Source organism: Ensifer adhaerens, assembly GCF_002940685.1.
Lineage (GTDB): Bacteria > Pseudomonadota > Alphaproteobacteria > Rhizobiales > Rhizobiaceae > Ensifer > Ensifer adhaerens_E.
Genome location: NZ_PNFP01000006.1, coordinates 341,052 through 397,401, shown reverse-complemented (window position 1 = coordinate 397,401; position 56,350 = coordinate 341,052). Strand labels below are relative to the sequence as shown.

At 62.3% G+C, this 56,350-nt stretch carries 58 protein-coding genes and 1 pseudogene (2 of these 59 only partly in view); 45 read left to right on the top strand and 14 right to left on the bottom strand.

The annotated features are described in order from the left end of the window. The 5 genes and pseudogenes from C1A35_RS14805 to C1A35_RS14790 form a co-directional block, all read left to right on the top strand. On the top strand, positions 1-845 hold the 3' portion of the coding sequence (locus C1A35_RS14805) for a tripartite tricarboxylate transporter permease (RefSeq protein ID WP_104665039.1). It extends 661 nt beyond the left edge of the window; only the last 845 of its 1,506 coding nucleotides appear in the window; its start codon lies beyond the left edge, outside the window; its stop codon occupies positions 843-845. 198 nt (positions 846-1,043) lie between these two features. After that, positions 1,044-2,090 (top strand): acyltransferase family protein, encoded by a 1,047-nt coding sequence (locus C1A35_RS14800; RefSeq protein ID WP_104665038.1) that lies wholly within the window; start codon positions 1,044-1,046, stop codon positions 2,088-2,090. Positions 2,091-2,269: 179 nt separating this feature from the next. Next, positions 2,270-2,665 (top strand): annotated as a pseudogene (locus tag C1A35_RS37210) (flagellin N-terminal helical domain-containing protein); the annotation flags it as partial. A 597-nt stretch (positions 2,666-3,262) separates the two neighbouring features. Continuing rightward, on the top strand, positions 3,263-4,033 hold the full coding sequence (locus tag C1A35_RS37345) for a flagellin (RefSeq protein WP_440271526.1): 771 nt from the start codon (positions 3,263-3,265) through the stop codon (positions 4,031-4,033). Between the two features lie 240 nt (positions 4,034-4,273). Further along, positions 4,274-4,492, top strand: coding sequence for a hypothetical protein (locus tag C1A35_RS14790; RefSeq protein WP_104665036.1), 219 nt, complete (start codon positions 4,274-4,276; stop codon positions 4,490-4,492). Between the two features lie 105 nt (positions 4,493-4,597). Here the strand turns inward: C1A35_RS14790 and C1A35_RS14785 are convergent, their stop codons facing one another. The 7 genes from C1A35_RS14785 to C1A35_RS14755 form a co-directional block, all read right to left on the bottom strand. After that, on the bottom strand, positions 4,598-5,845 hold the full coding sequence (locus C1A35_RS14785) for a glycosyltransferase family 2 protein (RefSeq protein ID WP_104665079.1): 1,248 nt from the start codon (positions 5,843-5,845) through the stop codon (positions 4,598-4,600). A 472-nt stretch (positions 5,846-6,317) separates the two neighbouring features. After that, entirely contained in the window at positions 6,318-6,704 is a 387-nt protein-coding gene (locus C1A35_RS14780; RefSeq protein WP_104665035.1) for a DUF930 domain-containing protein, read from the bottom strand. Between the two features lie 99 nt (positions 6,705-6,803). After that, complete coding sequence (locus tag C1A35_RS14775) at positions 6,804-7,265, bottom strand: YbaK/EbsC family protein (protein WP_104665034.1); 462 nt, start codon at positions 7,263-7,265, stop codon at positions 6,804-6,806. Between the two features lie 80 nt (positions 7,266-7,345). After that, positions 7,346-7,534, bottom strand: a complete 189-nt coding sequence (locus C1A35_RS14770) for a hypothetical protein (RefSeq protein WP_104665033.1) — start codon at positions 7,532-7,534, stop codon at positions 7,346-7,348. A 141-nt stretch (positions 7,535-7,675) separates the two neighbouring features. Then, entirely contained in the window at positions 7,676-7,930 is a 255-nt protein-coding gene (locus tag C1A35_RS14765; protein ID WP_104665032.1) for a GlsB/YeaQ/YmgE family stress response membrane protein, read from the bottom strand. A gap of 156 nt (positions 7,931-8,086) precedes the next feature. Continuing rightward, a complete protein-coding gene (rhaI, locus tag C1A35_RS14760; RefSeq protein ID WP_104665031.1) occupies positions 8,087-9,382 on the bottom strand; it encodes an L-rhamnose catabolism isomerase in 1,296 nt (431 codons plus the stop codon). Positions 9,383-9,396: 14 nt separating this feature from the next. After that, on the bottom strand, positions 9,397-11,496 hold the full coding sequence (locus tag C1A35_RS14755) for a bifunctional rhamnulose-1-phosphate aldolase/short-chain dehydrogenase (protein ID WP_104665030.1): 2,100 nt from the start codon (positions 11,494-11,496) through the stop codon (positions 9,397-9,399). A 202-nt stretch (positions 11,497-11,698) separates the two neighbouring features. On the opposite strand from C1A35_RS14755, the gene C1A35_RS14750 reads away from it, so the two are divergent. The 20 genes from C1A35_RS14750 to visR all read left to right on the top strand — a co-directional run bounded on the left by C1A35_RS14750 (position 11,699) and on the right by visR (position 32,674). Then, positions 11,699-12,511 (top strand): DeoR/GlpR family DNA-binding transcription regulator, encoded by an 813-nt coding sequence (locus C1A35_RS14750; protein ID WP_034796966.1) that lies wholly within the window; start codon positions 11,699-11,701, stop codon positions 12,509-12,511. A gap of 120 nt (positions 12,512-12,631) precedes the next feature. After that, the gene (gene rhaS, locus C1A35_RS14745) at positions 12,632-13,621 is read left to right on the top strand and encodes a rhamnose ABC transporter substrate-binding protein (RefSeq protein ID WP_104665078.1); all 990 of its coding nucleotides are present in this window, start codon (positions 12,632-12,634) and stop codon (positions 13,619-13,621) included. A gap of 323 nt (positions 13,622-13,944) precedes the next feature. Then, the gene (locus tag C1A35_RS14735; protein ID WP_104665028.1) at positions 13,945-15,441 is read left to right on the top strand and encodes a sugar ABC transporter ATP-binding protein; all 1,497 of its coding nucleotides are present in this window, start codon (positions 13,945-13,947) and stop codon (positions 15,439-15,441) included. Next, positions 15,438-16,418, top strand: a complete 981-nt coding sequence (locus C1A35_RS14730; RefSeq protein ID WP_104665027.1) for an ABC transporter permease — start codon at positions 15,438-15,440, stop codon at positions 16,416-16,418. The genes C1A35_RS14735 and C1A35_RS14730 overlap by 4 nt, the downstream gene beginning before the upstream one ends. Continuing rightward, a complete protein-coding gene (locus tag C1A35_RS14725) occupies positions 16,418-17,422 on the top strand; it encodes an ABC transporter permease (protein ID WP_104665026.1) in 1,005 nt (334 codons plus the stop codon). Before C1A35_RS14730 ends, C1A35_RS14725 begins: the two co-directional genes overlap by 1 nt. A gap of 7 nt (positions 17,423-17,429) precedes the next feature. Then, positions 17,430-17,744 (top strand): L-rhamnose mutarotase, encoded by a 315-nt coding sequence (gene rhaM, locus C1A35_RS14720; protein WP_104665025.1) that lies wholly within the window; start codon positions 17,430-17,432, stop codon positions 17,742-17,744. Positions 17,745-17,748: 4 nt separating this feature from the next. Beyond that, on the top strand, positions 17,749-19,137 hold the full coding sequence (locus C1A35_RS14715; protein WP_104665024.1) for an FGGY-family carbohydrate kinase: 1,389 nt from the start codon (positions 17,749-17,751) through the stop codon (positions 19,135-19,137). 689 nt (positions 19,138-19,826) lie between these two features. After that, the gene (locus C1A35_RS14710; protein WP_104665023.1) at positions 19,827-21,440 is read left to right on the top strand and encodes a globin-coupled sensor protein; all 1,614 of its coding nucleotides are present in this window, start codon (positions 19,827-19,829) and stop codon (positions 21,438-21,440) included. A 41-nt stretch (positions 21,441-21,481) separates the two neighbouring features. After that, entirely contained in the window at positions 21,482-21,775 is a 294-nt protein-coding gene (locus C1A35_RS14705) for an STAS domain-containing protein (RefSeq protein WP_104665022.1), read from the top strand. 3 nt (positions 21,776-21,778) lie between these two features. Next, complete coding sequence (locus C1A35_RS14700) at positions 21,779-22,144, top strand: response regulator (RefSeq protein ID WP_025425897.1); 366 nt, start codon at positions 21,779-21,781, stop codon at positions 22,142-22,144. A 19-nt stretch (positions 22,145-22,163) separates the two neighbouring features. Next, positions 22,164-24,455: a chemotaxis protein CheA gene (locus tag C1A35_RS14695; RefSeq protein WP_104665021.1), complete on the top strand. Its 2,292-nt coding sequence runs from the start codon at positions 22,164-22,166 to the stop codon at positions 24,453-24,455. Positions 24,456-24,460: 5 nt separating this feature from the next. Beyond that, positions 24,461-24,931: a chemotaxis protein CheW gene (locus C1A35_RS14690; RefSeq protein ID WP_104665020.1), complete on the top strand. Its 471-nt coding sequence runs from the start codon at positions 24,461-24,463 to the stop codon at positions 24,929-24,931. Beyond that, a complete protein-coding gene (cheR, locus tag C1A35_RS14685; RefSeq protein WP_104665019.1) occupies positions 24,928-25,836 on the top strand; it encodes a protein-glutamate O-methyltransferase CheR in 909 nt (302 codons plus the stop codon). Before C1A35_RS14690 ends, cheR begins: the two co-directional genes overlap by 4 nt. Continuing rightward, positions 25,833-26,894 (top strand): protein-glutamate methylesterase/protein-glutamine glutaminase, encoded by a 1,062-nt coding sequence (locus C1A35_RS14680; protein WP_104665018.1) that lies wholly within the window; start codon positions 25,833-25,835, stop codon positions 26,892-26,894. The genes cheR and C1A35_RS14680 overlap by 4 nt, the downstream gene beginning before the upstream one ends. Next, positions 26,894-27,283, top strand: coding sequence for a response regulator (locus C1A35_RS14675; protein WP_025425902.1), 390 nt, complete (start codon positions 26,894-26,896; stop codon positions 27,281-27,283). The genes C1A35_RS14680 and C1A35_RS14675 overlap by 1 nt, the downstream gene beginning before the upstream one ends. Further along, positions 27,280-27,834: a chemoreceptor glutamine deamidase CheD gene (gene cheD, locus C1A35_RS14670; protein WP_104665017.1), complete on the top strand. Its 555-nt coding sequence runs from the start codon at positions 27,280-27,282 to the stop codon at positions 27,832-27,834. The genes C1A35_RS14675 and cheD overlap by 4 nt, the downstream gene beginning before the upstream one ends. 73 nt (positions 27,835-27,907) lie before the next feature. Next, on the top strand, positions 27,908-28,300 hold the full coding sequence (gene cheT / locus C1A35_RS14665) for a chemotaxis protein CheT (protein ID WP_104665016.1): 393 nt from the start codon (positions 27,908-27,910) through the stop codon (positions 28,298-28,300). Positions 28,301-28,658: 358 nt separating this feature from the next. Continuing rightward, complete coding sequence (gene fliF / locus C1A35_RS14660; protein WP_104665015.1) at positions 28,659-30,332, top strand: flagellar basal-body MS-ring/collar protein FliF; 1,674 nt, start codon at positions 28,659-28,661, stop codon at positions 30,330-30,332. Between the two features lie 842 nt (positions 30,333-31,174). Next, complete coding sequence (gene visN, locus C1A35_RS14655; RefSeq protein ID WP_104665014.1) at positions 31,175-31,915, top strand: transcriptional regulator VisN; 741 nt, start codon at positions 31,175-31,177, stop codon at positions 31,913-31,915. A gap of 12 nt (positions 31,916-31,927) precedes the next feature. Next, positions 31,928-32,674 carry a transcriptional regulator VisR gene (gene visR, locus C1A35_RS14650; RefSeq protein ID WP_104665013.1) on the top strand — a complete coding sequence of 249 codons (747 nt, stop codon included), beginning with the start codon at positions 31,928-31,930 and terminating at the stop codon, positions 32,672-32,674. 104 nt (positions 32,675-32,778) lie between these two features. Here visR and C1A35_RS14645 read toward each other — a convergent pair whose 3' ends face one another. The 6 genes from C1A35_RS14645 to motA all read right to left on the bottom strand — a co-directional run bounded on the left by C1A35_RS14645 (position 32,779) and on the right by motA (position 38,055). Then, on the bottom strand, positions 32,779-33,219 hold the full coding sequence (locus C1A35_RS14645) for a hypothetical protein (protein WP_104665012.1): 441 nt from the start codon (positions 33,217-33,219) through the stop codon (positions 32,779-32,781). A gap of 5 nt (positions 33,220-33,224) precedes the next feature. Next, positions 33,225-34,301, bottom strand: coding sequence for a flagellar biosynthesis protein FlhB (gene flhB, locus C1A35_RS14640; RefSeq protein ID WP_104665011.1), 1,077 nt, complete (start codon positions 34,299-34,301; stop codon positions 33,225-33,227). 199 nt (positions 34,302-34,500) lie between these two features. Beyond that, entirely contained in the window at positions 34,501-35,532 is a 1,032-nt protein-coding gene (fliG, locus tag C1A35_RS14635; protein ID WP_104665010.1) for a flagellar motor switch protein FliG, read from the bottom strand. Between the two features lie 29 nt (positions 35,533-35,561). Next, positions 35,562-36,170 (bottom strand): flagellar motor switch protein FliN, encoded by a 609-nt coding sequence (gene fliN, locus C1A35_RS14630; protein ID WP_199772936.1) that lies wholly within the window; start codon positions 36,168-36,170, stop codon positions 35,562-35,564. A 60-nt stretch (positions 36,171-36,230) separates the two neighbouring features. Then, entirely contained in the window at positions 36,231-37,172 is a 942-nt protein-coding gene (locus tag C1A35_RS14625; RefSeq protein ID WP_104665077.1) for a FliM/FliN family flagellar motor switch protein, read from the bottom strand. Between the two features lie 4 nt (positions 37,173-37,176). Beyond that, positions 37,177-38,055, bottom strand: coding sequence for a flagellar motor stator protein MotA (gene motA, locus C1A35_RS14620; RefSeq protein WP_077962369.1), 879 nt, complete (start codon positions 38,053-38,055; stop codon positions 37,177-37,179). Between the two features lie 183 nt (positions 38,056-38,238). Here motA and C1A35_RS14615 point away from each other — a divergent pair, with 183 nt between their 5' ends. From C1A35_RS14615 to fliP, 14 genes are all read left to right on the top strand, one after another. After that, a complete protein-coding gene (locus tag C1A35_RS14615; protein WP_104665008.1) occupies positions 38,239-39,018 on the top strand; it encodes a DUF1217 domain-containing protein in 780 nt (259 codons plus the stop codon). A 2-nt stretch (positions 39,019-39,020) separates the two neighbouring features. After that, entirely contained in the window at positions 39,021-39,746 is a 726-nt protein-coding gene (flgF, locus tag C1A35_RS14610; protein WP_104665007.1) for a flagellar basal-body rod protein FlgF, read from the top strand. An 18-nt stretch (positions 39,747-39,764) separates the two neighbouring features. Further along, a complete protein-coding gene (gene fliI, locus C1A35_RS14605) occupies positions 39,765-41,156 on the top strand; it encodes a flagellar protein export ATPase FliI (protein ID WP_104665006.1) in 1,392 nt (463 codons plus the stop codon). Then, a complete protein-coding gene (locus tag C1A35_RS14600; protein ID WP_199772935.1) occupies positions 41,156-41,713 on the top strand; it encodes a flagellar protein in 558 nt (185 codons plus the stop codon). Before fliI ends, C1A35_RS14600 begins: the two co-directional genes overlap by 1 nt. A 175-nt stretch (positions 41,714-41,888) precedes the next feature. Continuing rightward, positions 41,889-42,269 (top strand): flagellar basal body rod protein FlgB, encoded by a 381-nt coding sequence (flgB, locus tag C1A35_RS14595; RefSeq protein ID WP_104665075.1) that lies wholly within the window; start codon positions 41,889-41,891, stop codon positions 42,267-42,269. Between the two features lie 5 nt (positions 42,270-42,274). Next, positions 42,275-42,694, top strand: a complete 420-nt coding sequence (gene flgC / locus C1A35_RS14590; protein ID WP_104665005.1) for a flagellar basal body rod protein FlgC — start codon at positions 42,275-42,277, stop codon at positions 42,692-42,694. Beyond that, positions 42,694-43,035: a flagellar hook-basal body complex protein FliE gene (locus C1A35_RS14585; protein ID WP_104665004.1), complete on the top strand. Its 342-nt coding sequence runs from the start codon at positions 42,694-42,696 to the stop codon at positions 43,033-43,035. Before flgC ends, C1A35_RS14585 begins: the two co-directional genes overlap by 1 nt. Positions 43,036-43,046: 11 nt before the next feature. Further along, positions 43,047-43,835: a flagellar basal-body rod protein FlgG gene (flgG, locus tag C1A35_RS14580; RefSeq protein WP_104665003.1), complete on the top strand. Its 789-nt coding sequence runs from the start codon at positions 43,047-43,049 to the stop codon at positions 43,833-43,835. Between the two features lie 17 nt (positions 43,836-43,852). After that, entirely contained in the window at positions 43,853-44,365 is a 513-nt protein-coding gene (gene flgA, locus C1A35_RS14575) for a flagellar basal body P-ring formation chaperone FlgA (protein WP_104665002.1), read from the top strand. Further along, entirely contained in the window at positions 44,362-45,477 is a 1,116-nt protein-coding gene (locus C1A35_RS14570; protein WP_104665001.1) for a flagellar basal body P-ring protein FlgI, read from the top strand. The genes flgA and C1A35_RS14570 overlap by 4 nt, the downstream gene beginning before the upstream one ends. Next, on the top strand, positions 45,474-46,013 hold the full coding sequence (locus tag C1A35_RS14565; protein WP_104665000.1) for a MotE family protein: 540 nt from the start codon (positions 45,474-45,476) through the stop codon (positions 46,011-46,013). Before C1A35_RS14570 ends, C1A35_RS14565 begins: the two co-directional genes overlap by 4 nt. Beyond that, on the top strand, positions 46,010-46,723 hold the full coding sequence (gene flgH, locus C1A35_RS14560; protein ID WP_104664999.1) for a flagellar basal body L-ring protein FlgH: 714 nt from the start codon (positions 46,010-46,012) through the stop codon (positions 46,721-46,723). The genes C1A35_RS14565 and flgH overlap by 4 nt, the downstream gene beginning before the upstream one ends. Before the next feature lie 23 nt (positions 46,724-46,746). Further along, positions 46,747-47,244 carry a flagellar basal body-associated FliL family protein gene (locus C1A35_RS14555; RefSeq protein ID WP_104664998.1) on the top strand — a complete coding sequence of 166 codons (498 nt, stop codon included), beginning with the start codon at positions 46,747-46,749 and terminating at the stop codon, positions 47,242-47,244. An 8-nt stretch (positions 47,245-47,252) separates the two neighbouring features. Further along, a complete protein-coding gene (gene fliP, locus C1A35_RS14550; protein WP_104664997.1) occupies positions 47,253-47,990 on the top strand; it encodes a flagellar type III secretion system pore protein FliP in 738 nt (245 codons plus the stop codon). Positions 47,991-48,182: 192 nt separating this feature from the next. Here fliP and C1A35_RS14545 read toward each other — a convergent pair whose 3' ends face one another. Beyond that, the gene (locus C1A35_RS14545) at positions 48,183-50,096 is read right to left on the bottom strand and encodes an O-linked N-acetylglucosamine transferase, SPINDLY family protein (RefSeq protein WP_104664996.1); all 1,914 of its coding nucleotides are present in this window, start codon (positions 50,094-50,096) and stop codon (positions 48,183-48,185) included. Positions 50,097-50,468: 372 nt separating this feature from the next. On the opposite strand from C1A35_RS14545, the gene C1A35_RS14540 reads away from it, so the two are divergent. From C1A35_RS14540 to motC, 6 genes are all read left to right on the top strand, one after another. Further along, on the top strand, positions 50,469-51,410 hold the full coding sequence (locus C1A35_RS14540) for a flagellin N-terminal helical domain-containing protein (protein WP_104664995.1): 942 nt from the start codon (positions 50,469-50,471) through the stop codon (positions 51,408-51,410). Positions 51,411-51,698: 288 nt separating this feature from the next. Further along, positions 51,699-52,640 carry a flagellin N-terminal helical domain-containing protein gene (locus C1A35_RS14535; RefSeq protein ID WP_104664994.1) on the top strand — a complete coding sequence of 314 codons (942 nt, stop codon included), beginning with the start codon at positions 51,699-51,701 and terminating at the stop codon, positions 52,638-52,640. A 367-nt stretch (positions 52,641-53,007) separates the two neighbouring features. Beyond that, positions 53,008-53,982 carry a flagellin N-terminal helical domain-containing protein gene (locus C1A35_RS14530; RefSeq protein ID WP_104664993.1) on the top strand — a complete coding sequence of 325 codons (975 nt, stop codon included), beginning with the start codon at positions 53,008-53,010 and terminating at the stop codon, positions 53,980-53,982. Positions 53,983-54,436: 454 nt separating this feature from the next. Next, entirely contained in the window at positions 54,437-55,090 is a 654-nt protein-coding gene (locus C1A35_RS14520; protein ID WP_104664991.1) for a hypothetical protein, read from the top strand. After that, positions 55,087-56,331 (top strand): MotB family protein, encoded by a 1,245-nt coding sequence (locus C1A35_RS14515; protein WP_104664990.1) that lies wholly within the window; start codon positions 55,087-55,089, stop codon positions 56,329-56,331. Before C1A35_RS14520 ends, C1A35_RS14515 begins: the two co-directional genes overlap by 4 nt. Positions 56,332-56,336: 5 nt before the next feature. Beyond that, on the top strand, positions 56,337-56,350 hold the 5' portion of the coding sequence (motC, locus tag C1A35_RS14510; RefSeq protein ID WP_104664989.1) for a chemotaxis protein MotC. 1,288 nt of this gene lie beyond the right edge of the window; 14 of the gene's 1,302 nt are visible here — the first part of the coding sequence; it begins with the start codon at positions 56,337-56,339; the stop codon falls past the right edge of the window.

Sequence of the window (56,350 nt, the reverse complement as noted above, 5' to 3'; positions counted from 1 at the left end):
TCAAGAACCTCGCCGACCCGGAAGCGCGCGATGTCGTACGCAGCCGCATCGGCCGCCTGTGGCCGACGCTGAAGGAACTCAAGGATAATTTCCCGGCGATCCTCCGTGGCACCTTCCTGGGCTCGGTGCTCGGCGTCCTGCCGGGCAACGGCGCGATCCTTGGCCCCTTTGCCAGCTATGCGGTGGAAAAGCGCATATCGAAGCGTCCGCAGGATTTCGGCCATGGTGCGCCGGCGGCCGTCGCCGGTCCGGAAAGCGCCAACAATGCCGGCGCGCAGACCTCCTTCATTCCGCTTCTCACCCTCGGCCTGCCGCCAAATGCCGTCATGGCGCTCATGGTGGGTGCGATGATGATCCAGGGCATCGTGCCCGGGCCGCAGGTGATTGAGCGCAATCCGGAACTGTTCTGGGGCCTCATCGCCTCGATGTGGATCGGCAACCTCATGCTGGTCATCATCAACCTGCCGCTGATCGGTCTTTGGGTGAAGCTGCTGCGGGTGCCCTACCGCCTCCTGTTTCCGGCCATCGTCTGCTTCTGCTGCATCGGCCTCTACTCGATCGCTAACGATGCGGCCCAGGTGATGATGGCCGCCCTGTTCGGCATCATCGGCTACGCCCTCTACAAGCTCGAATTCGAACCGGCGCCGCTGGCGCTCGGCTTCGTGCTCGGCCGCCTGCTCGAGGAGAAGCTGCGCCAGTCACTGATCATCTCGGGCGGTAGCCCGCTGACCTTCCTGCAATCGCCGCTGTCGGCGATCCTGCTGGCGATCGCCGCCATGGCGCTCGTGATCGCCATCTCGCCATCGATGCGGCGCAACCGCGACGAAGTCTTCAAGGAAGCCTGAAGGTCGCCTCGAAAACATGAGCAAGGCCACGGTCGTTGCCGCGATCGTGGCCTTGCTCATGTCCGGCCGGCGGAGAGGTATCGTCTCCGATCGATGAAGAACATCGCTCCTCTTCACAAGGGCGCGGAAGCGGCGTAATCTCCAAGGATATTCTTAAGTAGAAATAGTTTAAGTAATTTATCCTGCGGGGACAAAGGAATGGCTGCGACGGGAGCGCGCGGCGACAGGCGGGAGCAGATTGACGGGCTTCGCGTGATCGCCATGACAGGGGTATTGTACGTTCATTACTGGAACGAGCATCCCACACTTGAATCTGTTCGAGTTTCACTCTTCTTCATCATCAGTGGCTTTTTGATCGGGGTGATCCTGCTGTCTGCAAAAGACACCCAGGCAACGATCAACGTCACCAATTTCTATATACGCCGATCTCTCCGCTTGCTTCCGGCGCTCTTCCTGATGCTGTTCGTGGCCGCGCTGTTCAACATGGATGGCATACGCAACAGCCTGGCGTGGCACACGTTCCAGATGTCGAGCCTGTATTTCGCCATCACCCAGGACTGGGAGCCCTGGGTTGCCGCGCATCTCTGGAGCCTCAACATCGTCGAGCAGTTCTACCTGACCGCTCCGCTCATCATCATCTTCCTGAGCAGGCGGCATATATTCGTGGCCTATGTCCTCATCTTCACGATGTCGGTGATCGCCCGGACCCACAGCGGCGAGCTCGGCCTTCTCGCCTGGTCGAACATCGTTCTTGCGTTCGACCCGGTGGCGGCAGGAACGCTTCTGGCGTTGGTCAAGGACAACGTCGACGTGCGGGCGGTCCTGACGAGCAAGCTCAACAACCTCGCGTCGGTCGCCATCATCGCATCGCCCTTCCTCGTCGGCTTCGAGTTCGGCCACTCGGAAACCTACAAGTTGCTTTGCATCTACGCGCTGTCGTCGATCGTCCTGAGCTCCTATATCGGCTACAAGGGCGTGTCGGCCTATCTGCTGGCAAATCCCGTCACGCGCTTCCTCAGCCGGGTCTCCTACGCGACCTATGTGTACCACATGGCGCTCTGGTGGCTGGTCGCGGAACAATGGCCGGTGCTCTACCGGGCAGGACCGGTGACGTTCCTCGTCATGAGCACGATCACCGTCATCGTCGCGACGATTTCGTGGCATCTGATGGAAAAACACTTCGATGCCCTGAAAGCATCATTCCCGATAACGCAGCCGGCGCCGCTTGCGGCCGAGCGCGCCTGACTTGCGGCAGCGCCGTAAGGCGCAACTTCTGTCAATGTCAGGTCTGACTTACGCAATATTTGCAACCTGAGGCTGGTTTGGACCGCATTCTTAAGTCGGTGTTAACCATCTATTTGGTTGTATCGGCACAATCACAGCGGCCTATGATGGGCATTTTTCAATTTTAAGATGTCACTAAAATGGCCAGCATTCTTACGAACGCCGGAGCGATTTCTGCGCTCCAGACTCTGCGAACAATCAATTCCGACACGGCTCAGGTCCGCGGGCAACTGAACTCCGGTCTGAGAATCCAGACGGCTGCCGACAACGCCGCCTACTGGTCGATCTCGACGACGATGCGCTCCGACAGCAAGGCGGTGTCTGCCGTCCATGATGCACTCGGGCTTGGGGCGGCGAAGGTAGAAACCGCCTATGCGGGGATGGACGCGGTCGCCGGCATTCTCAGCGAGTTCAAGGCCAGGCTGGTGACGGCGAGGGAGCCCGGCGTCGACAAGGGCAAGCTCCAGAAGGAGCTCGATCAACTCAAGCAGCAGATCGTGAGCATCGTGGATTCGGCAAGCTTCAGCGGACAGAACTGGTTGAGAACCAATGTCTCCGACATCTACGACAGCGACCTGAACCGGACCTCCGTCGCTTCCTCCTTTTCAAGGAACTCCAAGGGCGCCGTGGCGCTGAACACTGCCGACTTCTTCCTGCGGGACTCCTCGCTTTTCAACAGCACCGGCGGCGGTATCCTGCAGGCCGACACGCGGGATCTGCGGACCCTCGGCGGCATCCGTTTCGTGACGGCGGTCGACGTCGACGGCTATACTACCAACAGCAACTACAACAACCGGGCGGGCAAAGCCGGCGAGTTTGTGTTCCATTTCACGGGGCCGCTCAGCTTTTCGAACGCGGGCGACAAGATCACGTTTGACGTCATCGTCGACAAGGACAGCGGCTCCCAAGGTCTGTCGCTGCCGCTGCACCCCGGAAAGACGACGTCCGTCACCGTCGACCGTACGACCGTCGATGCGGTGCTCGGAGCCGCCGCCAACGGTGTGATTTCGGACTATACGCAATATGCAGCGGTGCTCGACCATGCGGTCAACCAGGCCGGGACCGGCGCGACCGTCAAGACCTACAGACATCCCTACGAGCCCTACGCCCCGATCATCAATCAAATCGGCTTTATGACACAGCAGAATTCCAGTCTGGACGGCTCCTATGTCGAGGTCGCCAATCTCGTCGTCAGCACGTCGAGCGGCGGCGGAGCGGGTCTCGCGGAAAACTCGGATTTCGGCGAGCGCGGATCGGAGATGACGCTGACGTTCGAGCAGTTCGAGGTCTACAAGGACGTCGTCGTGTCCTTCAATTTTTCGGTAAACGGCGAAGCTCCCACCACCCATTCCTTCGACCGCAATCGGGTGAACGCGCTGCTTGGCAAGGATACCGGCAAGATCGAAACGGTCGACGAGATGGTGACGGTGCTTCAGTCGCTCATCACCCGTCCCAACACGATCATTCAGAACAATGGCTCAGGTGGCATCCTGATAAAGTCCGATCCGGCCTTCGATCGGAAATCCGGTGCGGGGACTGGCATCGGCTTCACCAATATCGAGGTCAACATCGAGCCGATCGCCCGCAGAAACTTCCTTGACGTCGATATCGCGGCAAACCCGCAATCGGTCGATTCCTATCTCCAATACATCGAGGTCGTCCTGCAGCGGACCATCGACGGCGCCGCGGCGCTCGGTTCGCTGTTGTCGCGCATCGACATGCAGTCGAGCTTCGCGCAAACGTTGATGGCGACGATCGACAAGGGTGTCGGGCGCCTGGTGGATGCCGACATGAACGAGACGTCGACACGGCTGAAGGCCCTGCAGTCGCAGGAACAGCTCGGCATCCAGGCTTTGCAGATAGCCAATTCCGATGCTCAGAACATTCTGCAGCTTTTCCGCTGAGAAAAGCCGCAACGGTCGATTCAGAAGGATTTGGCCGTCCTTACTCCGGACCTTGGCTCTGACTGACCCGGAAGCCTAGCGCAGACGAGACCCTCCGGCTGTCACCTGCGTTACAGGCGTGTCGCGGCTTCTGCCTATTCTGGCGCCCGGGAGGACCTGAGCGGCGCAGTTCGTCGCCGCACAATTTAGGCCGCGAAACCTGGGAAAACGGGGTCGTGGCCGGGTCAACGAGGAATAGACATGCGTAAACTTGCGACACTCTCTCTGGCAGCTTTGGTGGCGACGGTCGCCGTGGGTGGCGTTGCTCCGGCATTTGCCGGTGGAAGCTACTACAAGGGCGTATCGACGACGCCCATCAACGAAGGCCACAAAAGCGAGAAGTATAACCCCCCGGCCAAGGTGGTGAACCGTCCGCCGCCGCGCAACGGCGCCTATTACAAGGGCATCATGCGCAAGTAATGCGGTTCCGTGGGGCGTGCGGGGCCAAGCGGCCTTTTTGCCCGTCGCGCTACCCGGCAAGCACTGCGAAACAAACGAGGGCGCCAGCGGCGCCCTTTCATTATTTTAAAGCAGGACGTGGCTGAGGATGTCGCTTTCGCTGACCACCAGGTTCGGCAAGTGCCCCTTGCGAAGAAAGTGTTTGCGGTCGCTGTCGGCCGTGACGAAGACGGCGGTGCGAGCAATTTCCTCCGGCGTGAGTTGCGTCGTGCCGGGAACGACGGCGATATGGGAGCGCAGGCCAAGGTCGCGCAACAGCTCTTCGATCGCACCATGGTCTTCGACGCCGTGCAGCACCAGACGATCGACCTCGGCGACCGCGTTCGTATGCCACATCACCGTCTGCAGGGCGACCATGAGCGGCAGAACGCCCTTTGACCGCTGTACCTCGGGATGGATTTCGAAACCGCCGAGCATCAGGCGGGTGTAGAGCTCATAGGCGCGGATGTAGTCCTTTTGCGCGATCCACATGCGCAGCGCGACTGTCATGCGCATCATGGTGAACTCTCTGATCCGTGTTTCGAGATAGAGCCGGCGATCGGAGGTGATCTGCACCGCGCCGCGCTTGGCACCTGAATAGACGAAGTACTCTAGCCCGCCGCGATAGCTGTCCCAGGCGGTCATCACGTCGGCGTGGCCCGCCTGCGGCCGGTCGCGCGCAATCTTGGAGCGGGTGACCTGTCGATAGAAGGGTGTCTTCAGGAAGGCGACCGCACCCTGATCGAGGAAATGGGCGAGGTAGGAGAAAGCCCAATAGGCGAAGTTCCTGGGCACCCAGGCCGACCGCAGCGCCGAGGTCCGGTAGATGCCGATTTCCGGGAAAACGTGTCGGTCCATGAGGAAATCGAAGACTTCCTCGAAGGCCCGCTTCTTGAACCTCGTGTCTTTGTCGACGGTATAGAATGGCGGCTCGTCGCGCCCCTCGACTTCGTCATGCGCGTACCAGGGCGCGTAGCAGGCGGTGACCTCCGGATTGAGATCCAGGTAGCGAATGGCCTCACGCATTCCCTCGTTGATGAGGACGTCGTCGTCGGCGAGATAGAGCACATATTCGCCGGTCGCCCGGCTGAAGGCGCTGACGACGTTGGCGCCGGAACCATAGTTCTCCGCCTGCCTGAGGTAGCGGATCGGCAGCCCCTTGGCAATGAAGCGCTCGACCACGTCGCGCGTATCATCGGTGGAGGCGTTGTCGGAGATGATGATCTCGTACTTGTAGGAAAACTGGTAGAGCTCGACGAAGTAGCCGAGCGCCTTCTCGAGAAAGGCTGCGCGATTGTAGGTGGGAATGCAAATGCTCAGCTTAACCTGGCTCACGCGCCTCTCCATGGTGCCCTTCACGCGCGGTTGCCAGTCCCCCGGACGTCGCCCGTTGCCCGCATTGCCAAGCCTTGGCGCCGCCTACCGGACGCAACGAAAACGCGCATGCAGGGAACCGATCCCTGCACATTCCTTATTCAGCGTCGATCTTGTGTGAGCCTTGTCTTGAAAAGGCGATATTCGCCCGCCCGCGATGGTGGTCTGATTCACCGTTAATGCTTTGTTAACCATGCGGGCGCAGTCTCGCATACAAACTCATGCCGCTCCTTCCGACGGATTGGAGCTGCCGGACCGGGTATGCCGTCGCGTTCATGCCGGTGGAGCTGAGGTGAGGATGCACGAATTGGCAGAGCACATGATGAAGATGCTGATGAGCATCATGGCCGCGCTGTCGTTCGGTTCGCTCTTGTTTCTGGTGGCCGTCCTCTAACGCATCCGGCCTTGAGGCCAAGGCGTGCTTGGGTACCCGTCAGGGGTAGAGGTAGAATTCTTCCCAGCTTTCGTGCGGCACGAGTTCACCGATCTTGTATTCGAAGGACAGGACATCCAGGTGCTCGGCATCGGTGCGGCACTTGAACTTCAGCTTGTACCATTCCCCCTTGCTGCGGAACACCGCGCCCGGCGCCTTCATCTTGTCTTCCTTCACGACCGGTTCGGCGAAAGTGTAGGCGATCACCTTGTCCGGCTTGAAGGATGACTTGTCGGCGTTGATGCGCTCCATCGCTTCCGTGTCGCAGCGTTGTTCCAGGCGGGTCTGGGGATCGAGCTTTTCGAACTGGCGCACCAGGGACTGATCCATCGCCAGCGCCGGGGAAAATGTGGCGGCGAAGATAAGCGGGTACGCGACTGTCTTCATGCTCGAAGGGCTCCTGGCAACCGAAAGGACCGGCCCGGCAAATCACTGCCGGAACGCGCCTGCGGTTTCAGTTAAGCTTTGTGGCCATTCCGAGGCAGATCACGTCTCGGACACATCGATCCACTCGGCGCCGGTTAATTCGGCGATACGCGCGGGGCTGATATGCACGGCCGCATTGGTGGCGCCGGCCGCCGGCACGACGATCTCGTAGGCCTTCAGCGACAGGTCGCAATAGATGCTGTGCGGTTTGGCGAGACCGAAGGGGCAGACGCCGCCGACCGGATGCCCGGTCTCCGCCTCCACCTCGTCGAAGCCGAGCATGCGCGCCTTGGTGCCGAAGCGGGCCTTGTACTTCTTGTTGTCGAGGCGGGCGTCGCCACGGGTGACGATCAGGATCACGTCGTCTCCGACCCGAAGTGCCAAGGTCTTGGCGATCTGCGCCGGCTCGACGCCATGGCCCTCGGCCGCAAGTGCCACGGTAGCGGTGCTCTGCTGAAGCTCGATGACGTCGATGTCGGGGGCGTGCCGGGTGAAGAAGTCTTTGACGGAGGTCAGGCTCATGGCGAACAGTTCACGTTGTTGAAAAACAGGGCGGTAGGCCGCTGCACGAAGAGCGCCTTCGTGCCGGGCGCGCAAATCTCTCAATCGTCGTTGGAGGCGTCAAGGTCTTCCGGGCGCAGGCCTTCCTGCTGCGGTGGCAGGTAGCCGTGACTGGTGAACCAGCTTTCGAGGATCGTGACGATCGCCTGCTCTCTGGTCCGCACGCCGGGATGATCCGCGATGAAAGTCTTGAGCGCCGTTTCGATCTTGTCGCTGTAAAGCGCGTTCATGCTCGCCTCCGTCAGATTATGTGAGAAGCCCGTTCCTGTGAGCGGCCCAGCAGGGCACAGTGCTACAGTGCCCGTCGCGCGTCCAGACGGAACCGCTGTGGTCGTGCGACCTGCGAAGGGGCTGCCAGACTGTGTTTTTGGTCAGGCCTGTTTGACGATGCGGATCAGCACCAGAAGGATGACGGCGCCAATCGTCGCGTGCAGAATTGCCGAAAGGACACCGGTGCCGAGGCTGATGCCGATCCGCGGGAAGAGGAAACCGGCGATGAAGGCGCCGACTATGCCGACGACCATGTTGCCGATGAGGCCGAAGCCAAAACCTTTGACAATGAGGCCGGCGAGCCAGCCGGCGACCGCGCCGACGATCAGGAAGACGAGAATGCTTTCAATGCCCATGAATAGTTCCCTTTCCGTTGGATCTCCAAGGGAAAGATAGATCAGGAATTGAAATCAGATAGGGGGCAATTTCATCGCGCAGCGATTTTTTAAAGTGTTGAGGGCGATCGCAGTGCCGCGTGCTGGGATCGAGGACGCGGCACTGCTCGCTGTACATCAGACGATACCGCCTCCACCGCCGGCAACGGCCGGGCGCTCGGCCGCGACCTTCGCGCGGTAACCGCTCCTGCGGTAGGTCGCGACCGGCGCCGCCGCGCCGCCGTTTTCCAGTCGCGCCATCGCAAGGATCGGCTCGACGTCGGTGCGGAAGGCAGTCTTCAGCGTCTCGCTCGCCATCAGCGCGTCGTTGTCCTGCTGGCAGGCTTCGAGCGCCGTGCGGTCGACGATCAGCGCCTGGGCATAGGCGCGGCAGACCTCGGTTGCGCTCGTCATCAGGCTCTCGATCGGGTCGGTGACGTTGTGGCTCTGGTCGAGCATGTGCGCCGGCCTGAAGCCTTTGGCGCCGCGCGTTTCCGCATCCACGAGCTCGTTGAAGACGAGGAACAGCCGGTAAGGATCGATCGAACCCGTGTCGAGATCGTCGTCACCGTATTTCGAATCGTTGAAGTGGAAGCCGCCAAGCTTGCCGAACTGGATGAGGCGGGCGACGATCATCTCGATGTTGACGTTCGGCGCATGGTGGCCGAGGTCGACGAGGCAGAAGGCCTTGGGACCCAGCTCCTGCGCGATCAGATAGTTGGTGCCCCAGTCCTGAACGACGGTCGAATAGAAGGCGGGCTCGAACATCTTGTGCTCGGTAAAGACGCGCCAGTCCTCCGGTAGCGCCGCATAGACCGATTTCATCGAGTCGAGATAGCGCTCGAAGGCGCGGGTGAAGTTGGTCTGGCCGGGGAAGTTGGAACCGTCGCCGACCCAGACCGTCAGCGCCTTCGATCCAAGCTGCCGGCCGATCTCGATGCATTCGAGATTGTGTTCCACCGCTTGCGCGCGGGTGGCGGCGTCGACATGTGACAGCGAACCGAACTTGTAGGACTGCTCCTGGCCCGGAGCGTCGGAGAAGGTATTGGAGTTCATCGCGTCGAAGCCGAGGCCGAGCGACATGCCTTTCTGCCTCAATTCGGAGATGTCGCTCACCTTGTCCCAGGGAATGTGCAGCGAGACGGTCGGCGTTGCCCGCGTCAGCTGCTGGATGACGGCGCAATCCTCGAGCTTGTCGAAGATGTGGCGCGGCTCGCCCTTGCCGGGAAAGCGGGCAAAGCGCGTGCCGCCGGTGCCCACCCCCCAGGATGGCACGGCGACGCCATAGGCGGCGACCTTCTGTTTGATCGCGTCGATCGAAATGCCGCGGCGGTCGAGTCTCTCGCCGAGGCTTTCATAATCCCGGCGAAGCGCCGCAAGACGGCTTTCGTTCTCGGCCTCGACCGTCGCCCGGCTGATCATGGTGGTCGTCATGAAACTCTCCTCGATCAGCGGGTGAAGGACTGGGCGTTGCCCGCGTCGACATTGATGATGTTGCCGGTCGATTTCGCCGACATGTCGGACGAAAGGAAGTAGATCGCCTCGGCGATATCCTCGGGGAAGACGCTGAGCTTCAGCATCGAACGCTCGCGATAATGCGCCTCGAGCTCGTCGACATCCATCTTGTAGGCGGCGGCGCGCTGTTCCTTCCACTCGCCGGTCCAGATCTTCGAACCGCGCAGCACGGCATCCGGATTGACGACGTTGACGCGGATCTGTGCTGCTGCTCCTTCGAGTGCCAGGCAGCGGGCGAGATGGATCTCTGCCGCCTTGGCGGTGCAATAGGCCGACGCGCCGGGAGAGGCGGCAAGGCCGTTCTTGGAGGCGACGAAGACGACGTTGCCGCCGGCCTTCTGCTGGCGGAAGATGCGGAAGGCCTCGCGCGAAACGAGGAAATAGCCTGTTGTCAGGATCTCGATATTCTTGTTCCAGAGCGCCAGCGTCGTGTCCTCGATCACGGCGGAGGAGGCAAGGCCCGCGTTCGACACGAGAATGTCGAGGCCGCCGAACGCGAGCAGCGTTTCGGCGAAACCGCCCTCGACCGCCGTCTCGCTGGTGACGTTCATGCTGACGGAGCGCACGAAATCCTTGCCATAGCGGGCGACAAGCTCGGCTTCGGCGGTCGCAAGCGCCGTCTCGTCGATATCGGCAAGCACCACGCAGGCACCTTCCTGCATCAGCCGGTTGGCCGTCGCCTTGCCGATGCCGCCGGCGCCGCCGGTAACGAGCGCGATGCGGCCGGCAAGGCTCTTCGGCTTCGGCATGCGCTGGAGCTTTGCTTCTTCGAGCAGCCAGTATTCGATGTCGAAGGCTTCCTGTTCCGGCAGGCCGACATAGGTCGACACACCCGAGGCACCGCGCATGACGTTGATGGCGTTGACGTAGAACTCGCCCGAGATGCGGGCGGTCGCCTTGTCCTTGGCGAAGGTGATCATGCCGACGCCGGGCACGAGATAGACGACCGCGTTCGGGTCGCGCATATCAGGGCTGTCGGCATGCTTGCAGCGCTCATAATAGGCCGCATAGTCGGCGCGATAGGCGGCGATCGCTTCGGGAAGCGCGGCCAGCGTCCTGTCGACATCCGGATTGGCCGGATCGAAATCGATCACCAGCGGCCGGATCTTGGTGCGCAGGAAATGATCCGGGCAGCTGGTGCCGAGGGCTGCGAGCGGCTTCAGGTCTTGCGATGTGACGAAATCGAGCACCGCCTGGCTGTCGTCGAAATGGCCGACCTTCTTCTCGTCGGCGCTGATCAGGCCGCGGATGACCGGCATCAGCTTGCGGGCAATATCGGCGCGGGCGGCGGCGTCGAGCGCCGGTTTCACCGCGCCGCCAAAGGCAGGCTTGGAGTTCTCGGCCTCGAACCAGGCGATTGCCTTGTTGATGATCTCGACCGTCGTCTCATAGGTTTCTTTCGCCGTGTCGCCCCAGGTGAAGAGGCCATGGCTTTCAAGCACGACACCGCGTGCGTGCGGGTTTTCGAGGCAGAATTTTTCCAGCCACAGGCCGAGCTCGTAGCCCGGGCGCTTCCACGGCAGCCAGCCGATGTCGTCGCCGAAGATCCTTGCCGTCAGCTCGCGGCTGTTCTTGGCAGCGGCGATCGCGATGATCGCATCGGGATGCATGTGGTCGACATGCTTCTTCGGCACGTACGCATGCAGCGGCGTGTCGATCGATGCGGCGCGCGGGTTGAGGTTGAAGGTGCAGTGCGGCAGGTAGCCGACCATTTCGTCTTCGAATTCGACCCCGCGATAGATCGACTTCAGCGCATTGAGCTTGTCCATGTAGAGAGTGGCGAAACCGTCGAGCTTGATCGTGCCGACGTCGCCGCCCGAGCCCTTGACCCAGAGCACCTCGACCAAGCCGCCGCCGAGCGGATCCTTCTCCATCACCTTGGCCGAGGTGTTGCCACCGCCGTAATTGGTGATGCGCTTGTCGGAGCCGAGCAGGTTCGAGCGATAGAGCAGCCGCTCGGATTCGCTCATGCCGGCAGCCTTCGCCTCGTCCCAAAGGTTTGCAAGTCGCGCGCCCTGCTGCTTGTCGAGCATCTCGAATTCCTCCCGGTCTGATGCCGCGCGGCTTGGCGGCCGCGCAGAGATATGGTTGGCATCAGATCACATTGCTTGAGCGTTATTGTCAATCAAAAACGATCAAGTTCGCGCATACTGCGCTGCACAATGAAAAAATATGATTGATTGTGATTGACAATGGTCGATCGTGATGGAAGCATGAACGCCATCGGAGGAACGCATGCACGAGAAAGAAAGACACCGGATCATACAGTCGGCGGTTCAGGAAAAACCCGTCGTCACCGTCCAGGAACTGGTCGATCTGACCGACAGTTCCGAGGCGACGATCCGGCGCGATATTGCAGCGCTTCACGTGCAGAAGAAGCTGCGCCGGGTGCGCGGCGGTGCCGAGGCGATCAACCCGCCGCAATTCGTCGGGCTTGCCGGTCGGCCGTTCAAGGTTAATGAGGGGCTGCATGCCCGCGAGAAGCAGGCAATCGCCAAGGAGGCGGTGGCGCTCTGCGAAGATGGCGAGCCGATCATCATCAATGGCGGCACGACGACCTTCCAGATGGTGCACTTCTTGAGCAACCGCCGCATGCAAGTGTTTACCAATTCCTTCCCGATCGCCGAGCACCTTTTGAAGCACTCCAAGAACACGGTGATGCTGTCGGGCGGCACGATCTATCGCGAGCAGAACATCATCCTCAGCCCCTTCGACAATGACGTGACGCGCAACTTCTATGCGCGCCGCATGTTCATGGGGGCGCAAGGCTTAGGCCCGCTCGGCCTGATGGAGGCGGATCCGCTGCTGATCCAGGCGGAGCAGAAACTGATCGACCAGGCGGACGAACTCGTCGTGCTGGTCGACTCCTCGAAATTCCACAAGCGGTCGAGCCTCATCCTTTGCGGGCTGAAGCGGATCGCCACGGTCATTACGGATTCGGGCATCGAGGACAGGCATGCCGCGATGCTCGAAAATGCCGGCGTGAGGCTGGTCGTCGCCAGCTCGAGAGCCGGCACGGATGCGGAGAATATGTCCTCGTCCGCCTGAGGGAGGGCGAGGAGAGGGGAAGGTGACGCTCACGGCCAAAGAGGGGGCCGGTTCGTTGCCGAACGGAGGAAGCCGCGCCGGCGACGCCTGTCGCGCGCCGGTCATTGGGAGGAAATGAACATGAAGATCCTGAAATCACTGATGGTCACGGCCGCCGTTTCGCTGGCGCTGATGGCCAATGCCGCGCACGCGGAAAACAAGAAGATCGCGCTCGTCGTCAAGGCGCTCGGCATCGGCTTCTTCGAAGCCGCCAACAAGGGCGCCCAGGAAGCCGCCAAGGAACTGGGCGACGTCGAGGTGATCTATACCGGCCCGACCTCGACCACCGCCGAAGGCCAGATCGAGGTGATCAATTCGCTGATCGCCCAGAAGGTCGACGCGATCGCGGTCTCGGCCAACGACACCGACGCCCTGGTACCGGCGCTGAAGAAGGCGATGGACCGCGGCATCAAGGTGATCTCCTGGGATTCCGGCGTCGCCAAGGACGGGCGGATGATGCACCTCAACCCGTCGTCGAACCCTTTGATCGGCAACATGATCATCAAGCTTGCTGCCGATAACCTGCCTGAAGGCGGCGACGTCGCCGTGCTCTCGGCTTCGGCGACCGCGACCAACCAGAACACCTGGATCGCTGAGATGAAGAAGGTCCAGGGCAACTACAAGGGCATCAATGTCGTCACCACCGTCTATGGCGATGACCTTGCCGACAAGTCCTATCGCGAAACGCAAGGCCTCATCCAGTCCTATCCGAACCTGAAGGCGATCATCGCGCCGACCTCGGTCGGTATCGTCGCGGCCGCCCAGGCCGTCACCGACGCCGGCAAGATCGGCCAGATCAACGTCACCGGCCTCGGTCTTCCCTCGGAAATGGCCGGCCACGTGAAGTCGGGCGCCTCCAAGTCCTTCGCGATCTGGAACCCGATCGACCTCGGCTACTCCGCAACGATGATCGCCTATGACCTGATCGGCGGTGCCGAAGCCAAGCCGGGTGCGGAACTGAAGATGGGCCGCATGGGTACCGTGAAACTCGACGACAACAACGAAGGCGCGATGGCCGACCCGTTCGTCTACGACGCAAAGAACGTCGAGGAATTCGCCAAGATTTTCTGATCGCGGCGAATTTGGCCCTCATCCGCGCGGTGAGGGCTGCCCCTCATCCGCCTGCCGGCCACCTTCTCCCCGCTCGCGGGGAGAAGGGACATGCGGCAACCGCTCGCTCCTTTCGAGATCGGGGAGCTGATAGGCGCGGCATTCTCGTTCCCTCTCCCCGCCTGCGGGGAGAGGGTTAGGGTGAGGGGCAGCCCCAAGCTGCCAAAGCAGTCGGGGTCATCCGAACCTTTCCAAGCGCGACCGAGGCGCTGGCCAGCTTTTGCTTTATCGAAACGTCTGAACTGGTGGATTGTCTCTTGCTGCAGGATACGCTCACATCGCGGATGAAGCCCGCCATCGCGCTTGAGGGGATCTCGAAATCCTTCCCCGGCGTGAAGGCGCTCTCGGATGTTTCGCTGTCGCTCTATCCGGGATCCGTGACCGCGCTGATCGGCGAAAACGGCGCTGGCAAGTCGACGCTGGTGAAGATCCTGACCGGCATCTACCAGCCGGACGAGGGCACGATCTCTGTAGCCGATCAGGAAGTGCATTTCCCGACGGCGCTCGCGGCCGCACGCGCTGGCGTCACCGCGATCCACCAGGAGACCGTGCTCTTCGATGAGCTCTCGGTCGCCGAAAACATCTTCCTCGGCCACGCCCCGCGCAATCGTTTCGGGTTGATCGACTGGAAGAAGCTCAACGCCGATGCGCGCGCTCTGCTCGCGCGCGCCGGCGCCGATCTCGATCCGACCATCCGCCTGCGCGATCTCGGCATCGCCAGGAAACACCTTGTCGCGATCGCCCGCGCGCTCTCCATCGATGCGCAGGTGGTCATCATGGACGAGCCGACGGCGGCGCTGTCGCACAAGGAAATCCACGAGCTCTATGCCCTCGTCGAACGGCTGAAGGCCGAGGGCAAGGCAATCCTCTTCATCAGCCACAAGTTCGACGAGATCTTCCGCATCGCCGACCGCTACACGGTCTTCCGCGACGGAGCCATGGTCGACGAGGGCCTGATTGCCGACGTCAGCCAGGACGAACTGGTGCGTCTCATGGTCGGCCGCGCCGTCGGTTCGGTCTATCCGAAGAAGGACGTCGCGATCGGCGAGCCGGTGCTGACCGTTTCCGGCTATCGCCACCCGACCGAATTCGAGGACATCAATTTCGAGCTTCGCCGCGGCGAGATCCTCGGCTTCTATGGTCTCGTCGGTGCCGGGCGATCGGAATTCATGCAGTCGCTGATCGGCGTCACCCGGCCTTCTGCCGGTGCCGTCCGGCTCGATGGCGAGGTGCTGGTGATCCGCAGCCCCTCCGAAGCGATCCGCGCTGGCATCGTCTACGTGCCTGAGGAGCGTGGCCGTCAGGGTGCGATCATCGGCCTGCCGATCTTTCAGAACGTCACACTGCCTTCTCTCTCGCGCACCTCGCGCTCGGGCTTCCTGAAGCTTGCCAACGAGTTTGCGCTCGCCCGCGAATACACCTCGCGCCTCGACCTGCGCGCCGCCTCGCTCGATCAGGACGTCGGCACGCTCTCGGGCGGCAACCAGCAGAAGGTCGTCATCGCCAAGTGGCTGGCGACGCGGCCCAAGGTGATCATCCTCGACGAGCCGACCAAAGGCATCGACATTGGCTCCAAGGCGGCCGTGCACGCGTTCATGAGCGAGCTTGCCGCGCAAGGCCTCAGCGTCATTATGGTCTCCTCGGAAATCCCCGAGATCATGGGCATGTCCGACCGCGTCATCGTCATGCGCGAAGGCCGGATCGCCGGGCGCTTCGAGCGCGCCGAGCTAACGGCGGAAAAGCTAGTGCGCGCCGCCGCCGGCATCCAGGAGGCTGCGTGATGTCCAAGTTTCTCAAGAACCGGGAACTCCTGCTCGTCGCTGCGATCGCCGTGCTGCTCGCGCTGATCACCTTGCGCTTCCCTGCATTCGTCGCGCCGTCCAATCTGGCGCGCGTCTATAATGACACCTCGATCCTCATCATCCTGGCGCTTGGCCAGATGGCGGTGATCCTGACGCGTTGCATCGATCTGTCGATGGCCGCCAACCTCGCGCTGTCAGGCATGGTGGCGGCGATGCTGAACGCGGCCTTTCCGGGGCTGCCGATCCCACTGGTCATCCTCGTTGCCATGGCGCTCGGCACCCTGCTCGGGATGATCAACGGCGCGCTCGTCTGGAAGCTCGACATTCCGCCGATCGTCGTCACGCTCGGCACGCTCACCATCTATCGCGGCATGATCTTCCTCTTGAGCGACGGCAAGTGGATCAACGCCCACCAGATGAGCGATGCGTTCAAGGCGCTGCCGCGCGACGCGCTCTTAGGCTTCCCGGTTCTCTCCTGGTTGTCGCTTCTCATGATCGGGCTCGTCTTCCTGCTGATGAGCCGAACGGCGCTCGGCCGCGCCTTCTATGCGGTCGGCGGCAACCCGCATGCGGCCGTCTATACCGGCATCGATGTCGGCCGCACCCGCTTCTTTGCCTATTGCCTCTCGGGCGCGCTCGCGGGGCTGTCCGGCTATCTCTGGGTGTCGCGTTATGCCGTCGCTTACGTCGACATCGCCGCCGGCTTCGAGCTCGACATCATCGCCGCCTGCGTCATCGGCGGCATTTCGATCGCCGGCGGCATCGGCACGGTAGCCGGCGCCGTGCTCGGCGCGCTGTTCCTCGGCGTCATCAAGAACGCGCTGCCGGTTATCAACATCTCGCCCTTCGCCCAGATGGCGATTTCGGGCATGGTCATCATCATCGCTGTCGCCGTCAACGCCCGCGCCGAGCGGCGCAAGGGCCGCGTCATCTTGAGAAAGGCGGAGGCTGTCTGATGGCCGAGATCCATCTTACCCCACGGCATATCCCCGATCGGCTGGAGGGCCGCGGCGCGCGACTGCTGAAGAGCTGGGAAAGCCTGCTCCTTGTCGTCGCCTGCCTGATCTTTCTCGGCAATTCGCTGGCTTCGCCCTATTTCCTCGACCCGTGGAACCTTTCGGACGCGACCTTCAACTTCACCGAAAAGGCGATGATCGCCTTCGCCATGGCGCTGGTGATCATTGCCGGCGAGATCGATCTGTCGGTCGCCTCGATCATCGCGCTCGCCTCGACGGCCATGGGCTATGCCGTCCAGCTCGGCTTCGACACGCCGGCACTGGTGGCGATCGGCCTCTCCGTCGGGCTCATTTGCGGCGCGATCAACGGCCTGCTGATCACCGGTCTCGGGCTGCCGTCGATCGTCGTGACGATCGGCACCATGAGCCTCTTCCGCGGGCTTTCGTTCATCATTCTTGGCGACCAGGCCTTCACCGGCTATCCCGACAGTTTCTCCTGGTTCGGCCAGGGCTATGTCTGGTGGGTGTTCTCCTTCGAGTTCACGCTCTTCGTCGCGCTTGCGGTCGTCTATGGCGTCGTGCTGCACAGGACCAATTTCGGCCGCGCCGTCTATGCGATCGGCAACAACCAGACGGCGGCGCTCTTCTCCGGCATCCGGGTCGCGCGCGTCAAGTTCGTCCTCTTCCTCCTGACCGGCTTGATGGCCGGGCTCGCCTCGATCTGCCTGACCTCGCGGCTCGGCTCCACCCGTCCGTCGATTGCGCTCGGCTGGGAACTGGAAGTGGTGACGATGGTGGTGCTCGGCGGCGTCAACATTCTCGGCGGCTCCGGAACCATCCCCGGCGTCGTGCTCGCCGCGCTGATCATGGGCATGGTGACCTTCGGTTTCGGCCTGCTCAACGTCCCGGGCATCGTCATGTCGATCTTCATCGGCCTGCTGCTGATCTCGGTGATCGCGCTTCCCATTCTCTGGCGGCGCGCCCGCCAGCGTCTCGCACATTGAGGTTCCGATGGAAAAATACGCGTTCCGCATGCGGCTGAACTCGGGCATGGCTGCCGAATACAAGGCGCGGCACGACGCCATCTGGCCGGAACTGGCGACCCTCCTGAAGGAGGCCGGCGTCTCCGACTACTCCATCCATCTGGACGAGGAAACCAACCTGCTTTTCGGCGTGCTCTGGCGCACCGACGACCACCGTATGGCCGACCTGCCGTCCCATCCCATCATGCAGAAGTGGTGGGCCCATATGGCCGACATCATGGAAACCCGTGGTGATAACGAGCCGGTGGCGGTGGCGCTCACGACCGTCTTTCATATGGACTGATCGGATGCGGGTTGTTGGCGTCATCGATATCGGCAAGACGAATGCCAAGGTCGCGGCCGTTGATCTCGATCGTTTCGAGGAGATCGCTGTCCGCAAGACGGCGAATGCGGTGCTGACCGATGGTCCCTATCCGCACTTCGATATCGAGCGTCTCTGGGCCTTCGTACTGGAAAGCCTCGCGGCGCTGAATGCCGAATACGCCTTCGAGGCAATCTCCATCACCACCCATGGCGCGACGGCGGTCGTGCTCGATGCGTCCGGCAAGCTGGCGCTTCCGGTGCTGGACTATGAGCACGCCGGCCCCGACGGTCTAACCGCCGAATATGATGCGGTGCGGCCGCCGTTTTCCGAGACAGGCTCCGCCCGCCTGCCGATGGGCCTCAATGTCGGCGCTCAGCTCTATTGGCAGCAGAAGACCTTTCCGGGTGATTTTGCCAGGGTCGCTTCCATTCTGACCTATGCGCAGTATTGGACCTTTCGGCTGACGGGTACACTCTGCAACGAACTGACCTCGCTCGGTTGTCACACCGACCTCTGGAACCCGCGGGCCGGGACCTTCTCGTCCCTGGTCGAGCGCCAGGGCTGGATGCCGCTCTTTCCACCGGTGTTGAAGGCGAGCGATATCGCCGGTGCCTTGCGGCCGGAACTCTGTGCCGCAACCGGTATTGCCGAAGGCACGCCCGTCTCTTGCGGCATTCATGATTCCAATGCCTCGCTGCTGCCGCATCTTCTGACGCGGGCCTCGCCCTTCTCGGTTGTTTCTACCGGCACCTGGGTGGTGATGCTCGCGGTCGGCGCGGAACCGAAGCCGCTCGACGAGCGTCGCGATACGCTTGTCAACGTCAACGCATCAGGCGATCCCGTGCCCTCCGCCCGCTTCATGGGTGGCCGCGCCTTCCAGCTCCTGCTCGGGGAGGGCACGGTTCCCGTGCCGCCTGAGACGGAGGAGGCCGTTGCCTCGGCTCGGCACATGCTGCTGCCGTCGCTACCCGAGGGCTCAGGTCCCTTTCCGGGCCTGAAGGCGACGTGGACGACGCAGGAGCGGATGCTTAAGCCCGCCGAACGCTTCGTCGTCGTCTCGTTCCATCTGGCGCTGATGACGGCGACCTGTCTCGATCTCATCGGTGCGCGGGGCGACATCGTTGTCGAAGGGCCATTTGCCGCCAACGGCACCTACCTGCGCATGCTCGCGGCGGCGACCGGCCGGCCGGTCTTTGCCGATCCCCGGAATATCACGGGTACGAGCCTCGGTGCTGCATGCCTGGTTAAGGGTTCCAGGGTCCGGACCGGTGTCGAACCGCTCTTGGGGGAGGCGGCAGAGTGCCTCGTAGCCTATGCACAGGCATGGCAGAAAGCGACGCGGGAGCATGCGGACAAAGAAGAACGGCCGTAGAGCATCTGCCTTTGGCCGCAAGGATGCCTGGTTGTGTCAGTAAGAGACGCGCTCGATCCCGATCAAAACACGGAGCTGCGCTTTGCCGACCGGTTGTGCTCGATGTTGAGCACGATCGATACTGCCATCATTGTCAGGATTGCTGTGAGTGCGGCGCCGATGCCAAGAACAATCATTGTTCGTTTCCTGTAAGCGCATCGTCATGACGTCGCTTTTTCTGGTGCGAAGGTTTCCTCGCGCATCGAGCGCCCACTCCACTTTCGCTTCGATACGCGAGCGCAAGTCAAAGTACAATTCTAAACTCTTGTGATTGAGAACCTGTTGGTTTCGCGGGTGTTTATTACAGTTTTGTTGCAGCGCAAAAATAGCGGGCGAAAACACCCCGTGAATTTTAGTGAATCCGATTAGAGGCGAGGGACCGTTAACCTTCAAGCAAGGAATTAACCATAAACATGGTCCCACACGTCGGAATGGGATAATTCACAAGTCTCCTCAAGGCATGATGCCGCCCCGCCGTACCGGTTCCGGTCCGGTATCCATTCTTCACCGAATTTACTTGCGGGATGAACGACAGCAGACGCCACAGGCGGAGGCTGATCTCATCGATGTGGCGTGCACGTCCGGTGGACCGTGGCTCTCCCTTATGCTCCCCAGGCAAATTCCGAAAGCGCATTACCCGGGGATCAGCGTTGAGGCAGGAAGCATCGTCAGAACAGGCAAAAAAGGGCCAGGCAGGCAGCCTGCTGGAGCGCTTGCGTTTTGCCGGGCTCGATGATGAGAGCTGCAACCGCGTCCGGGATAACAGACAAAAACTTTCTCCCCGCATCGACCAGGCGCTTCGCGATCTTTTCCAGCGCCTCCAGACCTATCCCGACGCCGCCCGCCATTTCGACAGCGACCGCCAGATCGATCGCCTGCAGGACCTGCAGTCGTCGCACTGGAACGTGCTGACCGACGCACGCTTCGACGGACTTTATGCCGAGCGCATCAAGGTGCTCGCCGACACTGCCAGCCGCATGGGCCTCGACCCCCGCTGGCAGATGGCTAGCCATGCGGTCGTGCTCGAGCATCTCATCGTCGGGCTCATCGAGGAGGCCTGGCCGAAATCCTTTCTGCCGATGGGCAAGGCGCGCCGCCGCGAGCTTTGCGACCTCGTCGCCGCACTGGTGCGCACCACCTTTGTCGACAGCGAGATCGGCGTATCGCTCCGTTTCAATGCGCTTCGCCAGCAGCACCAGCGGCAGCTCGCCGAGCAGCGCAGCGCCGACGAACTGGAAGTCAAGATGCTCTTCGGCGACTTTGCCGAAGGCGTGAGCCAGGGCGATCTCGGCGCGCGACTGCCGGAAACGGCGGTAGAAGCCTATCAGCCGATCGTCGCCAGCCTGAATGCCGCACTCCAGCAGATCCAGCAAAGCCTACAGGCATCGGATCAGCGCAGCCAGGCCGCAGGGGCACTGGTCGAGCGTATGCGCGACGGCGCGGCAGCCTTCACGGACAAGGCGCGCGTCGAAGCCGAAGCGCTTTCCGGGCAGCTGGCGGCGCTTGCCGACATGGCCGGACGCATGGCGACCGGCTCGGGCCGGATCAGCGCCACGGAGACAAAAACCAACGAGACCCGCATTGCCGTCGAGCGCAGTGGCGAGATCGCCGGCCAGGCGATCACGGCCATGGCCGACATCGAAGCGTCTGCCGAAAAGATCGGCCAGATCATCGGCGTCATCGACGAGATCGCGTTCCAGACCAACCTCCTGGCGCTCAATGCCGGCATCGAGGCGGCGCGCGCCGGCGACAGCGGTCGCGGCTTCGCCGTCGTCGCCCAGGAGGTGCGCGCGCTGGCGCAGCGTTCCGGCGAGGCGGCGCGCGAGATCAAGCAACTGGTGAGCGGAACCAAGGCGCAGGTCGAGACCGGCGTCGAGATCGTCGGCCGCACCCAGGACGCGATCAGCAGCATCGTCGAGCAGGTGACATCGATCAATTCAGCCGTCTCCGGCATCGCCCGCGAAGCGGAGCAGCAGGTCGGCGACCTCCGGGGTGTTGCAGCCGGGATCGGCACGATTTCCCGGGGCGTCGAGGCAAGTGCCGCGCTGGCCGGCGATACCGTGCGCTCGTCCGACGATCTTCATACGGTCATCGTCGAACTCGGCGAGACGATCCGCCAGTTCCGCCTGGAGCGCCGTCATCCGGTTTCGCCGACACGCGCCGGGGGCGAGCCCTTCCGTCACGCTTCGGCCGTCGTCGACGAGCCGGCCGCGCTGCTGTTTGACGACGGGTTGCAGCGCCGGCTCGCCGGTTGGCAGCGCTGATTTCAAGGGCAGTAGAGAGTTAGCAGTCGAGGAAGACAGGAATGGCCAGCAAGAAGACCGCTCAGAAGACGCTCAGCCTCGCTCCGGTATTGGACCTGAACGAAGCGACGGCGCTGCACGAGAAGCTGCTCGCGCTCAAGGGCAGCGACATCGTGATCGACGCTTCCGCGGTCGAGCGGGTGGGCGCGCTCTGTGTCCAGGTGCTGATGGCCGGCGCCAAGACCTGGGAAGAAGATCATTTGTCTTTCACCTTCAGCAAGGTGTCGGACGCTTTCGAGAAAACGACACAGCTCATCGGGGTCGAGATCGACCACCTGGTGGCAAAGGAGATTTGAGAAATGAAGAAGCGAGTTCTGACGGTCGACGACTCCCGGACGATCCGAAACATGCTGCTGGTCACCTTGAACAATGCCGGTTTCGAAACGATCCAGGCCGAGGACGGCGTCGAGGGCCTTGAGGTTCTGGAAGAAGCCAATCCCGACGTGATCGTCACCGACATCAACATGCCGCGTCTCGACGGTTTCGGCTTCATCGAAGGCGTGCGCAAGAACGATCGTTATCGCGCCATTCCGATCCTGGTGCTGACCACCGAAAGCGACGCGGAAAAGAAGAACCGCGCGCGTCAGGCGGGAGCCACCGGCTGGATCGTCAAGCCGTTCGACCCGACCAAACTCATCGATGCAATCGAGCGCGTAACGGCCTGAAGTCCGGGGATAGCCTCCAATGGATATGAACGAAATCAAAGAGATCTTCTTCCAGGAATGCGAGGAACAGCTCGCCGAACTGGAATCGGGTCTGCTGAAGCTCAATGATGGCGATCGCGACCCGGAAACGGTCAATGCCGTTTTCCGTGCGGTGCACTCCATCAAGGGTGGCGCCGGCGCCTTCGGGCTGGACGACCTCGTCTCCTTCGCGCATGTGTTCGAGACGACCCTTGATTGCGTTCGTTCCAACAGGCTCGATCCCGGACCGGAAGTGCTGAAGGTGATGCTGAAGTCGGCCGACGTGCTCGCCGACCTGACCAACGCCGCCCGCGACGGCGGCAGCGTCGACGAAGCGCGCAGCCGCCAGCTCATCAAGGAACTCGAGGCGCTCGCAAACGGTGAAGTGCCGCAGGCTTCCGCAGCACCTGCCGAGCCGGTCGCCAAGCCCGTTGCCGCCGCGGCCCCGCCGCCGGTCAACGACGAAGGCTTCCAGCCGGTCGCCTTCTCCTTCGACGATTTCGATGCGGCCGAAGAGCCGCCGCTGATGGAAATGCCCACCTATGAGATCGTCTTCAAGCCGAAGTCCGATCTCTATGCCAAGGGCAACGAGGCAACGCTGCTTCTGCGCGACCTGTCCCGCCTCGGCGAGATGAGCATCCACTGCGACATGGGCGCACTGCCGACGCTCGACCGGCTGAGCCCTGAGAGCGCCTATTTCTTCTGGAAGATTTCGCTCAAGACCGACAAGGGCGAAGACGCGATCCGCACCGTCTTCGAATTTGCGGAGTGGGATTGCGATCTGGAGATTTCGCTCATCGAAGACGAGGTTGCGCAGCCGGGCGAAGAGCTGCCGATGCAGCCGGTTCCGTTCGACCTGTCGATCCTGGACGATGAGCCGGCGATATCGGTCGGTGTCGTCGAGGAGGAAGAACAGCTCGCTTCGCGCCAGCAGGATCGCGACGCTGCGGTTGCCGCCGCAGCCACGGCCAGCAACGTGCTGCAGATGGCGCAGTCCGCAACGCGTGCCCCGGCCGAGAAGGCGGCACCTGCAGCCAGCGCCGCCGCCCAGAGCGCTGCCGCGCAGCAGGCCGCCGCATCGGCTGCAACGCCGACCATTCGCGTCGATCTCGATCGCGTCGATCGCCTGATCAACCTCGTCGGCGAACTGGTCATCAATCAGGCGATGCTCTCGCAGAGCGTCGTCGAAAACGACACCAACGGCACGTCCTCGATCAATATGGGCCTCGAAGAGCTGCAGCAGCTCACCCGCGAGATCCAGGATTCGGTGATGGCGATCCGCGCGCAGCCGGTGAAGCCGGTGTTCCAGCGCATGTCGCGTATCGTTCGCGAAATCGCCGACATGACCGGCAAGTCGGTGCGCCTCATCACCGAAGGTGAAAACACCGAAGTCGACAAGACGGTCATCGACAAGCTCGCCGAGCCGCTGACCCACATGATCCGCAACGCGGTCGACCACGGTCTCGAAACGCCGGAAAAACGCCTTGCCGCCGGCAAGAGCGCCGAAGGCACGGTGCGCCTGACGGCGAAGCACCGTTCCGGCCGTATCGTAATCGAGCTTGCCGACGACGGCGCCGGCATCAACCGCGAGAAGGTGCGCCAGAAGGCGATCGACAACGACCTGATCGCCGCCGACGCCAATCTCTCGGATGAAGAGATCGACAACCTGATCTTCCACGCCGGCTTCTCGACGGCCGACAAGATCTCCGATATCTCCGGCCGCGGCGTCGGCATGGACGTGGTCAAGCGCTCGATCCAGGCGCTCGGCGGTCGCATCAACATTTCGTCGAAGCCGGGTCACGGCTCGGTCTTCACCATGAGCCTGCCGCTGACGCTCGCCGTCCTCGACGGCATGGTGGTGACGGTCGCCAACCAGACGCTCGTCGTGCCCTTGACCGCGATCGTCGAGACGCTGCAGCCGGAAGCCTCGGCGATCCACTCCTTCGGCGCCAACCAGCGGCTGATCTCGATCCGCAACTCCTTCTGCCCGCTCGTCGACGTCGGCCGCATCCTCAACTTCCGCGCCATCCAGGCGAACCCGGTCGAGGGCGTTGCGCTCCTGGTGGAATCGGAAGGCGGCGGCCAGCGCGCCCTGATGGTCGATGCGATCCAGGGGCAGCGCCAGGTGGTGATCAAGAGTCTCGAGGCCAACTATACCCACGTGCCGGGCATTGCTGCCGCGACCATTCTCGGCGACGGCCGCGTGGCGCTCATCCTCGATGTCGACGCGATCGTCGCTGCCTCGCGCGGGCAATCGCTGAAGCCTGAAATGTCACTTGCTGCTGCCGGATAATGCCAATGACCTATGCCGCAAAAAATCTGACGACGGACGGACGGGAGCTGATCGCTTTCCGGGTCGGCGCTCAGGAATTCTGCGTGAACATCATGTCGGTACGCGAGATCCGTGGCTGGACGCCTGCGACATCCATGCCGCATGCGCCATCCTATGTGCTCGGTGTCATCAACCTTCGCGGTGCCGTGCTGCCGATCGTCGATCTCTCGGCCCGGCTCGGCATGACGCCGGCCGAGCCGACCGTGCGTCACGTCATCATCGTCGCGCAGGTCAAGAGCCAGGTCGTCGGCCTTCTGGTCGACGCCGTCTCCGACATCCTGACCATTACCGACGACAAGATCCAGCCGACACCGGATGTCGTGTCGTCCGAGTTCGAAAAGAGCTTCGCCCGCGGCGTGCTCGCGATCGAAGGCCGGATGATCTGCCTCATCGAGCTGGAAGCCATCTTCCCGCAGGAAGAAAGGGAAGCCGCATGAGGAACCAGGTCGCATTCGAACAGAAGCTGTCGCCGGACGAGTGCCTTGCAAGTGGTGAGTATCCGTTGACCCGTCGCGATCTCAGCGAGATCGCCGCGATGATTTACGCGGACGCCGGCATCTATCTCAACGAGACCAAGGCGTCGCTCGTCTATTCGCGGCTGTCGAAGCATATCCGCAATCTCGGTCTCAAGGGTTTCCGCGAGTACTGCCAGCTGGTCTCCTCGCCCGCCGGTGCCGCCGCGCGCCGTGACATGCTTTCGCATCTGACGACGAACTTCACGCGGTTCTTCCGCGAGAACCATCACTTCGAGCACCTGAAGACCGACGTACTGCCGGAGCTGATTGCCCGTGCGAAGGCCGGTGGTCGGGTGCGCATCTGGTCGGCCGCCTGTTCGGACGGACAGGAGCCCTATTCGATCGCGCTCACGGTTCTGTCGCTGCTGCCGAATGCGGCCGACTACGACTTCCGCATCCTGGCGACCGACATCGACCCGAAGATCCTGGCGCTTGCCCGCGCCGGAGCCTACGACGCGACCGCGCTCGAAACCGTCAATCCGGCGATGCGCAAGCAATATTTCTCGGAGGTCAATGCCGGCGGCCGCTTCAAGTGGCAGGTCGACGATCGCGTCAAGCGTCTGATTACCTTCAACGAGCTGAACCTGATGGCGCAATGGCCGTTCAAGGGGCCGTTCGATGTCATCTTCTGCCGCAACGTCGTCATCTATTTCGACGAGCCGACGCAGATGAAGATCTGGTCGCGTTTCGCCGGCATGCTCAACACCGACGGTCATCTTTACATCGGCCATTCCGAGCGCGTGTCGGGCGACGCCAAGGCGCACTTCGACAACATCGGCATCACCACCTACCGCCATACCGGCAAGTTTCATGGAGGACGGGCATGACCGCTCCCGCTCGTGTTCTCGTCGTTGACGACTCCGCCACCATGCGTGGCCTGATCACCGCTGTCTTGAACGCCGATCCCGACGTGACCGTCGTCGGCCAGGCAGCCGACGCCATGGAAGCACGCCAGGCGATCAAGCAGCTCGATCCCGATGTCATCACCCTCGACATCGAAATGCCGAACATGAACGGCCTCGAATTCCTCGACAAGATCATGCGGCTGAGGCCCATGCCGGTCATCATGGTTTCGACGCTGACGCACAAGGGCGCCGAAGCGACGATCGCTGCGCTCGAAATCGGCGCCTTCGATTGCGTCGGCAAGCCGCATCCGGGCGACCCGCATCCCTTTGCCGGCCTCGTCGACAAGGTGAAGGCGGCCGCGCGTTCGCAGCGCAAGTTCATCATCACCGGCAACAAGATCGCAGGCTCTCCGGCGGCCGCCAATGGCAACACCGCCTCGGAGTATCGGGCCGGCCGCAAGATCGTCGCCATCGGCGCCTCGACCGGCGGCGTCGAAGCCCTGATCACGGTATTGCAGAAGTTCCCGGCCAATTGCCCGCCGACGGTCATCACGCAGCACATGCCGCACACCTTCACCAAGAGCTTCGCCGAGCGGCTGAACCGCCTCTGCGCGCCGACGGTGCAGGAGGCGACGGATGGGGCGCGGCTCGAAGTCGGCAAGGTCTATCTGGCGCCCGGCGGCGAGCGTCATCTGCAGGTCGCCAATGCGACGGCACCCTGCTGCCGCCTGGTCGACCGCGATCCGGTCAACGGCCATCGCCCTTCGGTCGATGTGCTGTTCGATTCCGTTGCCGAGCTTGCCGGCCGCAATGCGATCGGTGTCATTCTGACCGGCATGGGGCGCGACGGCGCCTCCGGTCTCCTGAAAATGCGGCATGCCGGAGCAAAGACCTTCGGCCAGAACGAAAAGACATGTGTCGTCTACGGCATGCCGAGAGTCGCCTATGAATTGGGCGCCGTTGAAACCCAGCTCCCCCTCGGTTCCATCGGGGAGGAGGTCCTGAAAGCAGCGGCGCTCCGCAAGGAAGGAAGCGAATAATGTCCATCGCCGAAAAAATCAAAGTTCTGATCGTCGACGATCAGGTGACGAGCCGCCTGCTCCTGGGTGACGCCCTGCAGCAGCTCGGCTTCAAGCAGATCACCGCCGCCGGTGACGGGGAGCAGGGCATGAAGATCATGGCCCAGAACCCGCACCATCTGGTGATCTCCGACTTCAACATGCCGAAAATGGACGGCCTTGGCCTGCTGCAGGCGGTCCGCTCCAACCCGGCGACGAAGAAGGCGGCCTTCATCATCCTGACGGCTCAGGGCGATCGTGCCCTCGTTCAGAAGGCGGCCGCGCTCGGTGCCAACAATGTTCTGGCCAAGCCCTTCACCATCGAAAAGATGAAGGCTGCGATCGAAGCCGTATTCGGGGCGCTCAAATGAACATGGAAGCCGCCGGCAAGCGCGTGCATGTCATTCAGGGCGAGTACAAGGTCTTCAACGATCCGAACATCGTGCTGTCGACCATTCTCGGTTCCTGCGTGGCAGCCTGCATGCGCGATCCCGTGGTCGGCGTCGGCGGCATGAACCACTTTCTGCTGCCCGGTTCCGCGACGTCGCCGACCTCCGGCGGCGATGCGACCCGCTACGGGGTTCACCTGATGGAGCTGCTCATCAACGGCCTCCTGAAGCAGGGCGCGAGGCGAGACCGTCTCGAAGCCAAGATCTTCGGCGGCGCCAAGACGATCGCGCGCTTCTCCAATGTCGGCGAGCAGAACGCCGCCTTCGCGCGCCAGTTCCTGCTCGACGAGGGCATCCGCATCGTCGGCGAGAGCACTGGCGGCGAGCATGGCCGCAAGCTCGAATACTGGCCGTCCAGCGGTCGCGCCCGGCAATACGCCCTGACCGGCGTCGAGGCCCAGCGCACCGTGCAGCTGGAGGAACGCCCGATCGTTGCGCCGAAGCCGGTCGAAAGCTCCATCGAATTCTTCTGATCCTGCGAGGCAGGCGCCTCGCAGGCCTGAAATACGACTTCTACCGAAGCCCCGAGCCACGTGAGACATACCGATGCAGACCGACTACAAGGGCCACATGCCGCACGTGGAAGAAGCGCTCCCCGAAGTGCTGATGCGCATTGTCACAGAACTGCATGACGTCGCCTATCTGATCGAGCGGATCGAACCGCAGCTCGCCGGCGACGAGGGCGTCGATGCGCTTGCGAACCCCGACAAGATGATGGTGCTGCAGGGCATCGACCTGGCTGTGCAGAAGACCCGCGGCCTTGCCGAGTTCATCGACACGATTACCGCGTCGATCCCGGACGCCTGGATGGTCGACGTCACCACGGCCGTCAATCTGGTGAAGCTTGCCGACATGAAAAAGGCACTTGGCAACGGCATGTTGCGCCACGGCCACTCGCAGCCGTTGACGAAGGCGGCCGGCGATTTCGAAGCGTTCTGACGCTCGCAAAGTGCATTCCCGGACGAGAATCTGAAAATACCCGTGTAAAATCAGCGGTTTACCGTGTCGTGCCCTGATGTGGCGACGGTCTTGCACGCCGATTTTTCCGCGCCGAGCAGCCCTTTCCGTGCCCGTGGATAAGTCCTGTCATGAAGCCTCAGCCGCTCCGGCAGGGCTCATCAGGCCAAGTTCGCGCAAGTTTCGTTTCCTACGGTCCGGATCGGGACTGGTGGATTCGCGCGCATTGGAAGTCGATACTCGGCATGTCGATACCCAGAAAACCCGAATGTTGGAACTGCGCAGGGCGCTCGGCCGATGACCGGCTCGAAGACCTTGCGATACTGGGTGCGGAAACAGAATGAGTCTGTTGGATCAACTCTCGACGTTCACGAAGAACCTGAGCAGTCTCGGGCAAGGCAAGCTGATTGCGCTGGCCGCGGCCGGCATTGTTGCGGTCGGCATGGTTCTCGGGGCCGGAATTTACGTCAACAGACCCTCGTTCGAGACGCTCTATGTCGGGCTCGAACGCAGCGATGTCACTCAGATCAGCATCGCGCTGGCCGAGGCCAACATCGACTTCAATGTCGGGGCTGACGGCGCCAGCCTCCAGGTTCCCGTTGGCATGACCAGCAAGGCGCGCCTGCTGCTCGCCGAGCGCGGCCTGCCGAGCAGCGCCAACGCCGGCTACGAACTCTTCGACAATGTCGGCTCGCTGGGCCTCACCTCCTTCATGCAGGAAGTGACCCGCGTGCGCGCGCTTGAAGGCGAAATCGGCCGCACCATCCAGCAGATTTCCGGCATTGCCGCCGCCCGCGTCCACATCGTGATGCCGGAGCGCGGCAGCTTCCGCAAGGCTGACCAGAATCCGACCGCCTCGGTCATGATCCGCGCCAGCGCCACGGTCGGCCGCAGCGCCGCCGCCTCGATCCGTCATCTCGTCGCCTCTTCCGTACCGGGGCTCGACGTCGACGACGTGACCGTGCTCGATTCGACCGGGCAGTTGCTCGCCTCTGGCGACGATCCGGCCAACAGCGCCCTCAACCAGTCGCTCGGCGTCGTTCAGAACGTCCAGACCGAGCTTGAGAAGAAGATCGACAATGCTCTGGCACCGTTCCTGGGCATGGACAACTTCCGCTCCAGCGTCACGGCGCGCCTCAACACCGATACGCAGCAGATCCAGGAAACGGTCTTCGATCCGGAATCGCGCGTCGAGCGCTCGACGCGCGTGACCAAGGAAGAGCAGAAATCCAGCCAGCAGCAGCCGGACAATGCCGCGACCGTGCAGCAGAACATTCCGCAGGCCGCTCCGACCGGCGGCGCCGGCCCGCGGTCGAGCGACGAAGCCGAGAAAAAAGAAGAGCAGACCAACTACGAAATCAACAGCAAGACGATCGCCACCGTCAAGAACAGCTACACGGTCGAGCGCCTCTCCGTCGCCGTCGTCGTCAACCGCGGCCGCCTGGCCGCGATGGTCGGCGAACCGGCCGACCAGGCGAAGATCGATGCCTATCTCGCCGACATGCAGAAGATCGTCGCTTCGGCCGCCGGCCTCGACACCAGCCGCGGCGATATCGTGACCCTGACCGCCATGGACTTCGTCGAGACGCAGTTGCTCGACCAAGCTGTCGCCGGTCCCGGCGTGATGGAGACGCTGACCCGCAACCTCGGCGGCATCATCAATGCCCTTGCCTTCATCGTGGTCGCCTTCCTGGTCGTCTGGATGGGCATGCGGCCGCTCGCCCGCCAGCTCGGTCTCGGCGGCAGTGCCGGCCAGATCCAGGGCGAAGCCGCGGGCCTCGAACTGCCGGACTTCTCACCGGCGAACGCTGGCGCCGGCGGAGCCCTCATGGACGGCTTCGGCTCGGACTTCGGGTTCGACAGCACCGACGACCTGCTCAACATGGGCGACGACGGCGGCTTCAACCGACGCGTCAAGGAAGGACCGGAACGGCGCCTGGCGCGCATGGTCGAGATCAGCGAAGAGCGCGCGGCCAAGATCCTGCGCAAGTGGGCTCTCGACAAAGCGGCCTGACAGACAGGAAACGCTTCGCGATTTCTTGCAGATCCCGCCCTTGTGGCGGGATTTTTCTTTGTCGTGGCACGCCTGTTCGCGCTGGCAGCGCGCTTTGATGTTCGGCGCAAATATTGCGGGAGTCTGGCTGCCGGTTTTGATCTGGCTTCGAAATTGCTTCAAGTTTCGAAGTGAGGCCGGCTGAGTCCCGCCGGCTGCCAGGATGGTAATACTTTAACGATATCTTAATTTATAGATTCGGCGCGCCCGCATGACGTGCATTCCACGCTGCCATCTACTATGCCGGATTCCGGCAATACAGAGTTCAGTGTAACTATATTAATGTTAATAGCCGGATTTATTCTATGAGTTTCACAATTTATATATCGATAAAATGAGCATTGTCTGAAAATCAGCTGGTGCATTTGAGCAACAGCTTCTGAAAACAAAGTATAATATCCCGCGAACTCAAAATTCCATGCGCGTGAAAAAGTGCCCTTTTTTGGGATGAAATCGCCCCATTTTCCGGCCGCGACCCGGCTGCCAATCCCGGTTCGGTCGTGGAAACGGTGGATTTTCGCGAGAAAAGCCTTTGTCTTTCAGCGTGTTGCGAGTTTGCTATGATTTGCGCGGTGGAGGAGGGGCTCCTGCAGGGTGTTTCGGTCACGAATCGCGACATGCCTGCGACGCGAAGTAAATAGCCAGAAGAGGGCGGTGTTTTTTTTCTCGTGCCGATGTACATTTTTAGCAGTTGATTCGCGTCCTGATCTGCGACTGGTGGTAATAATCGGCTTCGGCCGGCTGTTGGCGGCGGCAGCGCACATGCAGTTCCGGGATGTGGATCCGGCACAGGGGCTGAACTCATGGACATTTCGCAAGCAGACATTGCTGTCTGGCCTTTGCCGACGGCACCGACACGCGCACGCGGCGGCGCGTTTTCTCGCGATCAGCTCTTGCGACGACTGGGCGAAGTCGCCGGGCGGGGTGGTCTCGGTAGCGGCCTTTCGGCGCTGACGGAATATGTCGGCGCGAGCCATTATCTCCTGGCCCGCTACGATCTCTCGCAGGACAGCGGGCTCGACCATGTCGTCTGCTCGGATTGGCCCTTCGACGTCGTCCGGCGCCTTTCCGGCGTGATCACCGCCATTCATGCCAAGACCACCGAGCTGGAAAAGTGCCTCGCCGTGCTGCAGCCGTGTTTTCATGCGCTGCCTGATGATATCGAACTGCCGCGCGGCATCAGCCGCGAATATTGCGCAATCACCTTCAACGTCGGGCGGCTGCGTTTTTCCCTGATGCTGCTGGTCCCGGATGACGTGATCCTGTCGCAGGAGAATCTGCGCGACGTCACGCTCCTGGCAGGGTACCTGGCGAGCTTCACCACGCGCGCCGAGGTCCGCCATGACCGGGACTTCGAGCTTACGGAGCGCGAGCTGGAGTGCCTGTTCTGGATTGCCGAAGGCAAGACGAGCGAAGAGATCGCGGTGATCCTCGGCATCTCGCGAAATACCATCAACAACTACATCACCAGCGTCATGCGCAAGACCGCGACCAGGACGCGGTCGGAAGCGATTGCCTACGCGGTGCGCAATAATCTTGTGTGAGGGACGGACGCGATGACGCATTTTCTTGGCGGCGGGCGGATCGAGGACGAGCAGAAGCTCGCAAGGAACGGCAATCGCGCCGCGCGCGCAGCCACATTGGTCACGCGCCTGCAGGCCATGCAGCGCCAGATCAACGCCAAGAACTTCGCGGTCCTGCGCCTCAATGGCAAGGGGACAGGCGGTGCACGAAAGCTCACCTGTGTCCTCGACAACTGGGGTGTCGCGGCCGAGGCGAACGCCCATGATCTCGTCACGGCCTATGGCGAAGAGCTGGTTGCCCATCTCGACCAGTCATTGCTGCCGATCCTTTGGAACGGCGCCGGCGAGCACCAGGCGGCCGAACTCTCCGACCTTGCACCGTTTGCCCATCGCCTGAAGGGCCGCAAGCTGTCCTATTCCGGCATCGCCTTTCCCGTCAGGCTCGGCGCCCAGGGCAACGGCTATGTCGTCTTCGCCGGCAGCTATGTCGATGCCACCACCGAGCAGGTCGTCGATCTGCACGGCCGCAGTTGCATGATCATGACGGACCTTCTGGCGGCCGACGAGAAGCGCGTCGCGCCGGCGGAAACCTTGAGCGACCGCGAGATCGCCTGTCTGCAGATGGCCGGCGACGGTCACATCAGCGAAGAGATCGCCGAGCGCATGGGGCTTTCGGTCCATACGGTCAACGCCTATCTGGGTGCTGCGACGACGAAGCTCGATTCGGTCAACCGCATCCAGGCGATCGCCAAGGCGATCCGCCTCGGCTACATCAGCTAGCTGTCAACAGACCGATCGCACCTGCCTCAAGGCGACGGTTCCGACGGGATAAAACCCGGCGGCTGCCGTCACGCGGTCGCTTGAGGCCTGATCCGAACGGCGCTTCAGCTTGCCAGCGGCAACTCATAGGACTTGATGAATTTCGCCTCGGCCAGGCTCCGCGCCAGGAAGGCCGTGTTTTCGTCCGGGTCGGACGAGGGGGTCTGGAAATTGATATGGCTGATCTCGATCCCGGCCGTCTCGTTGCCAAGCGACAGGCGGACATAGATGGTCACACCGCGTGGTTTCAGTTCGAGGTCGAGCACGATTTCCGGCTCGCAGTCCCAATCCAGATTGTAGTTGCCGCCGAGGCCGAAATTGACCGTGCCGGGTAGAAAATAGAGCTCGGCCGCCGATTCGACGAGGTCAGCAAGGCTGGCATAGGACTCGAACCGCAACAGCGCGATGAAATCGGCGGCGTCGATCAGACGCAGTTCGGTCGCCACGGGGCGAATTGCTTCAGCTACGATCTGTTCTCGCTTTTCGGAGAATTCGCACTTTTTCATCGGAGTTATGTCATCCGTTTTGGTTGCGACGCATGCACCCGGTGAATGAGTTCGGCAACAGCCTTGTAAAACACCGGTGGAATCACACTATCCACCGAGACTTGTGCAAACATGGAGCGTGCAAGCGGCGGGTCCTCGAAGACGGGAACGCCGTTTTTCTCTGCGATTTCACGGATCTTGAGGGCAACCAGGTCCTGCCCCATCGCCACGACGATGGGCGCGTCGCTCTCCTCTCGGACATAACGCAGCGCGACGGCATAGTGGGTCGGGTTGGCGATCACGAGCGTGGCGCGCGGCACCGACGAAATCATGCGCTTGCGCGCCCGGTCGCGCTGCATCGAACGCAGGCGCGACTTGACGATCGGATCGCCCTGCGCCTGTTTCATTTCCTCCTTCACTTCCTGCTTGGTCATCATCAGTTCGGTGTACCAATGATGCCGCGACCAGAAGAGGTCGGCGATCGCCAGCACTGCGGTCGCAAGCAGAATGACGATCATGATCTCGTTGAGGTCGTTCGCCATCGTCGCAAACATCGTGACCGGGTCGGAAAACATCAGGTCGAGCGTGGCGAAGTAGTCGTTCCAGAGCACCAGAACGACGACGACCGACACGATGATGATCTTGAACAGCGACTTGCCGAATTCGACCAGGCCCTGGATGCCGAAGATCCGCTTGAGGCCCGCCATCGGCGAAACCCGGTTGAACTTGGGCGCAATACGGTCAAGAACCGGCCGAGGCAGGTTCTGGAAGATTGAGGCGCCGACGCCGAAGACGATGAGCAGGACGAAGACCGGGACGACGAGGGCCGTCGATTTCCAGACGAGATGGGTGATCAGCGCCACCACGTCGGTGGCGTTTTCCAGCCGCCAGGCCTCCGGTTGCTCGAAGATGTCCTTGAGCGCCTCGGTGAGGGTGGCGACGCCATCGGTCAGGAAGAAAACGAAGAAAATGTAGATCGCGAGCGTCGATGCGAACATCGTGGCCTCGCGCGAGAAGGGCACGTTGCCCTTATCCGCTGCGTCGGAGATCTTCTTCTCTGACGGGGCCTCTGTTTTGCTGTCTTTATCCTGATCGTCCGACATGAGACAGGATGGCTCCCGGTTCCTCTACGGCGACGCGCGTCCCGGCGGACATGCGTTCAAGCTTGCGCTTCCTGTAGTGGACCCAGTGCGGGAGCCAGGCAAGAGTTGAGCCCCGGCATTCACCGGGGCTCAACAGAAATTAGCCTTTGCGGAGCGGTCGACCGGCCGCTTTGTGCCGCTCATCGGACGAAGGCGGACCTCAGGCCGCCTGGACGTCCTTTTCCTTGAGTTCGAGCTGTCCGTTCGCGGCCAGGCGAATGGCTTCCTGCGTGATCGAGCGCCGCGCAATGGCGATGTCGCGCGGATTGATGCCGGCATCGCCCATGGCGAGATCGGACTCGATCATGCGGCGCTGGCGCGCGCCGATCGAGGCGAGCACCGATTCGCGCAGTTCCGACGTCGAGCCGCGCAGCGCCATCGTGATGATGTCGGTCGACACGTCGTTGAAAAGCTGAACGCGGCTGCGCTGCGGCATGTAGAGCACGTCGTCGAAGAGGAAGATCTTCGGGCGAACCTTGTTGGCCGAAGCGGTGCTGAGCGATTCGAGCGAGGCGAGCAGCGTATCGACCTGCGGCTTGTCGAGTTCGTTCATCACCTCGGCGATCTTGGCCGGGCCCGCCGAGTTGCGTTCCGCTTCCATCTCGCCGATCATTTCCATCACGCGGTTCTCGATGATCGCCGCGGCCTTCGGGTTGACGTCCTTCATGTTGACGGCGCGCTTCAGGATGTCCGGTCGCTGTTCTTCGGACAGCTGCAGCAGCACCTTGGCGCCGAAGCTCGACGGCATCATCGAAAGAACGTAGGCGATCGTCTGCGGATGTTCCTTGGCAAGCTGTACGGAAACGGCCACCGGGTCGCATTCCTGCAGGCGGTCCCAGATGTTGGCTTCATAGGACTGGAACGTGGCGCGACGGCCGAGCAGGCCGTCGACTTCGTCCGGCGTCAGGCCTTCCTCGAGAATGCTCTCGATCGCCTTGGCGTTGTCCATGAGGCCGGCACCCTCTGTGAAGAGGTCTTCGAACTCGTTGACGAGCGCTTCGAGTTCATGCGGTGGAATGGCGCGCAGCGACTGCGCCGACGCGATGATCGACTGCAGTTCGCTCTGGGTGAAGAATTTCAGCAGTTTGCTGGCGACGCCCTTGCCCATGGCAAGCAGAACGGCCGCCGCCTTGTCCGTCTGGCTGAGCGGCCTTGATAGCGCCTGAGCCTCGAAACTTTCGAAATCCATCATGGATTCATCCTTCGCCCAATCATTGGGCCCTACGACTTCTTATTGCCCTTGATCTCGATGAGTTTGACGCCGAAGCGGGTATCGTCGCCTTCGAGAACGGTAATTTCGCCACGGCCGATCACCCGACCGTTGACCATGATCTCCACCGGCTCGCCGATGCGGCGATCCAGCGCGATCGTTGCGCCTTCGCTGAGGTTCATGAGGCCTGAAACCTGCATCCGGCTCGAGCCGAGCACGATCTGGACGTCGATCGGAATGTCCATGATCAGGTCGAGATTGGCGTTCATGCCGCTGCCGGGCGGGGTATCGACGGCCACATCAGCGCTGTCGAAGGACGTCGCGGCAAAATCCGTGCCGCCGAAATCGCTCGTCGCGGCCGGGCCGCCGAGATCGGCGCCAAAGTCGCTGGAGCCAAAATCGCCGCCGAATGCGTCGAGACCGCCCGCTGCCGGTGCGCCAAAGTCGCTGCCGAAATCGCTCGTGCCAAGCGTTTCGCCGCCGAATTCCGAGCCGAACGCTGCAGGCGTGTCGGAATCCTGTTTCAGGACACCGCGCAGGTCGTTGATCGCCTGGTCGAGTTCCATGTCTCCGACAGCGGCTTCGGCCTGTTCGTTGATGGGTGCTTTCTTGGGTGCCATGTGAGAACTATTCCAGTTGAAGCTTGCCTCAGGCATGCTGCGCGTGCGCGGCAGGCCGATTTAACTCATGATGTGGCGAAGGATGTCCTGTTCGGATCCGTGCGTATCCTTGACCCGAACCGTATATTTCGATCCGGCGCGCCCGAATTCGCAGACATAAAGGTCGCGGCCATTGGCGTTGACGTCGACGCGAACGTCCTGGGCGTCGAGGAAAGGGATGACGTCGCCCGGTTGCAGGCGGCTGATCGTATCGAGCGTCAGGCTTTCGAGCCGGATGCGCGCCTCGATCGTCACCGCCGAACGGCGAACCTGTTCCTCCAGCTGCTCGGTCCACTCGGCTTTCGCCTTGCGCTGCTGTCCGCCCTTGGGGAAGACGATCGAGGTCTTCAGAAGTACGCTTTGCGGAACGATGACCGAGAATGTGGAAAGCACCGGGCCGAAGCCGATCGTCATGTCGATGGCGCCGGCATGGACGTCCTCGATCATCGGATCGGGCTTGGGCCGGGCCGTGCTGTTGAGCGGGCGCTCGACGATCGGCTCGAAGCCGCCAGGGGCATTGACGGCCGTGCGCAGCACATCGGCGATCTTTTCGATGAGCGGCACGGCCACGTCGATCTCGATCGGGGACAGTGCGCGCGGCTGCGGTTCCTCGATCCCGGCCGGCTCGGCACCAAGCAGCGCCTCCACCAGAGCGATGATGATCGGGCTGTCGCAGCCGATCTGAAAGTCCGTGCACCAGTTGCGCAGCGAAACCTCGCTGATGAGCACGCCCGTGCCCATCGTCGAGATCAACTCGCGGCGCATCCCGGTCCGGTGGCCGGCATAGCCGATGGTGATGTCGAGACCCGTCTCCGCCCGGCAGATATCCGGCAGGAATTCGCTGAAGACCTGGCCGAGTTCGAGGGCCAGCCGGCCGATCACCCGGTCGTCGCCCAGCGCGCCGGTCATGCGCGCCAGGAGTTTCCGGTCGAATGCGTGAACGTTGGATGTCGGGGAAGTCATGGAATCAAGCCGCCTTGCTTTCGCCGCCGCCACCGGGGTTCATCATTTCCTGCTCGACCGCGTCGATCGACGGACGCTCGTAGGCCGAGATGGTCTTGCGGCCATATTCGAGAGCGACCTGCGGAACCGAGCCGTTCATGTAGGCAAGCAGCGTCTGCTTGACGATGACGTAGAGACGGTTCTGCTTCTCGCGCACCGATTTGACGTTGGCGACGAGCGGCGCGACGATCGAATAGGATAGGAACACGCCGAGCAGGGTGCCGACGAGGGCGGCTGCGATCTTGGCGCCCAGAACTTCCGGCGCTTCGCTGATCGCGCCCATCGCCTTGATGACACCGAGAACGGCCGCGACGATACCGATCGCCGGGAAGGCGTCGCCCATCGTCGTCAGTGCGTGGTAGCACTTCATCTTGTCGTGGGTGATGGTCTGGATTTCCTCGTCCATCAGCGCTTCGATCTCGTGCGAGCGGGCGTTGCCGATGATGATCAGGCGCACGTAATCGCAGATGAAGGCGGTCAGTTCCTTGTTCTTCAGAACCGTCGGGGCCGACTGGAAGATCGAGGATTCCTCGGGGTTGTCGATGTGGCTTTCGATCTCGTTGCGCGACTTCGTGCGCAGGTCCCGCATCAGCGAGTAGAGAACGCCGAGCGTGTCGAGATACTCGCGCTCCTTCGGCACCTTGTGGCGAAAGGCTTCGCCGAGGGCCTTGCCGGTATCCTTCACCACCTTCATGGAGTTGGCCATGATGAAGCCGCCGACGCCGGCGCCACCGATGATCAGCAGCTCGAAGGGCTGGTTGAGGACTTCCATGTGGCCGCCCATCGCCAGATAGCCGCCGAGGATACAGCCGAACGTCACAAGAAGCCCGATGATGATGTTCATATTCGATACCTGTCGCGATCTTATTTTCCGCTAACGGGATACGGTTTCATCCTTGCGTGAGGCTGGCCGGCACTGGCGATGGGGCCGCCTGTCGGAACAGGTTCGCGCAAGGCTGTCCGGTCAGGATTTGTCAGGGCAGGCCTAAGGGGCCGCCTGTCTCATTCCGGCAGGGGCGGAGCGATCGTGACCACGACCTATACGAGCTACAAGCTGATAACGGCCGACTTGACGAAGTCGCTTGCCCGCGTTGCCGAGCAGCCGGACGTGGCGCGCGAGACCGAGTACTATCTCTCGAAGATCGGCGACGTCAAAACGATCGACGACTTCTTCGCCGATTCCAGGCTCTACAATTACGCGATGAAGGCGCATGGCCTCGAAGACATGGGTTATGCCAAGGCCTTCATGCGCAAGGTACTGACCGAAGGCGTCGACAACGAGGATGCCTTTGCCAACAAGCTGACCGACAGCCGCTACAAGCAGCTGGTCGAATCGCTGAACTTCGCCGCTCACGGCAGCGCCGCCACGTCCTTCGACCGGGCACAAAAGGGCGTTGCGGAAAAATACACCCGCCAGACCCTGGAGCAGGACGCAGGCGAAGAGAATGCCGGCGTCAGGCTCGCGCTCTATTTTTCGCGCATGGCGCCGACGATCGACAGCGGCTACGCCATCATCGCCGACGAGGCCCTGGCGCAGGTGGTGCGCACGGCCCTGCAGCTGCCGGACGAATTCGCCGCAACCAATGTCGATCGTCAGGCCGAGGCCTATGAACAGGCGCTCGACTTCAAGGACTTCCAGGATCCGACCAAGGTGACCGAGTTTCTCGACCGGTTCACCGCGCTCTGGGAAACCAAACATTCAACGGACGGTTACGATCCGCTCGCGGTCTTCGGCTCATCGAGCGGCTACGGCATTTCTTCCGATCTTCTCCTGTCCATCAACAGCCTGAAACTCGGGGGAAACTGAACGTGCAAACCGGCCTTTACGTCGCGATTTCGTCGCAGATGGCGCTTGAGAAGCGCCTCAACACGCTTGCCGACAACATCGCGAACTCCAACACCGTCGGCTTCCGCGGCACCGAGGTGAAGTTCAACGAGATGCTCGGCGACACGAAGCCGACCAAGGTCGCCTATGTCAGCAAGGGCGAGGAATTCCTCAACACCAGCAACGGTTCGCTGACGCGCACCGGCTCGGCGCTCGATTTCGCCATCAAGGGCGACGCCTGGTTCCAGATCGAGACGCCCGCCGGTCCGGCGCTGACGCGCGACGGGCGGTTCACGCTGACCGATACCGGCGAACTCGTCACCATCCGCGGCTATCCGGTGCTCGATGCCGGAGGCGCGCCGATCCAGCTCAACGGCAACGGCGGCGAGATCACCGTCGGCGCCGATGGTGCGCTTCACCAGAACGGCGTCGCCGTCGCCTCGCTCGGTCTCTATGAAGCCGATTTCAGCAAGGGCTTCGTGCGCCTCGACAACAGCGCCGTCCAGCCGGCGGCGCAGGCCGAGCCGGTGGTCGACCGCTTCGACGTCGGCGTCATGCAGGGCTTCCTCGAGGAGTCCAATGTCAATGCGATCCAGGAAATGTCGCAGCTGATCATGGTCACCCGCGCCTTCGACAACATCACCGCCCTGCTGCGCGACAGCGAAGGATCGCTCGAAGAAGCGGTCAAGACGCTTGGCGGCAGCCGCTAATCTCTGACGGATATCGGCATGCAAAGCGAAGGCCAGAAAACAAGCGCGGGATCGACATCTCTGGCGGCACTTGCCGGCCTTGTCGAGCGCTATGCCAAACCCGAGTTTTCGATCGCACCTGGCGGTCACGTCCAGACGATCTCGCCCGGCCACTACACGGTAACGGGCCTGTCGCGGCATGTGCGGCTCGGCGACTTCGTCGCCCACAAGAGCGTCACCGGAACTCACCTCGGCGAAGTGGTTCGTGTCGAGCCGGAGCGGGTGGTCGTCTGCCCGATCGAGCCCGGCGATCCGATCGGTATCCACGACACCGTCATTCGCAAGGGCGCCTTCCGCGTCGCGCCGACCGACCAGTGGTGCGGCCGTGCGATCAATGCGCTCGGCGAGCCGATCGATGGTCTCGGTCCGCTGCAGCAGGGCGATGTGCGCCGCTCGATCACCAACACCGCGCCGCCATCGATGACGCGCAAGCGGGTCGAGAAGGGCTTCCTGACCGGCGTGCGCGCGATCGACATCTTCTCGCCGCTCTGCCTTGGCCAGCGTCTCGGCATCTTCGCCGGCTCCGGCGTCGGCAAGTCGACGCTGCTCTCCATGTTGGCGCGGGCCGATGCCTTCGACAAGGTGGTGATTGCGCTGGTCGGCGAACGCGGCCGTGAAGTGCGCGAATTCATCGAGGATACGCTGGGCGACAATCTCGCGAAGTCCGTCGCTGTCGTGGCGACCAGCGACGAGAGCCCGATGCTGCGCAAGATGGCGCCGCTCACCGCCGTCACCATCGCCGAGCACTATCGCGACAATGGCGACAACGTTCTCCTGATCGTCGACAGCGTCACCCGTTTCGCCCATGCGATCCGCGAGGTCGCAACCGCATCGGGCGAGCCTCCGATCGCGCGCGGCTACCCGGCTTCCGTCTTCACCGAACTGCCGCGCCTGCTGGAGCGCGCCGGCCCCGGCACCGAAGGCGCCGGCACCATCACCGCGATCATCTCCATCCTCGTCGACGGCGACAACCACAACGATCCGGTTGCCGACTCGACGCGCGGTATCCTCGATGGTCACATCGTGCTGGAGCGCAGCCTTGCGGAGGAGGGGCGCTATCCGCCCATCAATCCGCTTGCCTCGATTTCGCGCCTTGCACGCAAGGCCTGGACCCCGGACCAGGAGAAGCTGGTCTCGCGCCTGAAGGCGCTGATCCACCGCTTTGAGGAGACCCGCGACCTTCGCCTGATCGGCGGCTATCGCCCCGGCGGCGATCCGGATCTCGACATGGCGATCAAGCAGGTTCCGGTCATCTACGACGTATTGACGCAAACCGCCGGTGAGCGCCCGGCGCAGGACGCCTTTGCCGATCTCGCCAATGCGCTGAAGGCGGCGGCGATGGGCAATCAGCCGGGTGCGAGAGCGAGGTGATGACCATGACCGATTATGATGCGGACGAGATGGTTCACCAGCGCAAGCGCAGCAGCCGCATGCCGATGACCGACAAGTTCCTGGCCGCGACCGGCGTGGCGCTTGCCGCATTCGCGACCTTCTTTCCCTGGTATGCCTTCTTCCATCAGGACAAGTTCACCATGCCGCCGCTGTGGCAGGGCTCGACCCGCGATCTGCCGGAGCGTGCCGCGCGCAACGTCGTCTCGGTATCGCCGCTCGCCATGCCGGATGCGGATGGCGAAGCCCTGGCCGCGATCGACCAGCTGACGACGGCGTCGGTGCCCGGCATCGGCGCAGGCCCGGCACCGGAAGGTACTGCCGCCCGAGAGGGGTTGTCACAGCCTTTTCCCGGCAAGTCGGGCTTCAAGTTGATGCATGTCGCCAACGGCCGGGCGCTGATCGAGGACGCAAGTGGCATGTATATCGTGCGCATCGGCTCGGTTCTGCCCGACAACACGCGCCTCGCGACGCTCGAGCAACGCGACGGCCATTGGGTGATGATCACCTCCTCGGGCGAAATGTACCAGGCCGACTGACGTCGCCTGCCGTTCTTGTCGCCGACCGCCGCGCCATCTTGCCGGATGACGCGGCTTTCCGCCTTCTGGGCGACCTATGCCGGCCAGGACGGCGTTCTCCCCGGCACCGCTTTCCGACGAAAGTCCCACGCAAGATTACCGGCCTAGGTTCGCATCACCAAGCATGGAGCTTTTGATGCAACCGATTCAGCTTTTCGAACTCGCGTCCCGGCAGGCCCAGTGGCTGACCGTTCGCCAGAACGTGGTGGCCGGCAACATCGCCAATGCGAACACGCCGCACTACAAGGCGAAGGACGTCAAGCCGTTCGAAACCGTGCTGCAGGACGCCGGCATCCAGATGGCGGCAACCCACAAGGCGCACTTCACCGAGGGGCTTGCGGCTTCTCAGGTGGCTGAAGTCGGCATGGTCGACGGCGTGCAGATCCAGCAGTCCGGCAACAGCGTCGCGATAGAGCAGGAAATGATGAAGACCGGCGAGATCAAGCGCGACTACGAGCTCTCCGCCGGCCTTGTGAAGGCCTTTCACCGAATGATGCTGATGACGGTACGGAAGTAAGAACCATGGATCCATTGACCTCGGCCCTCAAGGTATCGGCCTCCGGCCTGCAGGCGGAATCGACCCGCCTTCGCATCGTCTCCGAAAACATCGCCAACGCCCGCTCGACCGGTGACGCGCCGGGTTCGGATCCCTATCGCCGCAAGACCATCAGCTTTGCCGCCGAAGTCGACCGGGCAAGCGGCGCCTCGCTGGTCGAGATCGAGCGGCTGGGCACGGACGATTCGGACTACAACATCGAGTTCGATCCGGGCAATCCGGCCGCGGACGAGAAGGGCATGGTCAAGCTGCCGAACGTCAACATTCTGGTCGAGATGGCCGACATGCGCGAAGCCAACCGCGCCTATGAGGCCAATCTCCAGACCATCAAGCAGTCCCGCGACCTGATTTCCCAGACAATCGACCTGTTGAGAGCCTCGCAATAATGATCGATGCAGTTAAATCCCTCGGCGCGTTCTCGGTCACCAAGGAGACCGACGGCACCCGCTCCACGTCGTCCTCCTCGTCGGTCTTCGGCATGCCGGCCGCAACGCCGGGTGTCCCGCAGGGGCAGAGCTTTGCCTCGGTTCTCGGCGACATGGCGAGCGACGCCATCAGCGCCATGAAGAAGGCCGAAGGCGCGTCGCTCGACGGCATCCGCGGCCAGGCCAACACCCGTGAAGTCGTCGATGCGGTCATGAGCGCCGAACAGTCGCTGCAGACCGCGATCGCCATCCGCGACAAGGTGGTCACCGCCTACCTCGAAATCGCGCGCATGCAGATCTGAAGGAACGAGACATGAAGGCCCTTTCCATTGCCGCCACCGGCATGAACGCCCAGCAATTGAACCTCGAAGTCATCGCGAACAACATCGCGAACATCAACACGACGGGCTACAAGCGCGCGCGCGCCGAGTTCTCCGATCTGCTCTACCAGACCGAGCGCGCCCAGGGCGTGCCGAACCGCTCCAACCAGGCGATCGTTCCTGAAGGCGCGATCATCGGCCTCGGCGTCCAGACCGCCGCCGTGCGCAACCTTCACATCCAGGGCAGCATGGTCTCGACCGGCAACGACTACGACCTGGCGCTGATCGGCCGCGGCTGGTTCCAGGTCGAGACGCCGGACGGCGAAACGGTCTACACCCGCGCCGGCGCGTTCAACAAGAACGCCCAGGGCCAGCTCGTCACCATCGACGGCTACACCGTGGTTCCGGGCGTGACCGTTCCGCAGGATGCGACGGAAATCGTCTTTACCAAGTCCGGTCAGGTGATGGTGCGCATCGGCAACGATCCGGCGCTGCAGGAAGTCGGCCAGTTGACGGTCGCCAATTTCGTCAACGAGGCGGGCCTGGAGCCGCAGGGCGAAAACCTGTTCAAGCAGACGCCGGCCTCCGGCGAGCCGATCATCGGCACCCCGGCGGATCCGGGCTTCGCCCAGATCAAGCAGAAGTACCTCGAAGCGTCGAACGTCGATCCCGTCAAGGAGATCACCGACCTCATCTCGGCGCAGCGCGCCTACGAGATGAACTCCAAGATCATTCAGGCGGCCGACGAAATGGCCGCCACGGTGAGCAAGAACCTCAGGTAACGAAAAAGGGGGCAAACATGACGTTTCGCCGATCCGTAGACATCGAGGCTTCGCAGGCCGGCCGCGCATTCAAGGCGCGGCGGCTGGCGGCAGGCGTCCTGCTTGCCGCCACGTTCCTGCTGCCTTCGGCAGGCCATGCGGAGCGGCCGACGGCGGTGATCCCCACCCAGACCATCTATCCGGGCGAGACGGTCGACGCGAGCCGCGTCGAAGTGGTCGACGTCACCAATCCCGACCTTGCCGACGGCTACGTCAGAACCTTGAACGAAATCGACGGCAAGGTCACCAAGCGTACACTTCTGCCCGGCCGGGTGATCCTCGTCAGCGCCCTTCGCGAGCAATACGCCGTCGAGCGCGGCTCGACCGTGCGCCTCGTCTTCAGCAATGGCGGCCTGACCATCAGCGCCGCCGGATCGCCGCTCCAGGACGCCGCCGTCGGCGAGCTCATCCGGGCGCGTAACATCGATACCGGCGTCATCGTTTCCGGGACGGTGATGGCCGACGGCACTATCCATGTGGTGGCGAAATGAAAATGCTTGCATGCAAATGGTTCCTGACGCTGGCCGTCGCGTTCTCCGTGGGACTGACGCCTGCCTTCGGCGCATCCAGGATCAAGGATGTCGCCTCGCTCCAGGCGGGCCGCGACAACCAGTTGATCGGCTACGGCCTCGTCGTTGGTCTTCAGGGAACCGGCGACAACCTTCGTTCGTCGCCGTTCACCGACCAGTCGATCCGCGCGATGCTGCAGAACCTTGGCATTTCCACGCAGGGCGGCGATTCCCGCACGCGCAACGTTGCGGCGGTGTTGGTGACGGCGACGCTGCCCCCCTTCGCGAGCCCCGGCAGTCGCGTCGACGTAACCGTCGGCTCGCTCGGTGATTCCACCTCGTTGCGCGGCGGCACTCTGGTGATGACGTCGCTTTCCGGCGCCGACGGTCAGATCTATGCGGTGGCGCAAGGCTCCGTCGTCGTGACCGGCTTCAACGCTCAGGGCGACGCCGCGACCCTTAACCAGGGCGTCACGACAGCCGGGCGCGTGCCGAACGGCGCCATCATCGAGCGCGAGCTTCCGTCCAAGTTCAAGGACGGCTTCAACCTCGTTCTGCAATTGCGCAACCCGGACTTCTCGACCGCTGTCGGCATGGCGGCTGCGATCAACAAATATGCGGCCCAGCAGTATGGCGGACGCATTGCCGAGGCGCGCGATAGCCAGGCCGTTCTCGTCGAAAAGCCGAAGATGGCGGATCTCGCCCGGCTGATGGCCGACATCGAAAACCTTGTCATCGAGACTGATGTGCCGGCGCGCGTCGTTATCAATGAGCGCACCGGTACGATCGTGATCGGCCAGGATGTCCGGGTCAACGAAGTGGCAGTGAGTTACGGCACTCTCACTGTCGAGGTCAGTGAGACACCGACGGTCGTGCAGCCGCTGCCCTTCTCGCGCGGACAGACGGAGATGGAACCGAACACGACGATCAACGCGCAGTCGGACGGCGGCACGGTGGCGATCCTCAACGGATCGAGCCTGCGTTCGCTCGTCGCCGGCCTCAACAATATCGGCGTCAAGCCGGATGGCATCATCGCCATCCTGCAGAGCATCAAGACGGCCGGTGCCCTCCAGGCGGAGCTCGTGCTGCAATGACGGCAAATGACAATCACTCTCTCGGCCGGACCCGCAAGCTGCTGCTCGCCGCAGCGGCTGTCGCGTCCATGCTGTCGATGCCTGGCGCCTTTGCCCAGGACGTTACGGCGCCGCCCGCCAGCGACGCGACGCAGAACGAGATCCAGCAGTTCTGCACCAACATTGCCGATGCGGCGCGCGACCAGCGCTACGTGCTGCAGCGCAAGGATCTCGAGACGCTTCAGGCAGGCATCGACGAGCGCATCGCGACCCTGGAGAAACGTCGCGAAGAATACGAAGACTGGCTGAAGCGTCGCAACGACTTCCTCAAGCAGGCTGAGCTCGGCCTTGTCGATATCTACAAGACGATGAAGCCGGACGCAGCCGCCGGCAAGCTTGAAATGGTGAGGCCGGAGATTGCCGCCGCCATCGTCATGCGGCTGCCGCCGCGCCAGTCCTCGCTGATCTTGAGCGAGATGACCGACGAGAAGGCGGCGATCCTTACCAACATCATATCGAGCGCCACCGACCCGAATACCTCGAAGGAACCATCATGAAAACGCGTCTAACGGCCATGCTGACCGGGGCCGCCCTCCTTGCGGGATGTCAGAACCAGGCGCTCAACGAGATCGGCCGCGCGCCGTCGATGAGCCCGATCGGCAGCGGCCTGCAGTACTCGCAGACGCCGCAGCTGGCGATGTACCCGAAACAGCCGCGCCAGATGGTGAACGGCTATTCGCTGTGGAACGACCAGCAGTCGGCGCTCTTCAAGGACGCGCGCGCCATCAATGTCGGCGACATCCTGACGGTCGACATCAAGATCAACGAAGGTGCCACCTTCGACAACAAGACCGATCGAAGCCGCAAGAACACCAGCGGCTTCAACGTCGGCGCCAATGGCAAGTCGGAGGTCAGCGATTTTGGCTGGGAGGGCAACCTGAAATATGGGTCCAACACCAAAACCGAAGGCGACGGCACGACGGAGCGTTCGGAGAAGCTGCGGGTGCTCGTCGCGGCGGTTGTCACCGGCGTTCTCGAAAACGGCAACCTCTTGATCAGCGGCTCGCAGGAAGTGCGCGTCAACCACGAACTGCGCATCCTCAACGTCGCCGGCATCGTCCGGCCGCGGGACGTCGATGCCGACAACGTCATCTCCTACGACCGCATTGCCGAGGCGCGCATCTCCTATGGCGGCCGCGGTCGCCTGACCGAAGTGCAGCAGCCGCCCTACGGCCAGCAGTTCATGGATCTATTTTCGCCGATCTGATCCGATCGGCAGGGAACGGCAAGATGGAAGAACTCGACCCCGCCAACGGCCCGAAGCAGCCGTCGAAGGTGCTGACGATCGCGGCAATCGCCGTGCTGACGCTGGTTGCCGGTGGCGGCGGCTGGCTGGTCGGCGGCCTACTCGCCCCGCCTCCGCCGAAGGCCGAGGTGGAGGCAACCACGGAGCCGGCGGCCAATGCGACCGGCGAAGAGGGTCTGCCGAAGGTGGCGACGGAGGCGAACGGCGTCGTCCAGCTCGAGCCGATCACCACCAACCTTGCCTATCCCTCGGAAAACTGGATCCGCCTGGAAGTGGCGCTGCAGTTCGATGGCGCGCCCGACCCCAAACTGGCCGAGCAGATCCACCAGGACATCGCCGCCTATCTGAAAACCGTTTCCCTGCAGCAGATCCAGGGACCGCGCGGCTTTCAATATCTCCGGGATGACATTCAGGAGCGGGTTGACCTGCGCTCCGATGGCCGCGTAACCAATGTGATGTTCAGAACCTTCGTCATCCAATGATTCGGTAAATGGTCCGGCTAGTCGCCTTTATAGTTGCCATGATGGCGATGTCCGGTATCGCCGGCGCCCAGAGCTTCCCCTCTGATATCCTGAATACGCCTATCGACGGCTCTGCCGCGTCGTGGATCATCCGCACCTTCGGTCTTCTGACCGTGCTGTCGGTGGCCCCCGGCATCCTGATCATGGTCACCAGCTTTCCGCGCTTCGTGATCGCCTTTGCCATCCTGCGCACGGGCATGGGCCTGGCAACCACGCCGTCCAACATGATCATGGTTTCGCTGGCGCTGTTCATGACCTTCTATGTCATGGGGCCGACTTTCGATCGCGCGTGGCGCGACGGCATCGACCCGCTCATGAAGAACCAGATCACCGAGACGGAGGCGATCCCGCGGATCACCGAGCCCTTCCGCGACTTCATGCTCGCCAACACCCGCGACAAGGATCTGCAGCTCTTCATCGATATCGCCAAGGAAAAGGGCCAGACGGTCGTCGTCGACGACAAGGTCGACCTGCGCGCGCTCGTTCCGGCCTTCATGATCTCGGAAATTCGCCGCGGCTTTGAAATCGGCTTCCTGATCATGCTGCCGTTCCTGGTGATCGACCTGATCGTGGCCACCATCACCATGGCCATGGGCATGATGATGCTGCCGCCGACAGCGATCTCGCTGCCGTTCAAGATCCTCTTCTTCGTGTTGATCGACGGCTGGAATCTGCTCGTCGGCAGTCTGGTGCGCTCCTTCAGTTAGGCCTGTCGCGCAAGCGCGCGAAGCAAAGGAACGACGGCGACAAACGAGCCGCTTCCGAACGGCTGCAGTGCGTCCGCTTCAGCGCGCCGCACTTCGGAACAATCCCGCCATCGGGGCCTGCGATCTTCAAAACGCGACAACAAAAAAGGCAGCGCCGCGGCGCTGCCTTTTGTCTTTGAGGGGGATCGCCGTTCAGCGCTCGAACGAGCCGCTTCGCGCCGGCAATGCCGGGACGTCGATGTGATCAGGGACAAGTCCGCGCTTGGCGCGATCAACCATCATTTCGTAACCCTTCTCAAGATGCAGGCAGAAGCGTTCGGCGTCGAACAACGGCATTCGGAACCGGTTTTCCTCAAGCCGCTGTCGATACTCGGCAACCTTGTCACGGTTGTTGTAGAGCGCGACGGCTTGCTTGACGTAGTCTTCCGGCCCCTCAGCCACGAGCTCCGGCAGGCCGATGGCGTTCAACAGGCTTTCGCTCACGCGCGAAGCGAAGTTGGTACCCTTGAAGGTCAGGACCGGCAGGCCGGCCCAAAGCTTCTCGGAGGTCGTGGTGTGGCCGTTGTAGGGGAAGGTGTCGAGACCGACGTCGGCAAGGGGAATACGGGTGATGTGGTTCTGGTACGGCATCTTGTTGCACAGGATGATGCGCTTCGTGTCGATGCCGGCGCTCTTGAACTTGGCCAACAGGTTCGCGCGCGCGTCCTTGCGGTCGCACATGAGCCACAGGTGGCTTTCCGGCGTTTGCCGGAGGATGTCGATCCAGAGATTGATTGTCTGCAGCGAGATCTTGCGGTTGGTGTTGAACGACGCGAAGACGAACGCGCCTTCGGGAAGGCCGACCATCTCTCTGGAAACGGAGCCGGGACGCGGCCGCTCGTAAGGGTCGTTGGGCTGGTAGGTCTCCGGCAGGCGGCAGTATTTTTCGTGGTAGAACGCCTTGCTGGCGTCGGGAAGGACGTAGGGGTCGCCGATGATGTAGTCGAGATCGACGTTGGCGGTCGTTCCGGGAAAGCCGAGCCATCCCACCTGGATCGGCGCTGCGGCCTGGTTGAAGATCAAGACGCGGCTATCCAGCGTATGACCCTTGAGATCGATCAGGATGTCTATGTTTTCCCGGCGGATGAGTTCGGCCGTCTGCTGGTCGCTGAGGTCGCCGATCTGGACGATGCGGCCCCATTTTTCGCGGATGTCCTTGTCGCGCGTCACGTGCATGCTGCCGGTATGGCAGAACAGCGTCACGTCGAAGCGGCTCTTGTCATGCGCCATCAGTACCGACTTCAAGAGCTTCATCGTTGCGTGATCGTCCCAGAAGTCCGACGACACATAGCCTATGCGGATGCGTTCGCCCCAGCGGTGCGGCACGCTGCGGCGCGTTTCCGTCAAGCTCGGGGGGAACGGGTGAAGCTGGCTGCCGGCGATACGGTTCAGGCGCTCGTCACCGCACCAGGTAGCGTGATAGTATGGTGCCTCGGCGACGATAAAGGCGGTTTCCCCCGCTTTCAGTTCCTTCTGGGTATCGCGATCGTATTTCTCCATATCGGGATAATCATTGGCTTCGCGCGCATAGACGAGATAGGCCGCTCGCAACGTTACGTTCTTCGGATAGTTGCGGAAGAGATTGGCGAGCGCATCACGATCCTGCATGTCGTTGATGTCTGCGGTCAGCAGTTTGAAGGCAAGTCCGTTGTGAAGGTGGTTCTTGCTGAGCGTCAGCGGTGTCTTGAAGAGGCCGAGGATCTGTTTCTCGCCCCGTTTTAAGAAGATCGAGGCGATGATGAAGGCGATCTCGGCGTCGGTCTTGGCTTTATCCAGAAGCGGCAGGCCGATGCTCAATGCCTCGTCCTCGTTGCCGTTGAGGAAGTAGAGCTTCATGGCCTCGCTCAGATAGTCTTCTGCCCGTGAGCCACCGGCTTCGCCGGCGAGCTGGTAGGCGCGCGCCGCTTCCGGCTTGAAGCCAAGCTTGGAAAGCACCTTCGCCAGGAGCACATAGGTCTTGGTGTCGCGGTTAAGCTCCATCAGCGCGTTCAATTGGGTGAGCGCGTCCGTATACTGTCCCTTCTGGTAGTGCCGGGAAGCTGTCGAAAAGATGGCTTGGGCGTTCACTGAGTGCTCCGTCGAAGATGCGCGGCGACCGGCGCCGGCTTGCTAGACCATGTTTGATGCCGAGTTTACCCGGGGGAGCTTGCCTCAGGCATGAGCGATCCCGTGCTCGCTGGCCGTTACCCGCGTCCGCGGCCCAGTGCCATCGGTGCTCCCAAGTGTGAAGTTAAAGTCTTGTTAAGTATAAATTGTCTGGGCTCAGGCGCGCTGGCGCACTTAATCAATTCTCAAGCTTTGCCGGCGATAGTCGATTTTACATGACGGGTTTGGTTTCTTCCGAGATTGTTGGAACCGAGTGGCATGAAGCCGATCCGCCATCACCGGTAAGTCCGGTATGTCCCCCAAAATCGTCTAAAGTAATCAAGGGACACTCTAATGACGAGCATCATCACCAATTCTTCCGCCATGGGCGCACTCGCCACCCTGCGTTCGATCAACTCCTCGATGGAAACCACCCAGGAGCGCATTTCGTCGGGTCTGCGCGTCGGCACCGCTGCTGACAACGCCGCTTACTGGTCGATCGCCACCACCATGCGTTCGGACAACAAGGCCCTCTCGGCCGTTCAGGACGCCCTCGGCCTCGGCGCCGCCAAGACCGACGTTGCTTCGTCGGCCATGGAAAACTCCAAGGACGTCGTCGACGAAATCAAGAAGAAGCTGGTTACCGCCAGCGAGCCGGGCGTTGACAAGAGCAAGATCCAGAAGGAAATCAAGGAGCTGCAGAACCAGCTCGTGAGCATTGCCAAGTCGGCTTCCTTCTCCGGCGAAAACTGGGTCTACCACGACGCCAACAACGCTGTCGGCACCAAGTCTGTTGTCGGTTCGTTCAACCGCGACGCCAAGGGCAATGTCAGCCTGACGACGCTGCAGTACGACACCAACAAGAGCTCGCTGATCGAGATGAACGGCACGGCCTACAACACGACCGGCACGGGCCTGCTCTCCAGCAACATCTCCTACATGGACTCGACCGGCGGTGCGACCATCTCGCTGAACTTCAGCGTCCTGACGCTCGACATCACCAACATGACGACCGGCTCGCTGGCCCAGGCTCTGTCGGGTGTCGACTCCGTCCTGACGCAGATGACCGACGCGGCTGCCGACCTCGGTGCGCTCAACGCTCGTATCGACCTGCAGAAGGGCTTCGTCGAAAACCTCTCGGACTCGATCGAGAAGGGCGTTGGCCGCCTCGTCGACGCCGACATGAACGAGGAATCGACCCGCCTGAAGGCTCTGCAGACGCAGCAGCAGCTCGGCATCCAGGCGCTTTCGATCGCCAACTCGAACTCGCAGAACGTCCTGTCGCTCTTCCGTTAATCGGTAGGCTGAAAGGGGCGGGCCACGGCCCGCTCCCGGCAGACGAAACGAAACCGCGCCTCGCAAGAGGCGCGGTTTTTCGTTGTCGCCAATGCACTGAAAAAACTTCGAAAAGTTTCTCTGGGTTTTAGGGTTCGTTAACCACGATGGTGTTTGTTGTAAGCATCGAAACGGCGGGTTGACCCGAACAGTTCAGAGCGTCAGCAGGCATGAGGCTGACCGCCGTTTCCCGGTAATCCCGGAATGTCCCTTTCCATTTCATCTTTGCCAACAAGGGGCACTCAGCCAATGACGAGCATTCTGACCAACTCTTCCGCCATGGGCGCACTCGCCACCCTGCGTTCGATCAACTCCTCGATGGAAACCACCCAGGAGCGCATTTCGTCGGGTCTGCGCGTCGGCACCGCTGCTGACAACGCTGCTTACTGGTCGATCGCAACCACCATGCGTTCGGACAACAAGGCCCTCTCGGCCGTTCAGGACGCCCTCGGCCTCGGCGCTGCCAAGACCGACGTTGCTTCGTCGGCCATGGAAAATTCCAAGGACGTCGTCGACGAAATCAAGAAGAAGCTGGTTACCGCCAGCGAACCGGGCGTTGACAAGAGCAAGATCCAGAAGGAAATCTCGGAGCTGCAGAAGCAGCTCATCAGCATTGCCAAGTCGGCTTCGTTCTCCGGCGAAAACTGGGTCTACCACGACGCCAACAACGCTGTCGGCACGAAGTCCGTTGTCGGTTCGTTCAACCGCGACGCCAAGGGCAATGTCAGCCTGACGACGCTGCAGTACGACACCAACAAGAGCTCGCTGATCGAGATGAACGGCACGGCCTACAACACAACCGGCACGGGCCTGCTCTCCAGCAACATCTCCTACATGGACTCGACCGGCGGTGCGACCATCTCGCTGAACTACAGCGTCCTGACGCTCGACATCACCAACATGACGACCGGCTCGCTGGCCCAGGCTCTGTCGGGTGTCGACTCCGTCCTGTCGCAGATGACCGACGCAGCGGCCGACCTCGGTGCGCTCAACGCCCGTATCGACCTGCAGAAGGGCTTTGTCGACAACCTCTCGGACTCGATCGAGAAGGGCGTTGGCCGTCTCGTCGACGCCGACATGAACGAGGAATCGACCCGCCTGAAGGCTCTGCAGACGCAGCAGCAGCTCGGCATCCAGGCGCTTACGATCGCCAACTCGAACTCGCAGAACATCCTGTCGCTGTTCCGTTAATCGGCACGCCGCATAGGACGGGCGGTCTTCGCCCGTCACTTCCAAGAGAAGCCGCACATCCGAAGGGATCGTGCGGCTTTTTCGTTTGCCTTCCAAACGGATGACGGCCAGGCACGGAGCGCGCCGCGGTGGCTGTTCCGACCCGAGCAGCTTAACGTTTCGTCCATATTCCCTTATTTTTGTTCACCTTCGTTACTGACTTCCTAATGGCGTTAACCATTTGTTAACCATGGGATCGTTACATAATGGTTAAGAGCGAAGGGTCGCCTCCAGGGCAAAACAGGGGCGATTCGCATGATGCCAGTCCCATCGCTGCCGGTGCCACACTCCGGAATGTCCTTAGAAATTCATTCGGGGCAGGTGACCAATGACCAGCATCATGACCAATACCGCCGCCATGGCGGCTCTCCAGACATTGCGTTCGATCAATTCCGAAATGGCGGAAGTGCAGGACCGCATCTCCTCGGGATACCGTGTGCAGACGGCTGCGGACAACGCCGCCTATTGGTCGATCGCGACCACCATGCGCTCCGACAACGCCGCGCTCTCCACCGTTCAGGACGCGCTTGGCCTCGGCGCCGCCAAGATCGACACCGCCTATGCGGCGATGAACTCTTCGATCGAGGTCGTCAGCGAGATCAAGCGCAAGCTCGTCGCGGCGAGCGAGCCGGGCGTCGACAAACTGAAGATCGACAAGGAAATCACCGAGCTCAAGAACCAGCTGATCTCGGCTGCCCAGTCCGCATCCTTCTCCAGCGAAAACTGGCTCTACAACGCCAGCCCGGCCCCGGTGGGCACCAAGTCCGTCGTGGCATCGTTCAACCGTGACGCCAACGGCAATGTGTCGGTGACGACGCTCGATTTCGACACCTCCCAGTCGATGCTGATCGACAAGCAGAATGCCAGCCGAGGCATCCTGACCAGGAACTACGACGCCGCCCAGCTCACCTCTCCGCCCGGCACGGCGGGCGCGCGCCTGTACCATCTGATCGGCGCGCCGGCGACGACGCCGATCGGAACGACGGCGGAAGTCAAGCTGACCGCGTCGACGACGCCAGCCGAGATGGCCGACATGATCAGCGTCGTCGAGCGCATCCTCAACCAGTTGACGGATGCCGGCTCCACGCTTGGCGCCATCACCAAGCGCATCGAGCTGCAGGAGGGCTTCATCGCCAACCTGATGGATACGATCGACAAGGGCGTCGGTCGTCTCGTCGATGCCGACATGAACGAGGAATCGACGCGGCTGAAGGCGCTGCAGACGCAGCAGCAGCTGGGCATCCAGGCGCTTTCGATCGCCAACACCAACTCCGAAAACATCCTGCGCCTATTCCAGCAGTAAGGCGCGGCCGCGGGCGGCGGCCGGGCATGGCCGCGCAGACTCGCCAAAATTGAGCCCATCGCCCCACATGCGGATGACGGCATCTTCAAGTTCTGCCACGTCGTCGGTCACGGCACCCGGTGGAAACGGTTGGACCGCGCTAATTGCCCTGGCGCGGTCCAACACATTCATTTTCGCACAAGTTTGACCGAATAGCCTTCCCTCGCAGTCCTGTCGGATGACTGCCGGCCAAAATGACCTTTGCGCCGCCGCCTGCATCGGATCGCTCCGGGAAAACCGACCCCGGATCACGCTGATGTACGTCAAGAATGCTGGGTTCGCCGTATCCGACGGTCGGGCCCGAGGGAGACATGTCAGCAGTGCCAGGAGCAATGGAAGTCCGCGCCGGAAAGCGCCGCCTGTCAAGCAGATGGGGATTGCCGCATTGCCGCAGCTCCGATGCAGGAGGCCGGCCATGAGTGCAATGCTCTCCCGCTATCTCAAGGATTTCAGCGCGCCGAAGGTCGAGCTGTCGCTGATGCCGCCGAAGTATTTCCCCGATCTGGATGCCGACTATGCCGATGGCGATCGCCTCGGCGCGAGACCAGCCATGCCGGAAATCGATATCGATGCGGAACGCCGGGGTGCCTTTGCCGAGGGGCGGGCCGAGGCGACCGCGGAACTCGTCTTCGAACACGAAAAGCAGATTGCCGAACTCGAGGCGGCGCACGCGGCCGAGCTTGAAGCGCTGACGCGGCGCTTCGAGGAGGAAACTGCGAACCGTCTCGCGGAGCGTATCGCCGAAATGACCGAGGGTCTTGCCGTGGCGCTCGGCGATCAGGCCGCCCGCGTGCTCGCGCCGGTCATGGGGGACGCCCTCATGCAGCGCGCCGTCGCCGACATGGCGCAGATGCTGCGCCAGGGACTTGTGGCCGGCGAAGGCTGCGCCATCGTCGTCAGGGGACCGACGCCGCTCTTCGAGGCGCTGAAGCGCCAGCTTGCAGAAGACATGCCGTCCTTGCGTCATGTCGAATCCGACGAGGTCGATCTCGCCGTCGAAGTGGATGGCACCATCCTGGTGACGCGCATGGCCGCCTGGGCCGATACAGTTCGGAAAGTTCTCGCATGAGCGACGAAAACCACCACAACGGCAAGCACGAGATCATCATCGTCAAGCGCCACAGCGGCAGCCACGATGGTCATCATGGCGGCTCCTGGAAGATCGCCTATGCCGACTTCATGACGGCGATGATGGCCTTCTTCCTCGTGATGTGGCTGATCAACGCCGCCAACGAAGAAACGAAGGCGGCGATCGCCTCCTACTTCAACCCGGTGCAACTGACCGACCAGAAGCCTGCCGAACGCGGCTTGAAGGATCCGGCCAAGGATGCGCAAGGGGAGGAAACGCAGCAGCGCTCGAAGGTCGACGGCGAGCAGCAGAAGTCCGGTGGTTCGGCCAAGACCGGCGATCAGCTGACGGCGACATCGGGCGAAGAGACGAAATACTCCGACGCCGATTTCTTCGAGAACCCGTATTCGGTGCTCTCGGAGATCGCGCGCGAAGTGGGGCAGCAGGCAAATATCAGCGTCAAGGGCGAGGGCGGTGCGGCGCAGTCGGGGCCGGCCACCGGTGCCGATGGCGGCGAAGCTTACCGCGATCCGTTCGATCCCGACTTCTGGACGAAGCAGGTCGAAGTGCAGGACGCGGGTAACGTAGCCGAAAGCCAGGTTGCGCTGGCCGCCAAGACGACGATGCCGGCAGGAGCGACGCCGACGGTCGAAGGCAAGTCCACGGCCGAAGTCGAGGGTACGGACAAGGCCGCCGAAAAGACCAGCCCGGCCGCCGGAGAACCCGAAACTGCCGCCGGCGAAAAGCCGAAGCCGGAGGCCGCCGAGGCTGACGCCGAGAAGCAGGCGGCCGAACTCCAGGCCGAGCTGAAGAAGCAGCTTGCCGGCGAGGCGGGCCAGCTTGCCGAGGGACTTGTGGTAACGCCGGCCGAAGGCGGCCTGATGGTGACAATCAGCGAGCGGACCGATGCCCAGATGTTCGCCATCGGCTCGGCCGTACCGCAGAAGGAGCTGGTGCTGGCGATGGAAAAGATCGGCCACCTTCTGGCAGGGCGTCCGGGTGCGGTGGCGATCCGCGGCCATACCGACGGCCGTCCCTTCAAGGACGGCACCTACGATAACTGGCGGCTTTCCGCAGCCCGCGCCCAGAGCGCCTACTACATGCTCGTCCGCGGCGGCCTGAAGGAAGACCGCGTCAGCCAGATCAGCGGCTTCGCCGACCGGCGGCTGCAGATCCCGGGCGATCCCTATGCGCCGGGTAACCGACGCATCGAGATCCTGTTGCAATCGGCTCCGGGTTAAGCGCCATGCTGAGACGCCT

Bases quoted from the DNA above. Each gene is read 5' to 3' on its own strand.
- C1A35_RS14800 (WP_104665038.1), top strand. From the start codon at position 1,044: ATGGCTGCGACGGGAGCGCGCGGCGACAGGCGGGAGCAGATTGACGGG.
- C1A35_RS37345 (WP_440271526.1), top strand. From the start codon at position 3,263: ATGACACAGCAGAATTCCAGTCTGGACGGCTCCTATGTCGAGGTCGCC.
- C1A35_RS14790 (WP_104665036.1), top strand. From the start codon at position 4,274: ATGCGTAAACTTGCGACACTCTCTCTGGCAGCTTTGGTGGCGACGGTC.
- C1A35_RS14780 (WP_104665035.1), bottom strand. From the start codon at position 6,704: ATGAAGACAGTCGCGTACCCGCTTATCTTCGCCGCCACATTTTCCCCG.
- C1A35_RS14775 (WP_104665034.1), bottom strand. From the start codon at position 7,265: ATGAGCCTGACCTCCGTCAAAGACTTCTTCACCCGGCACGCCCCCGAC.
- C1A35_RS14770 (WP_104665033.1), bottom strand. From the start codon at position 7,534: ATGAACGCGCTTTACAGCGACAAGATCGAAACGGCGCTCAAGACTTTC.
- C1A35_RS14765 (WP_104665032.1), bottom strand. From the start codon at position 7,930: ATGGGCATTGAAAGCATTCTCGTCTTCCTGATCGTCGGCGCGGTCGCC.
- rhaI (WP_104665031.1), bottom strand. From the start codon at position 9,382: ATGACGACCACCATGATCAGCCGGGCGACGGTCGAGGCCGAGAACGAA.
- C1A35_RS14755 (WP_104665030.1), bottom strand. From the start codon at position 11,496: ATGCTCGACAAGCAGCAGGGCGCGCGACTTGCAAACCTTTGGGACGAG.
- C1A35_RS14750 (WP_034796966.1), top strand. From the start codon at position 11,699: ATGCACGAGAAAGAAAGACACCGGATCATACAGTCGGCGGTTCAGGAA.
- rhaS (WP_104665078.1), top strand. From the start codon at position 12,632: ATGAAGATCCTGAAATCACTGATGGTCACGGCCGCCGTTTCGCTGGCG.
- C1A35_RS14735 (WP_104665028.1), top strand. From the start codon at position 13,945: ATGAAGCCCGCCATCGCGCTTGAGGGGATCTCGAAATCCTTCCCCGGC.
- C1A35_RS14725 (WP_104665026.1), top strand. From the start codon at position 16,418: ATGGCCGAGATCCATCTTACCCCACGGCATATCCCCGATCGGCTGGAG.
- rhaM (WP_104665025.1), top strand. From the start codon at position 17,430: ATGGAAAAATACGCGTTCCGCATGCGGCTGAACTCGGGCATGGCTGCC.
- C1A35_RS14715 (WP_104665024.1), top strand. From the start codon at position 17,749: ATGCGGGTTGTTGGCGTCATCGATATCGGCAAGACGAATGCCAAGGTC.
- C1A35_RS14705 (WP_104665022.1), top strand. From the start codon at position 21,482: ATGGCCAGCAAGAAGACCGCTCAGAAGACGCTCAGCCTCGCTCCGGTA.
- C1A35_RS14700 (WP_025425897.1), top strand. From the start codon at position 21,779: ATGAAGAAGCGAGTTCTGACGGTCGACGACTCCCGGACGATCCGAAAC.
- C1A35_RS14695 (WP_104665021.1), top strand. From the start codon at position 22,164: ATGGATATGAACGAAATCAAAGAGATCTTCTTCCAGGAATGCGAGGAA.
- C1A35_RS14690 (WP_104665020.1), top strand. From the start codon at position 24,461: ATGACCTATGCCGCAAAAAATCTGACGACGGACGGACGGGAGCTGATC.
- cheR (WP_104665019.1), top strand. From the start codon at position 24,928: ATGAGGAACCAGGTCGCATTCGAACAGAAGCTGTCGCCGGACGAGTGC.
- C1A35_RS14680 (WP_104665018.1), top strand. From the start codon at position 25,833: ATGACCGCTCCCGCTCGTGTTCTCGTCGTTGACGACTCCGCCACCATG.
- C1A35_RS14675 (WP_025425902.1), top strand. From the start codon at position 26,894: ATGTCCATCGCCGAAAAAATCAAAGTTCTGATCGTCGACGATCAGGTG.
- cheD (WP_104665017.1), top strand. From the start codon at position 27,280: ATGAACATGGAAGCCGCCGGCAAGCGCGTGCATGTCATTCAGGGCGAG.
- cheT (WP_104665016.1), top strand. From the start codon at position 27,908: ATGCAGACCGACTACAAGGGCCACATGCCGCACGTGGAAGAAGCGCTC.
- fliF (WP_104665015.1), top strand. From the start codon at position 28,659: ATGAGTCTGTTGGATCAACTCTCGACGTTCACGAAGAACCTGAGCAGT.
- visN (WP_104665014.1), top strand. From the start codon at position 31,175: ATGGACATTTCGCAAGCAGACATTGCTGTCTGGCCTTTGCCGACGGCA.
- visR (WP_104665013.1), top strand. From the start codon at position 31,928: ATGACGCATTTTCTTGGCGGCGGGCGGATCGAGGACGAGCAGAAGCTC.
- C1A35_RS14645 (WP_104665012.1), bottom strand. From the start codon at position 33,219: ATGAAAAAGTGCGAATTCTCCGAAAAGCGAGAACAGATCGTAGCTGAA.
- flhB (WP_104665011.1), bottom strand. From the start codon at position 34,301: ATGTCGGACGATCAGGATAAAGACAGCAAAACAGAGGCCCCGTCAGAG.
- fliG (WP_104665010.1), bottom strand. From the start codon at position 35,532: ATGATGGATTTCGAAAGTTTCGAGGCTCAGGCGCTATCAAGGCCGCTC.
- fliN (WP_199772936.1), bottom strand. From the start codon at position 36,170: ATGGCACCCAAGAAAGCACCCATCAACGAACAGGCCGAAGCCGCTGTC.
- C1A35_RS14625 (WP_104665077.1), bottom strand. From the start codon at position 37,172: ATGACTTCCCCGACATCCAACGTTCACGCATTCGACCGGAAACTCCTG.
- motA (WP_077962369.1), bottom strand. From the start codon at position 38,055: ATGAACATCATCATCGGGCTTCTTGTGACGTTCGGCTGTATCCTCGGC.
- fliI (WP_104665006.1), top strand. From the start codon at position 39,765: ATGCAAAGCGAAGGCCAGAAAACAAGCGCGGGATCGACATCTCTGGCG.
- C1A35_RS14600 (WP_199772935.1), top strand. From the start codon at position 41,156: ATGACCATGACCGATTATGATGCGGACGAGATGGTTCACCAGCGCAAG.
- flgB (WP_104665075.1), top strand. From the start codon at position 41,889: ATGCAACCGATTCAGCTTTTCGAACTCGCGTCCCGGCAGGCCCAGTGG.
- flgC (WP_104665005.1), top strand. From the start codon at position 42,275: ATGGATCCATTGACCTCGGCCCTCAAGGTATCGGCCTCCGGCCTGCAG.
- C1A35_RS14585 (WP_104665004.1), top strand. From the start codon at position 42,694: ATGATCGATGCAGTTAAATCCCTCGGCGCGTTCTCGGTCACCAAGGAG.
- flgG (WP_104665003.1), top strand. From the start codon at position 43,047: ATGAAGGCCCTTTCCATTGCCGCCACCGGCATGAACGCCCAGCAATTG.
- flgA (WP_104665002.1), top strand. From the start codon at position 43,853: ATGACGTTTCGCCGATCCGTAGACATCGAGGCTTCGCAGGCCGGCCGC.
- C1A35_RS14570 (WP_104665001.1), top strand. From the start codon at position 44,362: ATGAAAATGCTTGCATGCAAATGGTTCCTGACGCTGGCCGTCGCGTTC.
- C1A35_RS14565 (WP_104665000.1), top strand. From the start codon at position 45,474: ATGACGGCAAATGACAATCACTCTCTCGGCCGGACCCGCAAGCTGCTG.
- flgH (WP_104664999.1), top strand. From the start codon at position 46,010: ATGAAAACGCGTCTAACGGCCATGCTGACCGGGGCCGCCCTCCTTGCG.
- C1A35_RS14555 (WP_104664998.1), top strand. From the start codon at position 46,747: ATGGAAGAACTCGACCCCGCCAACGGCCCGAAGCAGCCGTCGAAGGTG.
- fliP (WP_104664997.1), top strand. From the start codon at position 47,253: ATGGTCCGGCTAGTCGCCTTTATAGTTGCCATGATGGCGATGTCCGGT.
- C1A35_RS14540 (WP_104664995.1), top strand. From the start codon at position 50,469: ATGACGAGCATCATCACCAATTCTTCCGCCATGGGCGCACTCGCCACC.
- C1A35_RS14535 (WP_104664994.1), top strand. From the start codon at position 51,699: ATGACGAGCATTCTGACCAACTCTTCCGCCATGGGCGCACTCGCCACC.
- C1A35_RS14530 (WP_104664993.1), top strand. From the start codon at position 53,008: ATGACCAGCATCATGACCAATACCGCCGCCATGGCGGCTCTCCAGACA.
- C1A35_RS14520 (WP_104664991.1), top strand. From the start codon at position 54,437: ATGAGTGCAATGCTCTCCCGCTATCTCAAGGATTTCAGCGCGCCGAAG.
- C1A35_RS14515 (WP_104664990.1), top strand. From the start codon at position 55,087: ATGAGCGACGAAAACCACCACAACGGCAAGCACGAGATCATCATCGTC.